This is a genomic window from Wenjunlia vitaminophila DSM 41686 (genome assembly GCF_000380165.1).
GTDB lineage: Bacteria > Actinomycetota > Actinomycetes > Streptomycetales > Streptomycetaceae > Wenjunlia > Wenjunlia vitaminophila.
Genome location: NZ_KB904666.1, coordinates 1 through 56807, shown reverse-complemented (window position 1 = coordinate 56807; position 56807 = coordinate 1). Strand labels below are relative to the sequence as shown.

Annotated in this window: 49 protein-coding genes and 1 pseudogene (1 of these 50 running past the window's edge); 29 read left to right on the top strand and 21 right to left on the bottom strand. The window is 72.8% G+C overall.

Translation table 11 applies throughout. The features are described from left to right. The 4 genes from A3IG_RS0112495 to A3IG_RS35185 form a co-directional block, all read left to right on the top strand. Positions 1–443, top strand: partial view of a helix-turn-helix domain-containing protein gene (locus tag A3IG_RS0112495; RefSeq protein WP_018383902.1) — the 3' portion only. The gene continues 436 nt to the left of window position 1, outside the view; the window shows 443 of its 879 coding nt (coding positions 437–879); its start codon lies off the left edge, out of view; the stop codon is at positions 441–443. Beyond that, on the top strand, positions 440–649 hold the full coding sequence (locus tag A3IG_RS0112490; RefSeq protein WP_018383901.1) for a DUF397 domain-containing protein: 210 nt from the start codon (positions 440–442) through the stop codon (positions 647–649). Before A3IG_RS0112495 ends, A3IG_RS0112490 begins: the two co-directional genes overlap by 4 nt. A gap of 356 nt (positions 650–1005) precedes the next feature. Next, complete coding sequence (locus tag A3IG_RS31890) at positions 1006–2559, top strand: serine/threonine-protein kinase (RefSeq protein WP_051087475.1); 1554 nt, start codon at positions 1006–1008, stop codon at positions 2557–2559. A 237-nt stretch (positions 2560–2796) separates the two neighbouring features. Further along, positions 2797–3075, top strand: coding sequence for a DUF6332 family protein (locus tag A3IG_RS35185; RefSeq protein WP_236719171.1), 279 nt, complete (start codon positions 2797–2799; stop codon positions 3073–3075). A gap of 70 nt (positions 3076–3145) precedes the next feature. On the opposite strand, the gene pglX is transcribed toward A3IG_RS35185, so the two are convergent. The 3 genes from pglX to A3IG_RS0112470 all read right to left on the bottom strand — a co-directional run bounded on the left by pglX (position 3146) and on the right by A3IG_RS0112470 (position 8765). Beyond that, positions 3146–6844, bottom strand: coding sequence for a BREX-2 system adenine-specific DNA-methyltransferase PglX (pglX, locus tag A3IG_RS0112480; protein WP_018383900.1), 3699 nt, complete (start codon positions 6842–6844; stop codon positions 3146–3148). A gap of 222 nt (positions 6845–7066) precedes the next feature. Further along, complete coding sequence (locus A3IG_RS0112475; RefSeq protein ID WP_018383899.1) at positions 7067–7639, bottom strand: HD domain-containing protein; 573 nt, start codon at positions 7637–7639, stop codon at positions 7067–7069. A gap of 19 nt (positions 7640–7658) precedes the next feature. After that, complete coding sequence (locus tag A3IG_RS0112470) at positions 7659–8765, bottom strand: helix-turn-helix domain-containing protein (RefSeq protein WP_018383898.1); 1107 nt, start codon at positions 8763–8765, stop codon at positions 7659–7661. Between the two features lie 387 nt (positions 8766–9152). On the opposite strand from A3IG_RS0112470, the gene A3IG_RS0112465 reads away from it, so the two are divergent. Beyond that, positions 9153–10400 carry a methyltransferase domain-containing protein gene (locus tag A3IG_RS0112465; protein ID WP_018383897.1) on the top strand — a complete coding sequence of 416 codons (1248 nt, stop codon included), beginning with the start codon at positions 9153–9155 and terminating at the stop codon, positions 10398–10400. Here the strand turns inward: A3IG_RS0112465 and pglW are convergent. Further along, positions 10321–14739, bottom strand: a complete 4419-nt coding sequence (gene pglW / locus A3IG_RS0112460) for a BREX system serine/threonine kinase PglW (protein ID WP_018383896.1) — start codon at positions 14737–14739, stop codon at positions 10321–10323. The two genes, A3IG_RS0112465 and pglW, sit on opposite strands and share 80 nt — an antisense overlap. A gap of 300 nt (positions 14740–15039) precedes the next feature. Between pglW and A3IG_RS0112455 the strand changes: the two genes are divergently transcribed. After that, the gene (locus A3IG_RS0112455) at positions 15040–16668 is read left to right on the top strand and encodes an FAD-binding oxidoreductase (protein ID WP_026220199.1); all 1629 of its coding nucleotides are present in this window, start codon (positions 15040–15042) and stop codon (positions 16666–16668) included. Positions 16669–16753: 85 nt separating this feature from the next. Here the strand turns inward: A3IG_RS0112455 and A3IG_RS0112450 are convergent, their stop codons facing one another. The 6 genes from A3IG_RS0112450 to A3IG_RS0112425 all read right to left on the bottom strand — a co-directional run bounded on the left by A3IG_RS0112450 (position 16754) and on the right by A3IG_RS0112425 (position 23715). Then, on the bottom strand, positions 16754–17245 hold the full coding sequence (locus tag A3IG_RS0112450; protein ID WP_018383894.1) for a DUF4430 domain-containing protein: 492 nt from the start codon (positions 17243–17245) through the stop codon (positions 16754–16756). Positions 17246–17304: 59 nt separating this feature from the next. Next, positions 17305–18807 carry a prenyltransferase/squalene oxidase repeat-containing protein gene (locus tag A3IG_RS31885; RefSeq protein ID WP_051087474.1) on the bottom strand — a complete coding sequence of 501 codons (1503 nt, stop codon included), beginning with the start codon at positions 18805–18807 and terminating at the stop codon, positions 17305–17307. 93 nt (positions 18808–18900) lie between these two features. After that, on the bottom strand, positions 18901–19788 hold the full coding sequence (locus tag A3IG_RS29540; protein ID WP_018383893.1) for an ECF transporter S component: 888 nt from the start codon (positions 19786–19788) through the stop codon (positions 18901–18903). Beyond that, complete coding sequence (locus A3IG_RS0112435) at positions 19785–21560, bottom strand: ABC transporter ATP-binding protein (protein WP_018383892.1); 1776 nt, start codon at positions 21558–21560, stop codon at positions 19785–19787. Before A3IG_RS0112435 ends, A3IG_RS29540 begins: the two co-directional genes overlap by 4 nt. Beyond that, on the bottom strand, positions 21557–22654 hold the full coding sequence (locus tag A3IG_RS0112430) for a CbiQ family ECF transporter T component (protein ID WP_018383891.1): 1098 nt from the start codon (positions 22652–22654) through the stop codon (positions 21557–21559). Before A3IG_RS0112430 ends, A3IG_RS0112435 begins: the two co-directional genes overlap by 4 nt. Beyond that, positions 22651–23715, bottom strand: coding sequence for a hypothetical protein (locus A3IG_RS0112425; protein ID WP_018383890.1), 1065 nt, complete (start codon positions 23713–23715; stop codon positions 22651–22653). The genes A3IG_RS0112430 and A3IG_RS0112425 overlap by 4 nt, the downstream gene beginning before the upstream one ends. A 524-nt stretch (positions 23716–24239) precedes the next feature. Between A3IG_RS0112425 and A3IG_RS29535 the strand changes: the two genes are divergently transcribed. The 8 genes from A3IG_RS29535 to A3IG_RS0112385 all read left to right on the top strand — a co-directional run bounded on the left by A3IG_RS29535 (position 24240) and on the right by A3IG_RS0112385 (position 30259). After that, on the top strand, positions 24240–25055 hold the full coding sequence (locus tag A3IG_RS29535; RefSeq protein ID WP_018383889.1) for a hypothetical protein: 816 nt from the start codon (positions 24240–24242) through the stop codon (positions 25053–25055). Next, positions 25055–26062: an SRPBCC family protein gene (locus tag A3IG_RS29530; protein ID WP_078500375.1), complete on the top strand. Its 1008-nt coding sequence runs from the start codon at positions 25055–25057 to the stop codon at positions 26060–26062. The genes A3IG_RS29535 and A3IG_RS29530 overlap by 1 nt, the downstream gene beginning before the upstream one ends. Further along, complete coding sequence (locus A3IG_RS35720; RefSeq protein ID WP_018383888.1) at positions 26052–26777, top strand: hypothetical protein; 726 nt, start codon at positions 26052–26054, stop codon at positions 26775–26777. Before A3IG_RS29530 ends, A3IG_RS35720 begins: the two co-directional genes overlap by 11 nt. A gap of 210 nt (positions 26778–26987) precedes the next feature. Next, positions 26988–27140 (top strand): hypothetical protein, encoded by a 153-nt coding sequence (locus tag A3IG_RS34215; protein ID WP_018383887.1) that lies wholly within the window; start codon positions 26988–26990, stop codon positions 27138–27140. A gap of 201 nt (positions 27141–27341) precedes the next feature. Beyond that, positions 27342–28052 carry a hypothetical protein gene (locus A3IG_RS0112400; protein WP_018383886.1) on the top strand — a complete coding sequence of 237 codons (711 nt, stop codon included), beginning with the start codon at positions 27342–27344 and terminating at the stop codon, positions 28050–28052. A gap of 92 nt (positions 28053–28144) precedes the next feature. Continuing rightward, a complete protein-coding gene (locus A3IG_RS0112395; protein WP_018383885.1) occupies positions 28145–28678 on the top strand; it encodes a SigE family RNA polymerase sigma factor in 534 nt (177 codons plus the stop codon). Beyond that, complete coding sequence (locus A3IG_RS33310; protein WP_018383884.1) at positions 28675–29466, top strand: hypothetical protein; 792 nt, start codon at positions 28675–28677, stop codon at positions 29464–29466. The genes A3IG_RS0112395 and A3IG_RS33310 overlap by 4 nt, the downstream gene beginning before the upstream one ends. 76 nt (positions 29467–29542) lie before the next feature. After that, positions 29543–30259 (top strand): HhH-GDP family DNA glycosylase, encoded by a 717-nt coding sequence (locus tag A3IG_RS0112385; RefSeq protein WP_201787503.1) that lies wholly within the window; start codon positions 29543–29545, stop codon positions 30257–30259. Between the two features lie 81 nt (positions 30260–30340). Here A3IG_RS0112385 and A3IG_RS0112380 read toward each other — a convergent pair whose 3' ends face one another. Both A3IG_RS0112380 and A3IG_RS0112375 read right to left on the bottom strand, forming a co-directional pair. After that, positions 30341–31264: a methyltransferase domain-containing protein gene (locus A3IG_RS0112380; protein ID WP_018383882.1), complete on the bottom strand. Its 924-nt coding sequence runs from the start codon at positions 31262–31264 to the stop codon at positions 30341–30343. Positions 31265–31393: 129 nt separating this feature from the next. Next, positions 31394–32452, bottom strand: coding sequence for a hypothetical protein (locus A3IG_RS0112375; protein ID WP_018383881.1), 1059 nt, complete (start codon positions 32450–32452; stop codon positions 31394–31396). Between the two features lie 385 nt (positions 32453–32837). Between A3IG_RS0112375 and A3IG_RS0112370 the strand changes: the two genes are divergently transcribed. Together A3IG_RS0112370 and A3IG_RS29520 are read left to right on the top strand one after the other, a co-directional pair. After that, positions 32838–33425 carry a hypothetical protein gene (locus A3IG_RS0112370; RefSeq protein WP_157862292.1) on the top strand — a complete coding sequence of 196 codons (588 nt, stop codon included), beginning with the start codon at positions 32838–32840 and terminating at the stop codon, positions 33423–33425. 247 nt (positions 33426–33672) lie between these two features. Beyond that, a complete protein-coding gene (locus tag A3IG_RS29520) occupies positions 33673–35505 on the top strand; it encodes a hypothetical protein (protein WP_018383879.1) in 1833 nt (610 codons plus the stop codon). On the opposite strand, the gene A3IG_RS0112360 is transcribed toward A3IG_RS29520, so the two are convergent. Together A3IG_RS0112360 and A3IG_RS31880 are read right to left on the bottom strand one after the other, a co-directional pair. Further along, complete coding sequence (locus A3IG_RS0112360; RefSeq protein WP_018383878.1) at positions 35447–37669, bottom strand: ATP-binding protein; 2223 nt, start codon at positions 37667–37669, stop codon at positions 35447–35449. The two genes, A3IG_RS29520 and A3IG_RS0112360, sit on opposite strands and share 59 nt — an antisense overlap. 39 nt (positions 37670–37708) lie before the next feature. Beyond that, positions 37709–38572: an MEDS domain-containing protein gene (locus A3IG_RS31880; RefSeq protein ID WP_018383877.1), complete on the bottom strand. Its 864-nt coding sequence runs from the start codon at positions 38570–38572 to the stop codon at positions 37709–37711. A gap of 348 nt (positions 38573–38920) precedes the next feature. Here A3IG_RS31880 and A3IG_RS29510 point away from each other — a divergent pair, with 348 nt between their 5' ends. The 3 genes from A3IG_RS29510 to A3IG_RS0112340 all read left to right on the top strand — a co-directional run bounded on the left by A3IG_RS29510 (position 38921) and on the right by A3IG_RS0112340 (position 40006). Then, positions 38921–39322, top strand: coding sequence for an SsgA family sporulation/cell division regulator (locus tag A3IG_RS29510; RefSeq protein ID WP_018383876.1), 402 nt, complete (start codon positions 38921–38923; stop codon positions 39320–39322). Positions 39323–39467: 145 nt separating this feature from the next. After that, positions 39468–39752: a hypothetical protein gene (locus tag A3IG_RS0112345; RefSeq protein ID WP_157862291.1), complete on the top strand. Its 285-nt coding sequence runs from the start codon at positions 39468–39470 to the stop codon at positions 39750–39752. 20 nt (positions 39753–39772) lie between these two features. After that, positions 39773–40006: a hypothetical protein gene (locus A3IG_RS0112340; RefSeq protein ID WP_018383874.1), complete on the top strand. Its 234-nt coding sequence runs from the start codon at positions 39773–39775 to the stop codon at positions 40004–40006. Positions 40007–40165: 159 nt separating this feature from the next. Here the strand turns inward: A3IG_RS0112340 and A3IG_RS0112335 are convergent, their stop codons facing one another. Together A3IG_RS0112335 and A3IG_RS0112330 are read right to left on the bottom strand one after the other, a co-directional pair. After that, complete coding sequence (locus A3IG_RS0112335; protein WP_018383873.1) at positions 40166–41707, bottom strand: APC family permease; 1542 nt, start codon at positions 41705–41707, stop codon at positions 40166–40168. A gap of 86 nt (positions 41708–41793) precedes the next feature. Then, complete coding sequence (locus tag A3IG_RS0112330; protein ID WP_104530742.1) at positions 41794–42747, bottom strand: hypothetical protein; 954 nt, start codon at positions 42745–42747, stop codon at positions 41794–41796. Between the two features lie 774 nt (positions 42748–43521). On the opposite strand from A3IG_RS0112330, the gene A3IG_RS0112325 reads away from it, so the two are divergent. The 8 genes from A3IG_RS0112325 (at position 43522) to A3IG_RS0112290 (ending at position 51135) form a co-directional block, all read left to right on the top strand. After that, on the top strand, positions 43522–44976 hold the full coding sequence (locus A3IG_RS0112325) for a helix-turn-helix domain-containing protein (protein ID WP_018383871.1): 1455 nt from the start codon (positions 43522–43524) through the stop codon (positions 44974–44976). 191 nt (positions 44977–45167) lie between these two features. After that, positions 45168–45809, top strand: coding sequence for a DedA family protein (locus A3IG_RS0112320; RefSeq protein WP_018383870.1), 642 nt, complete (start codon positions 45168–45170; stop codon positions 45807–45809). 272 nt (positions 45810–46081) lie between these two features. After that, entirely contained in the window at positions 46082–46975 is an 894-nt protein-coding gene (locus A3IG_RS0112315) for an AurF N-oxygenase family protein (protein WP_018383869.1), read from the top strand. A 78-nt stretch (positions 46976–47053) separates the two neighbouring features. Then, positions 47054–48538 carry a flavin-containing monooxygenase gene (locus A3IG_RS0112310; RefSeq protein ID WP_018383868.1) on the top strand — a complete coding sequence of 495 codons (1485 nt, stop codon included), beginning with the start codon at positions 47054–47056 and terminating at the stop codon, positions 48536–48538. A 63-nt stretch (positions 48539–48601) separates the two neighbouring features. Next, positions 48602–49333, top strand: coding sequence for a TetR/AcrR family transcriptional regulator (locus A3IG_RS0112305; protein ID WP_078500364.1), 732 nt, complete (start codon positions 48602–48604; stop codon positions 49331–49333). Positions 49334–49414: 81 nt separating this feature from the next. Beyond that, positions 49415–49537 (top strand): hypothetical protein, encoded by a 123-nt coding sequence (locus tag A3IG_RS35715; RefSeq protein WP_018383866.1) that lies wholly within the window; start codon positions 49415–49417, stop codon positions 49535–49537. After that, positions 49534–49842, top strand: coding sequence for a hypothetical protein (locus A3IG_RS0112295; RefSeq protein ID WP_018383865.1), 309 nt, complete (start codon positions 49534–49536; stop codon positions 49840–49842). Before A3IG_RS35715 ends, A3IG_RS0112295 begins: the two co-directional genes overlap by 4 nt. 114 nt (positions 49843–49956) lie before the next feature. Beyond that, positions 49957–51135: a C40 family peptidase gene (locus tag A3IG_RS0112290; protein ID WP_018383864.1), complete on the top strand. Its 1179-nt coding sequence runs from the start codon at positions 49957–49959 to the stop codon at positions 51133–51135. A gap of 170 nt (positions 51136–51305) precedes the next feature. Here the strand turns inward: A3IG_RS0112290 and A3IG_RS29505 are convergent, their stop codons facing one another. The 3 genes from A3IG_RS29505 to A3IG_RS29500 all read right to left on the bottom strand — a co-directional run bounded on the left by A3IG_RS29505 (position 51306) and on the right by A3IG_RS29500 (position 54140). Next, the gene (locus A3IG_RS29505; protein ID WP_018383863.1) at positions 51306–51734 is read right to left on the bottom strand and encodes an SsgA family sporulation/cell division regulator; all 429 of its coding nucleotides are present in this window, start codon (positions 51732–51734) and stop codon (positions 51306–51308) included. Positions 51735–52081: 347 nt separating this feature from the next. Then, a complete protein-coding gene (locus A3IG_RS0112280) occupies positions 52082–53338 on the bottom strand; it encodes a styrene monooxygenase/indole monooxygenase family protein (protein WP_026220195.1) in 1257 nt (418 codons plus the stop codon). A 217-nt stretch (positions 53339–53555) separates the two neighbouring features. Further along, positions 53556–54140 carry a GTP-binding protein gene (locus A3IG_RS29500; protein ID WP_018383861.1) on the bottom strand — a complete coding sequence of 195 codons (585 nt, stop codon included), beginning with the start codon at positions 54138–54140 and terminating at the stop codon, positions 53556–53558. A 677-nt stretch (positions 54141–54817) separates the two neighbouring features. Here A3IG_RS29500 and A3IG_RS0112270 point away from each other — a divergent pair. After that, positions 54818–55660, top strand: a complete 843-nt coding sequence (locus tag A3IG_RS0112270) for a hypothetical protein (RefSeq protein WP_026220194.1) — start codon at positions 54818–54820, stop codon at positions 55658–55660. 39 nt (positions 55661–55699) lie between these two features. On the opposite strand, the gene A3IG_RS0112265 is transcribed toward A3IG_RS0112270, so the two are convergent. Continuing rightward, positions 55700–56152: a MarR family winged helix-turn-helix transcriptional regulator gene (locus A3IG_RS0112265; protein WP_018383859.1), complete on the bottom strand. Its 453-nt coding sequence runs from the start codon at positions 56150–56152 to the stop codon at positions 55700–55702. Between the two features lie 87 nt (positions 56153–56239). Further along, positions 56240–56398, bottom strand: a complete 159-nt coding sequence (locus A3IG_RS32520) for an Arc family DNA-binding protein (RefSeq protein ID WP_078500361.1) — start codon at positions 56396–56398, stop codon at positions 56240–56242. A gap of 14 nt (positions 56399–56412) precedes the next feature. Between A3IG_RS32520 and A3IG_RS34210 the strand changes: the two are divergent. Next, positions 56413–56807 (top strand): annotated as a pseudogene (locus A3IG_RS34210) (RNA-guided endonuclease TnpB family protein); the annotation flags it as partial.

Below are 56807 nucleotides of genomic sequence, written 5' to 3'. Positions count from 1 at the left end.
TGCACCGGCCCACGTTGAGCGAGGACACGGTCGAGCGGAGCGTGGCGGCCCGGATGGCTCGCCAGGAGATCCTGCACCGGCACCCCGCCCCGTTCCTCAGCTTCGTGCTGGAAGAGGTGACGCTACGGCGACCCATCGGTGGGAAGATGGTCCTGCGCGGACAGCTCGAACGACTGTTGGAAATCGGGAAGTTGCGCCACGTGGAGATCCAGGTGATGCCGATGGAGCGGACCAGCCACGCAGCCTTAGGTGGCTCCATCCTGCTCCTTGAATCCGAATGCGGCGACATGATCACCTACGTGGAAGTTCAGCACTTCAGTCGCGTGGTAACTGAACGCAAAGACGTGCGGGTTCTGCACTCGAGACTCGGCAGTCTGCGGGCACAAGCGTTGCCGCCACCGGAGTCACTGGAATACATCGAGCAGTTGCAGGGAGAGACATGACGGCCAAGGTCTCGGACAACGGCACCACCGACAGGGAATGGATAAAGAGCAGCTACAGCACGGCAGCGGGCGCCGAGTGCATCGAAGTGGCGTACGCCTCAGACGCAGTCCAGGTGCGAGATTCTAAGAACAGCAATGGGCCATACCTCTCGTTCTCACCCAGCGCATGGGAGGATTTCATCGTTCTCGCGGCAAGCTTGGGCTGAGGCACTAGGGTGGGGCCGGCACTTCCAGCCCCACCCTTCTGCCTACTAGCCGATTGCATGAAGATTCGGTAGCGAGTGGCGAGTACCCGGAAACGCCTGAACCGGCTGGAGCGGCCTTCAACGGTGCTGACTCATTCGCAGGATTCGCATCCGAGTCCCGGTAGCCGACCGCCGGTCCTGCCGCAGCGGACCCGGTTGGGTTGCTGGTCTGACCGTTCCGGGACGACCGCCTGGATCCCCGGCGACGCAGGCCCTGCCGGATCGCCCTGGCACGAGCTGTCGTCAGTCTCTGCCGGGCCCGACTTTCCAACCGCCCCTGCTGCACGCCATTATCTGGACCAGGAGGTGGCGGCTGCGTGAAGCCCTTGGCGGATTCCGATCCACGGCAGGTCGGACCCTACCCGTTGCTGGCCGAGCTGGGCCATGGCGGCATGGGCCGCGTCTATCTGGGCGTCTCCCCGGACGGTCGGCTGGTGGCGGTCAAACTGATCCGCGAGGCCCTTCGCGACGACGAACGGCACAGGGGGCGATTCAGACGGGAGGTCGCCACGGCGCGCAGGGTGCCCGGCCTCTACACCGCGCCTGTGATCGCAGCCGACCTGGACGCGCCCACACCGTGGCTGGCGTCGGCGTTCATTGCCGGCCCGTCACTACAGCAGGTGATCGAGAACGAGGCCGACGGTGAGCCGCTCCCCGAAGAGGCGGCCCTGCGGCTGGCCGACGGTCTGGTCACAGCGCTCGCTGAGATCCACCAGGTCGGCCTGGTGCACCGGGACCTCAAGCCGGAGAACATTCTCCTCACCCGCGGACCCACGGACCTGGACATTCTTCTCTCTGACCAAGGGGGCGTCTTCCTCAACGACGCGGGCGTCCGGGTGATCGACTTCGGTATCTCGCTGGCCACCGACGATGCTTTGGGCAGCACCAGGATGACGCAGACGGGGTGGCTCGTCGGCTCTCCTGCCTACATGTCTCCCGAGCAGATCGAGGGGGACACGATCACGCCGGCCAGCGACATCTTCTCGCTCGGTGCCGTGCTGGTCATGGCCTGCACCGGCTCGAGCCCATTCGCGGGGCCCTCGGTCCAGCGCGTACTCCACAACGTCGTGTACACCGAGGCCGACCTGTCCGGGCTTCCCCCTCGCCTGGGCGCGATCGCCGCGGCGTGCCTGGCCAAGGATCCCGCCCAGCGCCCCGACCTGAACCAGCTTCGGGAGCTCATCGGTCGCGTCTCCGCCTCGGCCAGGCCGTGGCCCCATCGAGTGCACCGGTTGACCGGCGAGCAGCGCGTCGAACTCGCCGGGATGCTGCGGCCCATGGGCAGCGGGACCACCACCGGGAATCCGCAGGAGCCCAACGGAATCAACAAGAGATCGTGGAACAGCAGGACAACCGACCGGACCCCGTTCACCGCGGACGCCCTGTTGCCCGCGAAGTTCGTCAACGACCTCGATATCGAGTACGTCCGGGTGGCCGCGGGACCCCGGCCGTGTGAAGAGGCGGGCCCTGACGATCTGGTGTCCGTGCTCACCGCCTGCGGCTGCACCGAGGCCATGACCGGTGTCTACCTTGAGCAGGGTGGTCCCAACCCTCCCGTCCTGGTTTCCGTCGCCGTCTTCCCGATGCCTGATTACGCGACGGCCAAGAGCGTCTACCAGCTCCTGATAGGCGAGGCACGTTGGCGGATGACGATCTGGTCCGCCCAGGTCGGTGACGACAACACCCCGCGTCCGGGCACCTTCGACTCTGGATTCCGCTGGGCCCACGATGCCTACCGCCATCGCTATGTGTTCTCCGCCCGAGCCATCCGCACCGATCTCCTCAAGGACGGCTGGCTGAAGCCGTGGCTCAGAGCCGCGGCAAAACGGGCAGCGACGTCCTGCGGACCCCAGAATCACCGGAGTAGCTGACCCGCCCGCCGGATCAGCGGACGGCCCGCTGCCTCGTTCTTCGGCCGACATCCAAAGAGTTGTCCGCCACACCGGGTCCTGGTCCCTCTCGTTAGCTGGTCTCGTCGACGTCACCGCGGCCGGGACACTCTCCAACTCGGGGTCCAACTCGCCGTGGCACTGGAGATCAGTGCCCTGACTGCCCGTGCCGACGCACACAAAGTCCCCAAGGCGGACCCGAGGTGACATGATGAAGTCATGGACAGCGGAGATCGTGGACAACGGAGCACGGGAACGCACAGCCAGAGACAGCGCGATGCCATTACGATTGAAATCGCCTTCGCGCTCTTCTCTGGGGCTCTAGTGGCAGCGCTTTTATTCTTTCTCATAAAAAGCCCTGCCCTGCTGGGAGACTTGGGAGAGCGGATGGAGGACAGATTCCATTTAGCGGCCACCGGGGTGGCCGCTACCGGGTTCTCCCTGCGGACAACTACCCTACTGATAAATCTACGCGCATCGCTGGGGGGGAAGCGATAGCCAACGAGCGGCATAGGGCGTGCCCCGTCGGCCCGTAACCAGGCATCCGGCCTTACCGGTAACGCACCGATTACTCCATCTCGACCTCCACAACGGCCTTCTTCCTGCCGCGCGTCGTCTTCTCAGGCCGCCACGCCTTCAGATCCCGTTGGCTGACTTGGTGCTTGGCCATCTGTTCCTCGAGGAACGCCTCGCAGTCATCGGCTGGGACACTCTCCCACTCGGGATCGAACTCACCGTGCCACTGCCGAACCCAGGGCATGACCTCCTGGAGTCCCGCCAGCAACGGCGCAATCCGGTGCGTGCTCCAGCCGTCCCGCTCGGCACGGTCCACGATGAGGTTGATCAACGCCTGCGCCTGGTCCTTGTGATCCCAGCCGGCCCAGCCGAGCAACACGGTCGGGTCAGCCTCAGGCCCCGACTCCAGGTAGGAGATGAACCGCTCCTTGGGCACATCCAGCTTGCCGCGATGCGACCAGTAGGAGGGCTTGCGGAAGTCCGACGACTTGTACTTGGGCGGCACGGGGATGTCGAGCCGTTTCCCTGTGCGGTCCTCCTCGCGCTGAAGCTCCCAGACGTGCTCCCACTGCTCACGGTTGCGCAGACCGGTGTCCTTGTAGCGCATGGCGGCCAGGTAGGGCACATGCTCGTCGGCGATGACCTCGGCGAGCACCCCGGCCAGCGGCAGGTCCGGCTTCCCCATGTGGTCCGCGGCGTAGAGCTGCGCCACGGAGTTGATGTCGGCGTCGTCGCGCAGTCCGTCAGCGAGCTGGCTGACCGTGAGAGTTCGTGGTTGCCGCACCCCTTCACGGAGGGCGAACCAGAGGCTGGCGTCCTCGCACCGGTCCAGCAGCCAGGTCCGAAGGGCCGCCTTCTCCTTCTTCTCCCAGGGCTCAGCCGACCAGCGACGCTTACACTCGGGACGCTCGATGAGCGCGATGTCCTTGCGGCTCTCGATGACGTCGATCCTGGCCTGGACAATGTCGCGGTACCAGTCCGGCCAGTGAGCGGGAACCTCGGTGATGGGGGTGGAGCCGTGACGGGTGAACCACGCGGTTTCGGTCTCTCCGCGTGCCACCCTGCGGGCAAGAACAATCTCGAAGGCACGCTCGCCGAGCTGCACTTCGGGGACGGTGGTGGGGTCGGGGGAGGATGCCGTCACGCGGGCGACCTCGTCCTCACGGAGAAGGCCGTAGAGCCCGTATACCTGCCAGTCCAGCTCTTCTTGGAGGGCAATCATGGACTGGCGGACGCGGATGTAGTCGGCATGGGCACCATCGAGTGCAGCGCGAGAAGGCAAGCCTTCAGACAACACCGCGGAGGGCTCCGCTCTTGTCAGATCCTGCGCCAACGCGTCGAGCGCTCGGCCAAGTTCCAGGGGAAGCCGTGACGGAAGCGGGAACTCTTGGAGCTTCGTGCCGGTGAACTCGTAGCGCTCCTCCCACTCCTCATCCTGAAGCCCACGCCCCAGGCCGCTTCCCCCCTTTGCTTGACTCACCTGCTTCAGCCAGAAACAAGCCGTAGACGAGTTCAGCACCCCGAGTAGCTCAAGATGTTCATCCTCCCCTGCACCATCCGGCAGTTTGATCACAGGAGCAGAACGATTGAACACTTTACCGCCGCGATCCAAAACAAAGTGATTATGGGTGGCCACAAAAGCAAAAACAATGGACAACGGCACCCGGTATGCCGAAGCCGTGAACTGCATATACTCCCACCACTGAAGACCTGCATCCTCCATGTCCCCCTGAAAAGTTCGACGGGCCGCAAGCACTGTACGCCAAGGCCAGAGTTCCGCTTTCAAGCCACCGCCAGCAAGCGCTTTATCGTACGGAAACCAGATGCCGACCTCCGCCTCCGCACTCCAATCTCGAATTACTTCTCCCAATAATAGAGGGCGCATACCTTTCTTATCTGCCCGCACGGGGAGCGTCGCCCGCAGCGGGCGAACAAAGGCTTCGTCCGCGCCAGCCCGGATAGCCCGACCGATGGGAGGAACAATCCGGCCATCGAGCTTTGAACAGCCTTCAAGAATTGCGTCAACGACTCTTCTCGCTCCCCCGCCACTGAGGGACCAGGGGTGCGTCGAGAACACCTTAGCGGGAAGGTCTTGGACGGAAATCCACTCCGACTCACTGCCGGGTTTATGGATCTGGCCAGTTATCGCACACCACACCAGTCCATTTGCAGGATTATCAGGTTGGCTAGGTTCGCCACGGACGCCGAGAACGACTCGCACTTTCCGCTCTTGGATTGGAAGCTGGTTCCGCCCGACAAATATCACCGTCGGAGTCCCGTGTCCAGGAATGTAAGCGCCGGAAGTGTCAACCAGGTGCGAAAGTTCTACATCATTGACAAAGAAATCCTCGATTAACTTTTTCCCGAACTCCCGTTTCATGAACGAATTGGCGGTTATCTGCCCAACAAAGCCTCCTCCGCCAGACTCGCCGCCGATCCCGCGAACCGCAAGACGGAAGAGGCGCTGCGCAAAGGGGACCGACAATGCGTAGGTGCCTGACGTGGCGTCATAGGCTGCACGATAATTATCGTTCTCGCGTTTATCCTTTACCGTGATATATGGCGGATTTCCAACTGTAATGTGATACGACCCACGCCCCAGCATGTCAATTCGACTAAAATACTCCTTCACATCCTCCGTGGCATATGTGAATGCGCGCTCCCCTTCTTCCTCGACGAAAAGGTCACCCTGAATCCCCGCCGCCCCCCGCCCGTGCAGCAGCGAGTCCCCCACCGCCACGTACACCGGGAAAGCCGGGGCGTCGGCCAAACGTCGCTCCCCCGCTTCCCGCATGGCGGCGACCAGGAGCCGGAAGCGGGCGATGCTTGCCGCGAAGGGGTTCTTGTCGCAGCCGTGGACGGACTCCAGCGCCCGGCTGACGATGGTCCAGTCGTCGGTGCCCGGCTCGGCGTCGCGCCACTTCTTCACCAGGCGGGCGAAGATGCCCAGCAGGAAGTGGCCCGAGCCGCAGGCCGGGTCGATGGTGCGCAGGCCGCGTCGTTCCGTGCCGTCCGGGCCTTCCCAGACCGGGTCCAGGCCGAACTCCTCGATCGCGGGCTCGAGCGTCAGGTCGAGGATGAACTCCTCGACGAACTCGGGGGTCTGGAGCAGCGCGTACGTCTTCCGGGCGTGGTCGCTGAGGTCCTGGTACAGGTCGCCGAGGAACCGGGTGTCCCAGTCGGGGTCGGTGAAGTCGTGGACGAGGACGCCGTCGGCGTCCCTCCTCCGCCAGAACCTCAGCAGTTCGGTGGCGGTCTCGTAGCTCGGGTCGAGTTCCCACAGCGGGTTGTGGGCGCGATCGAAGAGGCCCGCGGCGGTGGCGTGGCTGCCCATGAGGTGGTCGAACGCGGCGATCAGCCAGTCCCGGTCGTTGAGCGACGGGTTGTCGCGGAAGAACGCCTCGTGCCGTTCCTCCGCCTGGGCGAGCCGGTCCCCGGGGCCGGCCAGGAACGGGAACTCGATCAGGTCGTTGTCCTCGCAGAAACGGACGAACACGCAGCCGAGGACCCATGCCACGGCGGCCTGCGTCACGCGTTCGTCGCGCCAGGCGCCGTAGGTGGCGGCGGTGCGTTGGGCGGCGCGTGCGCGGTCGTACTCGGCGGTGAGTGCCTCGCGGTACTCCTCGACGGAGTCGCTGCGTTCACGCAGGTCGTCCTCGAGGGCGTTGACCTGCTTCTTCAGGTCCTTCAGCAGTGCCGCGGCGTCCAGTCGCCGGCCGCTCGTGCCCACGCCCTCGGTTAAGTTCGCCATCGCTCCGGTACCCCTCGTCGCCCCGCGCGGTTCCCAGGGGTCGGCCCGGGGCAGCTCCTCGTCCCACGGACGGGCCCAGCCGAACTCTTACCTGGTCGCACGATGATGTGATCGGCACGTCAGGTTATCGCTGGCGGGGCGTCCGGAGGGCAGTGATCGGCGAGCCGGTCGCCCGCCTGGAGGGGAATGCCGTCAAGGGGCGTGACGCGGCGCCGGGCGCGCTCACCGCAGGTAGGTCTGCTGCCACTCCACGGAGCTCATGTCCAGCGCCGCCGTGGCGAGTTCCCTCGCCGACGCCGTCCTGAGGTTGGCGAGGCTGGAGTCGATCCAGCCCTGCACGTTCTGGTAGCCCTGCTCCCGGTACTCGACGGCCTGGACGAGACATTCGAGCTTGTCGGCGTCGTGGGCGACGACCACCTCGAGGGTCTCGCCGTTCTCGTACTCCTCGACGACCTGCTGGACGCCCGCCCGCACGGCGGGGTGCGCGGCGGACACCTGGTCGGCGGTGACCTTCTCGTTGGAGGCGGCGTCGAGGTAGCGGCGGCCGATGTGGGGGATGTCGCCGACGCGGGTCTCCTGGGTGTCGTGGAACAGGCACAGCAGGGCGACCTTCGCCGGGTCCGCGCCCTCCATCATGGCCAGCACCGCCCCGATCACGCCGGTGCGGAACGAGTGCTCGGCGATGGTCTCGGGGTCCTTGACGCCGACGATCCACCAGCCGGACCGCCTGGCCCGCTTGAGCATCCCCATTTCCAGCAGGAATCCGGCAGTGCCCCGCGCCGTCCCGTCCGCCATGCCACGCCCTTCCTCGGTGTCAGTTATGGCGTAGAAGGTAGTGCAGCTCGCTGAGTTCGCCGCGTGCCCGGGACGAGGTCCGGCCGCCGTCGAGGAGCAGCCCCACGCTGCGGGCCAGGGTGTCCGCGACGGGCGGGGCGGCCGTCGGCAGCCAGCGGTGGGCGGTCAGCAGCGCCCACAGGGAGTGCACGTACAGGTCAACGTAGCCGGGGGCCTGGCCGAGACCGTGGGTCAGACGGCGCAGCAGGGTCACCGGGTCCAGGTCCGACAGGGTGCGTTCGCGCATGAAGGCGTCGTCGGTCTGGGTCTCGGGCATGGCGCCGAGCCAGTACGCCCAGTAGTTGAGGTTCGCCGCCTCGGCGGTGTCGTCGCCGAGGAGGGACAGCTCGACGAAGTCAGCCAGGGGCTGTTGGTCGCCGCGGCGTGCCAGGGCGGTGACGATCGAGCGGGCCTCGGTCCAGTGGGGCGTCCACCCGCGGGCTCCGAGGACGGAACGCCGGCCGCGCAGGGTGTGTGATGTCCACTCCGCCGCTTCCGGGCTGCGGTCGTAGGAGGTGAGGTACAGGGCCTGGCGGTGCAGCAGGGTGCCGTTGCGGGGTGTGCCGGCCGTAGTGTGCACGGTCTGCCTCAGGTGGGTGAAGAACGCGTGTCGCTCGGCCTCGGGGAGCAGGGGCGCGGTCTGGACGGGGCCCCGACGGGCCGGTGGGGGCAGCGCCGCGAGGGCGGGCGGGGTGGTGCCGTTGACCGCCCAGGCGATCATGTGGGCGGTGTCCCGGGTGTGGACGCACAGGGCGAGGGGGTGGGTTCGGGGGTCGGTCGGCGGGTCCAGCGCGGCGCCGATGACGTGGTCCGCGTCTATGGCCGCCTCGAGGTGGCGAACGACGCGGGGGCAGGCTCCGAGTGCCGGTAACCGGCGCCGCAGGTCGCGGAGGGTGCCTGCCTTGGTGTTGGCCAGCGGACGACGGCCGGACTCCCAGCCCTGCACCGTCGCCAGGTCCACGCCCAGGGCCTCGGCCATGCCGGCCTGGGTGTGGGCGGCGCTCTCCCTGGCCAGGCGCAGCACGTAGCCGGCGACGGTCCCGGTGACCGCGCGTCCGCGTGCGCGTGCGCGTGGGGTGAGCGTCATGGCTGGCTCCCGAACGCGGACCGCCGCGCCCAACACGTACCCGCGGTCAGTCCTACTCCACCGGAGCAACCCGTACGGTCGGGTTGCGCAGGGACCAGCGTAGACGCGCGGTGGGTCGGCGAGGTGGTTCTCTCGGGGACGTACCACGGCGGTGGTACCGCTGCCGGCCCCCGGGCCTGCCCTGCCCCGCGGTCCGCCCGGATTCCCGGAACGGGCTCGCGTTTCCCACCGTTCGACGTTCGACCTGGAGGAGTTGAGAACCGTGGAAGGTGGACACGGCGGTAACCCCGCCCCGATCCAGCCCCCTCCCCCGCCGCCGCCCCCGTCGCCCGACAGTGGGCCGCCCCCGGGCAACGGGGGGCACCGTAGGTGAACGGCGTCCCGCCCGTGCGGGGACAGGTGCGGCCCGGCTGGGAGGAGCTGGGCCGTCACCTCCTCGACACGGGGACCATGACGGCGGACTGGGCCGCGTCGTTCGCCGCGACGCCCAGGGCCGGCTTCCTGCCCGGGCTGATGTGGCCGCACGACCCGGCGACCGGGCGGTCCTTCCCGGTGGACCGGGGCTCCGACCCGGAGGCGTGGTGGCGGTGGGCGGAGTCCGACGTTCCGGTGGTGACCCAGTGGGACGACGGCCGGCACTCCGGCGACGGCCCAGGGGAGGTTCCCACCTCCTCCGCGTCCATGCCGTCCGTGGTGCTCGCCATGCTGCGGAACCTCGACGTGCGGGACGGGATGGACGTGCTCGAGGTCGGGACCGGCACGGGCTGGAACGCGGCCCTGCTCTCCCACCGCCTCGGTGCGGAGCGGGTGGTGACGGTGGAGGTCGATCCCGGGGTGGCGGCCACGGCCCGGGGCCGGCTGCGCGACGCCGGGAGGGCACCGCAGGTGGTGTGTGCGGACGGGCTCGCGGGGTGGTCCGACCGGTCCCCGTACGACCGGGTGGTGGCGACGTGCGGGGTGCGGAGCGTGCCCGCGGCGTGGGTGCGTCAGACCAGGCCGGGTGGACTGGTCGTGGCGCCGTGGGGCACCGCGTTCTCCTCCGGGGACGCCCTGGTGCGGTTGTGTGTCGCGGAGGACGGTGAGACGGCGAGCGGGCGGTTCACCGGGCCGGTGGAGTTCATGAAGGCGCGTTCCCAGCGGCTGGCGTGGCCCCGGCACGGCGAGTACGTCACCGGCGGGTCCTTCGCTGCGGCCGACCGGTCCGTTCCCGCCCTGGCCCCCGTCGCGTTGGCCGCCGGCACCTTCGCTCCGGTCACGTTCGCGATCGGCCTCCAGGTGCGGGAGTGCGCGCACACCGTGCACGCCCCGGGCGACGGGGCGACCACCGTGTGGCTGTACAGCCTGGCCGGGGACCGGTCGTGGGCGGCTGCCGTGCACCCGCCGGGTGGTGAGCCGGTGGTGTACCAGCACGGCGTGCGGCGCCTGTGGGACGAGGTGGAGGAGGCCCACCACTGGTGGGCGCGGAACGGTCGCCCCGGGTTCGAGCGGTTCGGACTGACCGTCACCCCGGAGGCCCAGACGGCGTGGCTGGACAGCCCGGACCGCCCGGTGCCGGTCAGTGGGCCGGGGCCGGCGCTCGCACATCGTCCAGCAGTGCCCGGTCCAGGTGCAGCCGTTCCCCGTCGCCGCCGATGACCTCCACGGTGCGGCCGTCCAGGTGGGGCGGGTGGGCACGGCTCTCCACGGGGCACAGCAGCCACAGCCCGTGCGGGCGCTCGGCGGGGCGGCGGGCGGCGGCCTGGAGGCGGACCAGCAGGTCGTGTCCACCCTCGTCCCAGTAGCGGGCGAGCAGGCCCGCGTCGTGCAGGAACAGGACGGTGCGCGGGGTGGCCGCCCGGTCCAGCACGAGGCGTTCGACCCGTTGCCACACCACGCGGACGAACGCCGCCAGGCCCGGCTTGATCCGGCCCGGCTCGGAGGCCGCGTCGGCGCGCAGCACCTTCTGCCAGTCCTGGCCCTTCTCCTCGGCCAGGGCGCGGAAGACGCCGATGAACTCACGGCCCAGGTCGATACCGGTCACCGGCCACGCCGCCGCGACCGTCTCGGCCGTGCCGGGGAGCCGGTCGGCCTTCACCGTCAGGGCGAGGAAGCCGCCGCGGGCGACGCGGGCGGTGAGCTCGGTGCGGACGGCGGTGTGCGGGTCCTGGCCGGCGAGGGCGGCGGCGCGGGCGGGTGGGGCCAGCAGGCTGGTGCCGGTGCTGGTGAGTGAGGCGGTGACGGGGGGCTCGGGGGCGGGCGGGAAGAACCTGTCGTGTTCCGGGTCGTGGCCGAGGTCGAACCCCGCTTCCCTGAGGGCGTCCTCGAGTTCCACGTGGGTGGGCAGGTCACGGCCGGTGAGCAGGGCCAGCTCGGGGAACCGGGAGCGCAGCCGGGCGAGGAGTTCGGCAGTGGTGACGCCGTGGTCGCGGCGCACCCCGGCGGCGGCCTGGCTGACGCGCAGGGCCCGGACCAGGCTCAGGTCGCGCGGGTACAGCTCGAGGCGCGGGGTGACCGCGGCGGTGGGGGCGACGGCGGCGGCGAGCCCGACCAGCCGGTCGTCCGGGAGCGGGGTGAGGCCGTCGGGGGCGGGGACGGCCCGCAGGTCGCCCAGGACGGCGGCGCGGACGGGCAGCGGGTCCTGGCGGGCGAGGCGTTCGGCGACGTCAGCGAGCGCGGCGGCGTACTCGGCGAGTTCCCGCGGGTTGGGATCGTCGGTGCCGGGCAGGGACTCGGCGGCGAGCAGGACGGTGTCGCCGCGGCGGTGGACGGCCAGGCGGGGCTCGTGGGACCCGTCCCCGTCGTCGCCCTCCCACAGCTCGGCCTCGACGGCGGCCCGGACGACCGCGAGGGACTTGGCGAGGGTACGTTCGGCGGTGTCGCCGACGGCGCCGTGGCGGACCCTCAGCTCGACGGCGGCCTCCTGGGCCGTCATCACCCGCCCGGCGGTCTCGACGATCTCGACGAGTTCGTCCCTGACCGGTTCCAGCCACGGGGTCCGTGCCCATTCCTTGGCGGCCTGCCGGTGGTAGCGGGACACCTGCGGCTGCTGGACGGCGACCCGCTCGGCGACCCGGGCCTGGACCGGCCAGGGGCCCAGCGGCGGGAGACCGCCGTCGTCCGGGGGGAGGCCGAGGGTGAGGCGGACGGCCTCGGCGCGGGCGGGGGCCCTGCGGCTGGGCGCCGGGGTCAGCCGTTCGGCCATCTCGTCCACGGACAGGACCACGTCCGCGTCCGGTGCCTGCGCCTGCCCCGGGGTGACGGGCGAGTCCGCGGCGGTGGCCGGTGCGACACCGGTGCGCTGCGCTGGGACGGGGGTGGTGGGGGCGCGCAGGGCCGTCCACTGCTTGCGGCGGCGGTTGAGCTCGCGGCGGACCAGGGCTCCGGCGCCGCGCGCCTTGGAGATCGCGTACGGCGGGACGTCCAGCAGTTCGCCGACGGTGGTGGCGCCGAGGGCGCGGGCCACCGCGACGGCGCGCCAGGTGAGCCCGGCCTCGTCGAGCGGTGTGCCGGGGCTCGCGGTGGCGGCGGCCCGGTCGCGGGCCTCCTCGGTGTCCTCGTTCCTCGCGCCGAGGTCGGCGGAGTCGGCGGCCCGGAAGACCTCGCGCCAGGCGTCCTGCATCTGCCGCAGGGTGTCGAAGCGGTGCTCGATGTCGCGGTGCAGGGCCCGGCGGAAGAAGCCGGCGAGCCCGTCGCGCAGCTCCGGCTCGAACAGTTCGGTGGACAGGGACAGTTCTGCCTGTTCGTTGGTGAGCGGGTCCACCTGCCCGTCGCCCCACAGGGGCCGTTCACCGGAGGCCATCTCGTGCAGGGTGACGGCCGCGGCGTAGCGTTCGGCGTGGTCGTCGTAGAGGGCGCGGCGGGTCGAGCCGAGGAACGGGTCGAGGTAGCCGCGGGTGCCGGCTCTCAGGTCGCGGTCTGAGGCGTCGGCCAGGGAGAAGTCGAACAGCATCAGTTGCAGGGTGCGGTCCTTGCGCCGGTAGATGCCGAGGTTGTCCGGTTTCAGGTCGCGGTGCCGCACCCCCTTGGCCGCGAGCTGGTCCAGGGCCCGGAACAGGTCGTCGCCGAAGCGTTCCAGCAGGTGGGGGCTGAGCCTGCCCTCGGCGCGCAGCCGGGCGCCCAGCGACTCCTGGCCGGCGTACTCCAGCTCCAGGACGGTCCGTGGACCGATCTGCCGCAGGCCGTCGCCGCGCAGCCGCACCACGTTGCCGCCGCCGACCTGTCCGAGCGCGTGGGCCTCCGCGCGCAGGCGCTCGTCCTTGGACTCGTCGAGGGCGACCTTGAAGACGCGTTCCTCCCGCACCGGTTCGCCGTCGTCGTCCTCGGTCTCCCGGGTCACCAGCAGGGCGCGGGCGGTGGCGCCGGTGCCCAGCACCCGGGCCACGGACCACTCGGCGTCCAACGACTGGCCCGGCAGGGCCTCCAGGGGATCGACCGCGGGTGCGGTGGCCGGTTCGGGGACGAGGGCGGCCTGTTCGGCCTGGTCCAGCAGGGACAGGAAGTCCTCGGTGGAGCTGAGGCGTTCGTTGACGTCGGAGCGGGTGGCCTGGAAGACCAGGTCGTCCAGGGCGTCGGTGAAGCCGTCGGCGACCGCGTACAGGTGCAGCCCGCCGTCGGTGCGCAGCCGTTCCAGCAGGCCGCTGCGCTGCGGGGCGGGGGCCTGGCCGGTGAGCACCAGGTGGGAGATGGCGCCGAGGCCGAAGATGTCCAGGTCCGCGGGGTCGGTGTACGGCTGGTCGGTCTCGGGCGCCAGGTAGACCTGGGAGGCGTCCTCGATCAGTGCGGCGTCCAGGGTGGAGCGGCCGACGGAGCGCAGCACGGTGGTGTTGGTGTCGAAGTCCCGGGCGGCGGTCTGCCAGTCGGTGATCCGCAGTTCGGGGCGGGAGCCGTCCGTGCGGCAGGTGACGTACACCGAGCGGGCGGCGAGGGCGCGGTGGTGCAGGGAGCGGTTGTGGGCGTAGCGCAGGGCCTCGGCGAGTTGGCGCACCATGTCGAGGCGCACCTCGGGGGCGAGGCGGTCGCCGTACGCGTCGAGGTACTGGTCGAGGCGCAGGTCGCTGTGGCGGTGGCGGAACAGGATCGCCGGGCCGCCCATGTGTTCGCGGAAGTCGACCGCCTCGGCGATGCCTCGGTGGTGGATGCCCTGGAGCACCTGGTACTCGCGGCGGGCCGCCCGGTCGGCGGTCTTCCTCGCGGTCTCGGTCGCGAGACGGTTGACCAGGTAGACGCGGACCCTGCCCTCCTCCTTGACCAGGCCGTCGTCGCGGGTGGCGAGGCGGTCCTCCCAGGAGGTGCCGGCGTCGAGGGGGCGCGGCTCCAGCTTCCAGGACTCGCCGAACCGCAGGTGGGCGGTGGACTGGCGGATGCCGATGGCGGTGAGCAGGCGCGGTAACTGGTGCCGGGAGAACTCGGGGGTGATGCGCCGCTCGGGCCGCTCCGGTGGGCGGCCGAGGAAGTCCTGCCAGATGCGGGCGAGGCCGCTGGAGCCGTCGTCGCGGCCGTAGACCTTGATCCGCTGGATCTCGTCGAGGTGGCTGACCAGGCTGGGGGCGGAGAGGAAGACGGCGGGCTCGACGCGGGGAACGGCCCGTTCGGGGATGCGTGCTTTGCGTGCGGCCCACAGGAGCTGGCTCTTGAGCTCCTTGCACTTCAGGTCGGTCAGGTGCAGGGGGTTGCTGATGGTGCGCATCCGGTCGGGGCCGCGGAACTTCCACGTGGAGCCGGTGTTCTCCAGCCGACCGGGATGGCCCTTGATCTCGATGAGGTAGAGCCCGGCCGGCACGGCGACCAGCAGGTCGCACTCGTTGACGCGGCCGGACTGGGCGGTGAAGGAGAAGGTGGCCCAGGCGCGGTAGGGCTCGGCGGGGGGCATCAGGTGGCGGACGTGGTCCAGGGCGTCCTGCTCGTGGGGGTACGGCGAGGGGCGTTCCTGGAACCACTGTTGGGCCGGGCGCGGTGGTGCGGGTCGCGGTACCGAGGAGCGTCCTGCCGCCGTCACCGGTTCGACCTCCGTGTGCGTCGCCGCCGTCCCCAACTTGGGCCGTTCGCGGCTGACCCTACCGCGCTGGTGGGGGCCGTGACATGGGGTTTCGGGCGTTGGGTGCCGGTGGTCGCGCCGCGGTCGTAGGGCCGGCCCGCGGGGGGCGCATGATGGACGAGGGACGGGCGGAGTGCCATGGGGCCAGCGCCACCATGGGCCCGGTACCCAACACCATGTCGCTCCCCGGTAGCCGTCCGTAGCGTCGCCCTCGCCCCCGCCGTTCCGGTGTGGGCGTGGGACGAGGGAAGGACGTGATCGGTGGCTGACCACACACGACGACATGTGCTGCGCGGCACCGCGGCGGTGACCGCCGCCGGGCTCGCGGTGGGGGGTGCGCGGTCCACGGCGGACGCGGCGACGGCGGCCGGGGGTCCCGCGGAGGGGGCGGGCGCCGCCGGGCCGGGGCCCGTCGTGGTGCGGCCGGGGGACCCGCGGTACCCGTCGCTCGTTGACCGGCACTACAACCTGAGGTTCCAGGGCAGCCCGGAGGCGGTCCACGTCGTCACCTCGACCCGGGACGTGGTGCGGGCGGTGCAGGACGCCGTGCGGTCGGGCCGGCGGCTGGCGGTGCGCAGCGGGGGGCACTGCTTCGAGGACTTCGTGGAGGACCCGCGGGTGCGGGTCATGATCGACATGTCGGCGATGGACGAGGTGTCCTACGACGCGGAGCGCCGGGCGTTCGTGGTGGGGGCCGGTTCGACTCTGGGGGAGGCGTACCGGCGGCTGTTCCTGGGGTGGGGGGTGACCGTTCCCGCCGGGTGGTGCCCCGACGTGGGGGTCGGTGGGCACGTCCCCGGTGGTGGGTACGGACCGCTGTGCCGGATGTACGGGCTGTCGGTGGACCACCTCTACGCGGTGGAGGTCGTGGTGGTGGACGGTTCGGGGGTCGCGCGGCCGGTGGTGGCGACCCGTGAGCCGGACGATCCGAACCGGGAGCTGTGGTGGGCCCACACCGGGGGTGGCGGCGGCAACTTCGGAGTCGCCACCCGCTTCTGGTTCCGGTCGCCGGGGGCCCGGGGTACGGACCCGGCGGGGCTGCTCCCGGCGCCGCCGGAGGAGGTGCTGAACTTCGCCGTGCACTGGCCCTGGGAGCAGCTCGACCTCCCCACGTTCACCCGGCTGCTGGACAACCACGGCGCGTGGGTGGAGCGGAACAGCGCGGCTGGTGTCCCGGAGGCCGGCTTCTACAGCGAGTTCGTCCTGTCCCACCGGTCCATGGGCAGCGTGATGATGATCGGCCAGGTGGCCGGGGGCGGCGGGGCGGCCCGGCGGGTGCTCGACTCGCACCTGTCCGCTCTCGACGAGGGCCTCGGGCTGAGCAGCACGCGTCGGGTCACCCGCATGTCGTGGCTGTCGTCCGCGCTGCTCGGCCCGCCCGAGGAGGCCGGCCTGCGGTACTGCCTGAAGGTGAAGTCGAGTTACCGCCGCCGGGCCCTGACACACCGGGACATCGGCACCATCCACCGTTACCTGACCCGGGACGCCGGCCTCACCAGCGGGATGGTGAGCCTGAACACCTACGGGAGTCGGGTGAACGCCGTGGCGCCCGGGGCCACCGTGGTGGCGCAGCGCGACGCGGTCCTGAAGGTGATGTACCTGACGGCCTGGCAGCAGACGGACGACGACGAGCGGCACCTCGCCTGGCTGCGCGGCCTGTACCGGGACACGCACCCGGACTCGGGGGGTGTTCCGGTGCCGGACGGCGTGCTGGACGGCGCCTTCGTCAACTACCCGGACCGGGACCTGGCCGACCCGCGGTGGAACACCTCCGGTGTGCCCTGGTACGAGCTCTACTACAAGGGCAGCGCCCCGCGGTTGCGCGCGGCCAAGCGCCGCTGGGACCCGTTGAACGTGTTCCGCCACGCGTTGTCGATCCCGCCGGCGTGAGGTGGGCCCGGGGGGCGTGAGGCCCCCCGGGGTGCCCGTCCCACGTGGGGCGGGACGGGCACCTGCCGGTGGGGGCCGGGGGCTCCTACAGCTCGGTCCAGGTGAAGGCGACCTTGTCGCCGCTGTTCAGGCGGAACTGGCAGCCGCCGACGGGGATGGGGGTGCCGTTGACGGAGATGTTCCAGTAGGCGTCGGCGCCGCCGGGGACGGACGCGATGCTGGTGACGAAGTAGTCGTCGAAGGACGCGTACCAGGTGCCGTCCCAGGTGAAGCCCTGGGTGTGTGCGGCGTCGTCGAGGGCCGCGGTGGGGGTGGCGCCCGGGGTGGTGTTGGCTCCGCCGTTGGTGCCGTCGCAGTGGTGGGTGCCGCCGGACGCCGTGGTGACGTCGTGGCCGGTGGTGGAGAGGGAGCCGCTGAACAGGGTGCTGGCGGGGCCCTGCACGGTGAGGTTGACGGTGACGGGGGCGTTGACGACGGGCCGCTTGGGGGCGGCGGTCGCCGTCGAGGCCGTGGTCAGGGTGAGACCGAGGACGGCGGTTGCGACGGCGGTGCGGCGCAGGACGCTGGCGAGGGACATGGGTGACCTTTCGGGTGGGTGCCGGTGGGCACGGGAGGGGGAACGCTGGGCGGGGACGGTCACGCGCGGCGCTGGCGGCGCAGGCGGGTCAGGGTGACGGCGGTGACGCCGGCGAACAGCAGGGCGGCGGCGCCTCCGGCGAGCGGGAGGGTGCTGGAGCCGGTGGCGGCGAGCTTGCCGCCGTCGGTGGTGCCGCCGGAGGTCGAGGTGTAGTCGTCTCCGGTGGTGCCTGTGGTGCTCGTGGTGCCGCCGGTCGAGGCGGAGGGCGACGGGTCAGGGGTGGGGTCGGTGCCGCCGGTGCTCCCGTCGGTGGTGCCGCCGTCGGCGCCCTGGGTGTCGGTGCCGTCGGTGGTGCCGTTGGACTCGGTCCCGTTGGAGTCGGTGCCGTTGGAGTCGGTGCCGTTGGAGGTGCCCTGGGGATCTCCGTTGCCCGAGCTGGTGCCCTGGGGGTCGCCGCCGCCCGGGTTGCCGCCCGGGTCGCCGTTGGCGTTGCCGTCGGAGTTGCCGCCGGGGTCCCCGCCCGGGGTGCCCGGGGTGCAGTCGACGGGTTCCAGGTCCTTGGCCGCGCCCTTGCCGTCGATCTCGCCCAGGGACTTGCCGGCGAGGGCCGGGACCGCCTGGGCAGTGGCGCGCAGCGCGACGCCGTCGGCCTTGGGTTCCGAGTAGCCGACGGCGCCGCGGTCGGCTGCGGCGCCCGAGCAGTCCACCTGCACGCCCTTGAGCCAGGTGAGGCCCTTGGCGGCGGCCTCGGTGCGGCCCCCGGCGGCCAGCGCCTGGACGTCGAGGGCGGTGGAGTTGGAGTTGCCCGGCGGGGTGCCGAAACCGTTGTCGCGGAAGCTGCCGTCCGGGAGCTGCTGCTGCTCCAGCCAGTCGAGGCCGGGCTTGGCGTCGGCGGTGCGGCCGGCGGCGAGCAGTGCCTGGACGGCGAGGCCGGTGCTGTCGGTGTGCGACTTGCACTTGGTCGGGTCGGTCTTGAAGTACAGCGGGTAGCCGCCGTCGGCGCAGCGGGTGCCGGCGAGGAAGTCCACGGCCTTGGCGGGCAGGTCCCCGGTGCGCTGGAGGGCGAGCACGGCCAGGGACTGGGTGAACTGGTTGGAGCCGTCGCCGGGGAGGTCGTCGGTGAACCGCCCGTTGTCCTGGAGGCGGCCGAGGAGGGTGCCGACCAGGTCCTGACCGCCGAAGTTCCGCGGGTCGCGGTGCTCGACGGCGGCGACCATGGCGAGCTTGGCGGCGCCTCCGGCGAAGACGGCCCCGGGGGTGCCGCGGGTGATGTACGCCTCGGCGTTGGCGGCCAGCCAGTCGGTGGCCTTGTCCGCGGTGGCGCCGCCGGTGCCGGTGGAGGCCAGGGCCAGGACGACGTCGGCGGTCAGGCCGTGGTCACCGGAGGCGTGGGTGCCGTCGGTGAGCTTGGAGGCGATCCAGGTGGCGCCGGCGTTCGCCGGGGACTTCAGCGGCGGGGGCGCCTGTTCGGCGTGCGTGGGGGCCGGCAGCAGCAGGGCGGTGACCAGTGCGGCGGAGGGGATGACGGCGGCGGCGGTTCTCCGCCGGGTGAGCAGGGGCACGGTGCGGCTCCTCGGTCGTGTCTTCGTGGGTGGGGGTGGTCCGTTGGCTGTTGGTCGAGGTACGTGGGCCGCGGTGCGGGCCCGCGGCGTGGGTCAGGGCCGGCCCCGGGGTGGCGTGGTGAGTGCGCGGGGCACCTCGCGCGGCGCCCCGGGTGGGGCGGGGGTGATGGTGACGGGGGCACCGAACGCGGCTCGGCGGGCGGCGCGGCGCAGCACCGCGAGCACGGCCGGGCCGAGGGTGACGAGGGCGACGGCGTTGGTGACGGCGCGTCCGGTGTCCCAGCCCCAGGTGGAGGTGACGAGGGTGAAGACGGCGAAGCGGTGCAGGTTGTCCAGGACGGGGGCGCCGGCGACGAAGGAGAGCTGGGTGTCCGTTCCCGTGGTGAACGGCCAGAACCACATGTTCATCAGGAACCCGAAGCCGTAGGCGACGAGGATCCCGTAGGCGGTGAGCATGGCGATCTCGGCCCGCCCGGTGGGGCGTTTCGGCAGCAGTCCCGCGCCGAGTCCGACCCAGCCCGAGGCGATCATCTGGAACGGCAGCCAGGGCCCGACGCCGGCGGTCAGCAGCGCCGAGGCGAACAGGGAGGTGCAGCCGAGGACGAAGCCGAAGCCGGGGCCGAACACCCGGCCCGCCAGGACGAGCAGGAAGAAGACGGTCTCGATGCCGGCGGTGCCGGCGCCCAGGGGCCGCAGGCCCGCGTTGATCGCGGAGAGCACACCGAGCATGGCCAGGGCCTTGGCGTCGATCCCGCCGGAGGAGATCTCGGCGAGGACCACGGCGAGCAGCACCGGCATGGTCAGGACGAAGACCAGCGGGGCGTCGGCGGTGTGCGCGGTGGCCTCGGGGGTGGGCGCGACGAACAGCGGCCAGAAGAACATGGCGAGTCCGGCGACGCTGGCCAGGGTCAGCACGACGGCGGGCCGCGCCCCGATCGGCAGCACCGGCAGCCGGCGACGGGCGGTGGCGGGGGACGTCACGCCGCCTCCAGGGCCTGCTGGACCTGTTCGACGGTGAGCCACCGTTGGGGGCCGAGCACCTTGGTGACCTGGGGTGCGAACGCCGGCGACGAGACCACGACGTCGGGTGTCGGGCCGTCGGCCACCACGTCTCCCTCGGCCATCACCACGACCCGGTCCGCCGCCCGCGCGGTGAACTCCACGTCGTGGGTGGCGACCACCACCGCCCGGCCCTCCCCGGCGAGCCGGCGGGCCAGCCGGGCGAAGGTCTCCTTGGCGTGGTAGTCCAGGCCCCTGGTCGGCTCGTCGAGCAGGACCACGCCGGGTGCCGCGGTGAGCTGCACGGCCAGGACCAGCGCCAGTTGCTGGCCCTCGGAGAGGTCGCGGGGGTGCCGGGCACCGGGGAGCCCCGGGGCGACGGAGTCCAGCAGCGCCCGGCAGGTTCCCGCCGGCGCCCGCGACTCGTGGTCGGCCTGGGCGCACTCGGCGTCCACGGTGTGCAGGTAGAGCAGGTCGGCGGCGGTCTGCGGGACGAGGCCGACGAGGGAACGGGCCCGCCGGGGCGGCACCCGGCCCGGGTCGGTTCCGGCGACGTCCACCGTGCCGGAGCGTCGCGGCCCGGAACCCTGGAGCGCCCACAGCAGCGAGGACTTGCCGGAGCCGTTGCGGCCCATGAGGGCGGTGACCTCGCCCCGGCGCAGGTCGAGGTCCACCCCGCGGACGGCCGTGGTGTCGGGGTAGGCGACGACCAGGCGGCGGGCGGACAGGGCGGGACCGCCACCCTGTCCGTGATCCTGGCCGTGACTGTGACCGTGGCCGTGACCGTGACCGGCGGTGGCGGAGGAGGTGGCGGTGGCGGAGGAGGCGGGGACGGGGGGCGCTGCCTGGGCGGGGCGGCGGGCGGTGGCGGCCCCGGGAGCCGGTGTGGTACCCGCCACGGCCGGCACCGGCTCGGGTGTCCGCTGCGCCGGCGGCTGGTGTGCGCGCAGAAGGTCCCGCAGGTCCCCCGCCCGGCGCCGCGCGTCGCGCACCGACAGCGGCAGCGGGTCCCAGCCGGCGAGGCGCCCCAGCCGGACCACGGGAGGGGCGATGTCCGAGGTGCGCATCAGGTCGGCGGGGGCGCCGTCGAGGACCCGCCCGTCGCCGGCCAGGTGGACCAGCCGGTCGGCGTACTGCACCACGCGCTCCACCCGGTGTTCGGCGATCAGCACGGTCGTGCCGAGGTCGTGGACGAGCCGGGTGATCGCGGCGAGCACCTCCTCGGCCGCGGTCGGGTCGAGCGCCGAGGTGGGTTCGTCCAGGACCAGCACGCGGGGCTGCGCGGTGAGCACGGAGCCGATGGCGACCCGCTGTTGCTGGCCGCCCGACAGGGTGCGCAGCGGACGTCGGCGCAGCTCGGCGATGCCCAGCAGGTCGAGGGTCTCCTCGACGCGTCTGCGCATCACCGGCGGGGCCACCCCCAACTGCTCCATGCCGTAGGCGAGTTCCTCCTCGACGGTGTCGGTGACGAACGACGCCAGGGGGTCCTGCCCGACGACGCCGACCACCGGGGCGAACTCCTGGGGCGGCGCGGTGGCGGTGCTCAGTCCGGCCACGATGACGCTGCCTTGGAGGTGGCCGCCGGTGAAGTGCGGCACCAGCCCGTTGACCGCGTTGAGCAGGGTGGACTTGCCGACGCCGGTGCGCCCGGTGACCAGGCACAGCTCGCCCTCGCCGACGTGCAGGTCAACGGAGCGCAGGGTGGGCAGGTCGGCGGTGGAGTAGGTGAACGTCACCTGGTCGAAGCGGATCACGGGCGCACCGCCTGTCGTGGTGGGCCGGGCGCCAGCCAGGCGGGGACCACCCCGACCAGGGCGGCGACCGCGGGCAGCAGGGCCACCTCGGGCCAGGCCAGCGGGGCCAGGGAGGGGTACAGGGACGTGGCGTCGGTGCGTGACGCCAGGTACATCAGCCCGGCGGAGGCCAGCCCGGCAACGGTCACGAGCCACTCGGCGCCGCGCCACGGGTCCGGCCGGTAGGTGGTGCGGGTGACCCGCCGTCCGCCGAGGACGAACCCGCAGCCGGCCAGGGCGAGTCCGGCCAGCAGCAGCGGGGTGCCGAGGTAGCCGGGGGTGCTGGCGCCCATCACCCCGTACAGGCCGCCGCACACCCCGAGCAGCCCGGTGATCACCAGCGCGCCGGTGAGCGCCCGGGTGCGGGGGGCGGTGCGGCCGGTGTGGCCGTAGCCGTGGGAGGCCATCGCTGCGGCCAGGGCGAGGGAACGGTTCATCGCGTCCTCCAGGACGGGGATGACGATGCCGCGGAGCGCGTCCGTGCCGCGCAGGCCCCTGCGCACGGTGCCGCCGCGCAGCAGCCGGGCGCGGCGCACCCGTTGGACGCTCTCCACGAGCTGCGGGGCGACGGAGAGCGCCACCACGACCGAGGTGCCGATCTCGTGGAGCGCGCCGGGCAGGGCCTTCAGCATCCGCTTGGGGTTGGCCAGGGCGTTGGCCGCGCCGACGCAGGCGACCATGGTGGCGAGCCTGAGTCCGTCGTAGAGGCCGCCGAGGAGTTGTTCGGCGGCGACCGGACCGAGCAGCCGGACGCCGGCCACCCAGTGCGGCAGGGGGATCTCCGGGAGGGTGAACAGCACGGTGTCGCCCTGCCCGCCGCCGAAGACGATCCGGAAGACCACCCGCATCGCCACGATCACCGCGCCGAGCACCAGGTACATCCGGAAGGCCAGCGCCCACGGCGCGTGGTCGCGCCGCTGGGTCACCACGAACCCCGCGACGGCGAGGATCATCACCAGCAGCACCGGGTTGGCGGTGCGGCTGGCCGCCGCGGCCAGGCCCAGGGCCCACAGCCACCAGGCGCCGGGGTGCACGGACCGGGGAAGGGCCCTCACCGCGGCTCGCCCACGCGGGACGCGGTGCGGCGACGCCAGGCGGTGACACCGGCGGCGCCGGCGAGGACGGCGGCGGCTCCGGCCCCGACGACGGTCCCGGTGGGCACCCCGCTGTCGCGGGCGGCCTGCACCGTCGTGGTGTCCTCGCCGCCGGTCCAGTCGGCGGACCCGGTGGGGGTGACCGACGCTCCGGGGCCCGCGGGGGCGGAGGCGGCGGACCCCGAGGGGGTGGGCCGGGACGCGGAGGGGCGTGGGGCGCCGCTCTTCCGGTCGGTGCCCCGTCCCCCGTTCGGCTGCCGCTCGCCGGCGCCGTGGCGGTCCCGGGGCCGGTCGCCGCGGTCCGGGGTGGTCCCCGACGTCCCGGAGGGCCCCGTGGACGTTCCGCCGGGGCCAGCCGTGGTCCCGCCGGCGGCCGTCCCGCCGGGGTCGGTGGCCGGAGGCGCGTCACCGCCACTGCCACCGCCGCTGCCGCCGCCGCTGGTGGTGCTGGTTCCCGTACCGCCGGTGCTCCCACCGGTGTCCCCGCCCGAGCTGCCCCCCGGCTGGGGGGTGGGCCGCCGGGGGGCGACCCGGGGGGCCGGCGCCTCGCCGGCGTCGTGGTTGAGGGAGAACGACCAGCCTTCGAACCCGCCGTCCTGCGGGGTGCGGTTGGTCGCCCCGAACTGGCTGTAGGTCCACGACCCACCGTTCGCGGCGTGCCAGTACGACCAGTAGGCGTCGGCCGGCGGGGTGTCGATGCAGGGCTCGCTGTCCGGTCCCGGCTTGTTCTCCAGCCGGCAGACGAAGGACTCGCCCCACCGGTTGGTGCCGGTGACCTGGATGCCGGCCGCCTTCAGCGCGGCGAGGCCGGTGTCCTGGTGGCCCACGGCGCAGCGGACGATGGTGGTGCCGCCGAGTTCGCGGAAGTCCACGACCACGGTCACGCCGTTGCTGTCGGGGCAGAAACCGGGCAGGCCCCGACTGGTGTCCACGGCTTCCGCCGGGGAGGGGCCGAGGGCCAGGCTGGAGGCCGCGACCAGCAGCCCGAACGCGGTGGTCAACGCAAGGGTCGGAGCGGCCATCGGAGGTGCCCTTCGTTCCGGGGTCGGCACCTGGACCCCGTGCGCCCCCCAAATGACGAGCCCCTGACGTTGCGTTTTCCAACGCGAGCGACAGGGGCCGAAGAACCGGACGGGCTCAAGGCTCCACGCTGCAGACCATGACAGTGAGAAGCAGTGCACGTAGCGCGGTGGGCGGTCCGACTCGCAGCGCGGGTTCGCGCTGCTCACGGTTGCAGGTCAGTGCCGGAATCTCACCGGCTTTCCCCAGTCGCGTACGCATTCAGTTGTGGGCCCCGCGCGGGCGGAGCACGGGGAAGCGTATCCCGACGCGTCGGCCCCCGCCAGGAGGCGGGTTGTGACGTCGGCCACCGGACGCGGTGCTGCCGCCGTGCGGAAACGTTGGGTCTGTCCCTCGTGGGCGCGTTCACCGAGTCCGGGGCGTGTCGCTACCCGACTGGTCTATCAGCGGTGGCGCCGCGGTCCGCCCGGTCTTCGAATGAAGGGGCGACGAGCCGGACGGAGCGGAACGGACAGGGATATGCGACATGAGTGAAAGCGACAACACCCGGGCCGCCGTGGCGGCCGGGATGGCCGCGGGCTACCTGCTGGGGCGGACCAAGAAGGCGAAGCTGGCCATCGCCCTCGCCTCGTTCGCCCTGGGCCGGCGGGCACAGATGAACCCCAGGACCATGGTCACCGAGGGGCTGCGCAAACTCGGGTCGTCCCCGCAGTTCGGCCAGGTCAAGGACCGGGTCCGCGGAGAGCTCGCGGCCAACGGACGGTCCGCGGTCAACGCCACCGTCAAGTGTGGTTGCGACGCCATCGCCGACACGCTGGCCGGATTCACCCGGTCGCTCGCCGGCGGGGGGAAGCCCGGGCGCGACGAGGGCGAGGGCGCCGGTGGGGACGAGGGCGAGGCCGAGGCCGAGGGCCAGCGCGAGCAGAAGCAGGAGCAGAAGCAGGAGCCAGCCGAGGCCGAGGGCGAGGAACAGGGCGAAGGGGAGGAACAGGCCGGGGAAGGGGAGGAGGCCAAGGGGCAGGGCGAGGGCGAGGGGGAGGAACAGGAACAAGAACAGGGCGGGGACGAGCAGCGGGGCGAGGCCAAGGAACAGGAACAAGGCGGGGAGGAACAGCAGGGCGAGGCCAAGGAGCAGGGCGAACCCTCGGGCACGGGGCGGGGCACCCAGCAGCGCAGGCGTCCCTCGAAGGCGGAGCCGAAGGGGCGGGGCGAGACCCCCCCGACCAAGCCGGCCGGTGGCCGCAAGCCCGGGGAGCCGCTGCCGTCCCGCCGGCCCAGGCCGCTGCGCCCGGTGCGCTCGTCCACGCCCCAGGTTTCGGCACGCCGTGGAGGTGACCGCTGATGGCCGGCGAGGAGAAGCAGGGCGACGGGCAGACCCCCTCGCCGTTGGACCGGATCGGCGACGAACTGATGCGGCTGGTCAGCACGGGTGCGGACCGTCTGGTGGACGCCGCGAGCTCCCGGCTGACCGACGCGACGCAACGGATCACCCAGTCCGCCGGCGGTGGTGGGGTGGTGCCCGACCTCGCGGCCGGGGTGTTGAGCGGGAAGAAGCCCACCGCGGCGGCCGGCGGCGCGCTGCGCGGAGTGAAGGACCGGGTCATGGGTGGTGGAGGCAAGGGCGGCGGCCAGGACGGCAACGGGGGGAACGGCGGGGGCAGCAAGGAGTCCGAGGCCGGCAACACCAAGGTCACGAACATCGTCGAAACCATCGACATCGGCGTGCCGCTGCGCACCGTCTATGACCACTGGACCCAGTACGAGAAGTTCGGTGTGTTCACCAAGGGGGTCGCCAACGTCGATCAGTCGGACGAGGTCACGTCCCAGTGGAAGGTCAAGATCTCGTTCTTCGAACGGACCTTCGAGGCCACCGTCGAGGAGCAGGTGCCGGACGACCGGATCGTGTGGAACTCCGAGGGCAGCCAGGGGACAACCCGGGGCGCCGTCTCGTTCCACGAGCTGACGCCCACGCTGACCCGGGTGGTCGCGGTCGTGGAGTACTACCCGTCCGGCTTCATCGAGAAGCTCGGCAACATCTGGCGGGCGCAGGGGCGCCGGCTGCGGCTGGACCTGAAGCACTTCCAGCGGTACGTCACCCTCGCCGCGGAGGACGTCCAGGGCTGGCGTGGCGAGGTCAGGGACGGCGAGGTGGTGCGCAGCCACGAGGACGCCGTCCGGGAGGAGGAACAGGGCGAGAACGGGGAGGGCGAAGGCAACGGGGAGACCAACGGGGAGGACCAGGGCGAGGGCAACGGCGAGCGCGGCGCGGAAGGCAACGGGAACGGGAACGGGAACGGCGGCAACGGCGGCGGGGGCAACGGTCAGAACGGGCGGAAGAATGGGAAGTGAGGAGACGGCCCGGGAGAACGACGGCTCGGAGGACTCCGACGTCTTCCTTGACGTGCCGGTGGTCAAGGTCGATGAGATCGACCTCGAGGTCAGGGACCTGCGGGCCCGGGTCTCGCTCCGCGCGGAGGTGCTGGACCTGGTGAAGCTGCACGTCGGCGCGGACGTGGGCCTGGGGGAGACCAAGCTGACCATCAAGGGGGTGGAGGCCCAGGCACTGCTCAAGGTCCGGCTCGACAACGTGGCGGCGATCGTCGAGCGGGTGCTCCAGACCCTCGACAACAACCCGCAGATCCTGGACCGTCTGGCAGCCACCGCCGAGTCGGCGGTCGGCCATGTCGCCGGGGGCGCCGAGAAGGCCACCTCCCAGCTCGGCCAGGGCGCCGGGAAGGCCGTCGGCGAGGTCGGCCAGGGCGCGGGGAAGGCGGTGGGCGAAGTCGGCGAAGGCGCCGGGGACGCCGCATCCCAGGTCGGCGAGGGAGCTGGGAAGGCGGTCGGTCAGGTCGGCGAGGGCGCCGGGGAAGCCACCTCCCAGGTGGGCCAGGGCGCCGGGAAGGCCGCAGGCGAAGTCGGCGAAGGCGCCGGGGACGCCGCATCCCAGGTCGGCGAGGGCGCGGGGAAGGCCGCGGGCGAGGCCGGCGACACGGCGAAGGAGGCCGGCGACACGGCGAAGGGGGCGGGCGAGGCCACGACCGGGGACGAGGGCCGTCCGCCATGAAGGTCACCGGAGTCCGCGTACCTGCCTGAACAGCCGGAACCCCGGTCCGGCCGGCCGTGGCGGGGCCGGCCGGACCAGTGGCGACCCTGGCGGGGAGGACCGTGGCGACCCGACATCGACTTCCGCGCCTGGGTCGAGGCCGACCACCTGCGTTTCGAGCGCGCCCCGGCGCCCCGGGTGACCTTCGAAGGCGAGTGGCGCGGTCGTTCGATGTCGGAGAGCGACCGTGAGAACCTGCCGGAGCGGGTCGCCGAGCAGGTGGACTACGAGGCGATCCGGGTGGCGTACGTGCTCGCCACCGAACTGCGCCCCCAGGCGGCGGAGGGCGCGCTCCGGGGAACGGTCGAGGGCGACGAGGAGTGACCGTGCCGGAACCCCGTGGCGGCCGTCCGTCCGGGAGGGGAGCCGGCGCGGTACGGTGCGCCCGCTCGCCCGGGGCGCGGCGTGGAGGGATCGCGGAAGTCGGTGGGTCGGGCGTGCAACCCGGCGGCACGGGGCGGAGTAGGGAGGGGCAGGAGGGCGCCTCTCCTGTCTGTCCGCTCTGTGTGAGGAGTAACGATTCTGATGACCCGAATCAGGAAGTTCGCCATCGCCGCCGCGGTGGTCGCCACCGCGGTCGCGGTGCCCACGGCCTCGGCCCTGGCCTCCGGGGGGTCCTCCGCCGGGACCGCCGACCCGGCCGGGAACACGTCGGTGACCCGGCAGGTCACCGCCGAACAGGCCGCCGGACCCGCGCGGGGCGAGAAGGCCGCCGGGGCGGAAGCGCGGACGGCCAAGGCCGGTCCGCTCTCCCGGGTGGTCGGCTCCGGGACCGTTGACGGGGTGCCGTGGTCGGTGACGCTGGAGTTCCACCGCACCCTGCCGGACGGCTACACCCCGCCGTCCTTCCCGGGGATGGACGCCCCGGAGGGCGAGAGCCTGCTCTGCGAGCGCACCGTGATCGACGGAGTGCGGGTGGACCACCAGGGCGGCCCCTGGTCCGGCTGCACCGTCGTTGACGGCGCGAAGGACTTCAACGAGCAGATGGCGCTGCGCGGCCTCAGTGACAAGGGCACCACCGGCACCCGGGTCCTCACCGCCCAGCCCGGTGCCACGGTGGCCCGCGCCACGGTCACGTTCAGCGACGGCGAGACCCGCTCCGCCCGCGTGGTCGCCCTGCCGGGCACCAACTACCGCGGGTTCGCGGTCCCGATCGCCGAAGGCGAGACCATCGAGGCCGTGGACACCTACGACGCGCAGAACGACCTCGTCAGCCACGACACCAACTGGCGCTGACCAGTGGCGGTGCGGGGCCCGCTCCCCGCACCGCCCGCGTTCCCCTCCCCCGCAGGCCGTCACGGCCTCCCCCGACGCCAGGACATGTCTTTGTGCTCACCCGTAACCAGCGCGGCGGCGACGCCGACTTCACGGAGTTCACCGCGGCCCGCTGGCCGTACCTGGTCCGCATGGCCCACATGCTCACCGGCGACTTCCACGAGGCCGAGGACCTGGTGCAGACCACACTGATCAAGGTCTACGCCCAGTGGCCCCGGGTACGGCGGGACGAGGCCGACCTGTACGTCCGCCGCGCCCTGATCAACAACAACCGCAGCCGCCACCGCAGACGGCGGGTGGCCCACCTGCTGACCCCGTTCCTGCCGGACACCCCCGGCGGGTCCGGCAGGAACCAGCACGTCGAACAACGGGAGGTGCTGATGGAGGCACTCGCCGCACTGCCCCAGCGTCAACGGGCGGTGATCGTGCTCCGGTACTGGGAGGACCTGAGCGAACAGGACACGGCGCGCACCCTGGGGTGCTCGGTGGGCACGGTCAAGAGCCAGGCGTCCCGGGCACTGACCAAGCTCCGCGCCCACCCCGCGCTCACCGGTTTCGCCCTCGTCCCGCCCGGTGAGCCGACATGACCGCGCCGCCCGACCGTCCCGACCCGGTGGAACGGGAGCTGCGCACGGCCATGCAGGACGCCGCCACCCGGTGGGAGCCGTCCCCCGCGCCGGTGGACGCGATCCTGCGCGTCGGACGTGCCCGGCGTCGTGCCCGCCACCGCGCGTTGGCCGCGGTGGTCTGCACGGTGGTGCTGGGCTGCGGGGGCGCCGTCGTCCACCAGTGGTCCGGCTCCGGTGACGGGCGCGCAACTCCCCTGCCCCCCGCGGGGTCGCCGCACTCCCCCGCGTCGGTTCCGGCGAAGGTCACCGAGCGCGTCGGCGGGGGCACCGCGGGAGGGACGACCTGGTCGGTGACCCTGGAGCTGTACCGGGAGATCCCCGATGACTACCCGGGGGATGACCCCCGGTTCCCCCCGCCGTCCGGCACCTCACCGGAGCCGGGCACCAGCCTGCTCTGTCAGCGCACCGTGATCGGTGGGGTGCGGGTGGACCACCAGGGCGGCCCCTGGTCCGGCTGCGCCGTCGTCGAGGGCGCCCACGGCTTCAACGAGCAGGCCGGTCTCTTCGGCCACACCGACAAGGCAGTGCGCGGCTTCCGGGTCCTGGTCGTCCAACCCGGTGCCGAGGTCACCCGCGCGGTCCTGACGCTCGACGGCGGGGGCACTCGCACCGCCGGGGTGACGTCGCTGCCCGGAACCACCTACCGGGCCTACGCGATCCCCCTGCTCCCCGGCGAGACCGTGGCCGCCGTGGACGAGTACGACCGGGCCGACCGCAGGGTCAGCCACCAGACCCAGTGGAACTGACCGGGCGGGGGTGCCCGCCGGCGGTGCGCGGCTCACCCGGGTGGTTGACGCCCGACCGGGCGGGTACCCGGAGCGCGTGACTGACAAGCCAGAAGCCACCAAGGACCCCCAGGCCGTGGCGCGGGCACTGCTGGAGCGCTGCGGTGAGACGTACGCCGCCGAGGCCGGCATCCGGCTGCGGGACACACCCGCGTCGCTGTACCAGTTGTTGGTCCTCGCCCACCTGCTGAGCGCCCGCATCAAGGCGGACATCGCGGTGGACGCGGCACGGGCGCTGTTCGCGCACGGTCTGCGGGACCCCAAACGCATGGCGCAGGCCACCTGGCAGGAACGGGTGGACGCGCTCGGTGAGGGCGGGTACCGCCGCTACGACGAACGCACCGCCACCCAGCTCGGGAACGAGGCGGAGATGCTGCTGGAACGGTACGGCGGGGACCTGCGGCGGATGCGCGCCGAAGGCGACCCCAAGGAGCTCCTCCAGCAGTTCCCCGGCATCGGCCCGGTCGGGGTGGACATCTTCCTGCGGGAAGCCCAGGCCGTGTGGCCGGAGTACGCGCCGTACTTCGACCAGCGGGCCCGCAAGGGCGCGGAACGGCTCGGCCTGCCCACCTCCCCCGAGCGGCTCGGCCGACTCGCCGAGGACGGGGCGGAGCGCGGGGGCGGGAAGGCCGGGCGTGGACGCCCCGGCCGGACCCGGGACGGAGAGGCACCGGCAAGGCTGGCCGCCGGCCTGGTCAGGGCGTCGTTCGACAACAAGGCGGCGCAGGAGGTGCGGACGGCGGTCCGTGCCTGACCGGCGGCGTCCGACCACGAGCGGTGGCGGCTGACCCGGCCGCCGCCAGTTTCGGGCCGTTGACTGGGGTTGCTTCGTTCGTCAACAGTGCTGGCGCACGGGGGCCGGGGGCAGGTCGAGCACCCGCACCGGCCCGGACCAGCCCGTCGTCCCCGACCAGTCGCTGGCGCCCCGCTCGTCCAGCGCCTCCAACGCGCCGGTGCGCGACCGGGCGGCGACCCTGAGCAGCCGCAGCAGCATGTCCCCGGTGAGCCTGCCCTCCTCGAGGGGGTCCTCGGCGCCCACCCACCGGCAGGCCAGCCCCAGGATGAAGTAGCGGGTCGGTCCCCCGCCGGTCCGCCACAGCACCGCCTCTCCGGTCTCCTCCAGGGCCAGCACCCGTTCGCTGTGCTGCAACGTGAACTCCCCCAGGGGGAGCGCCGCCAGCGTCACCGACTCCACCCGGTACCCGGCCGAGCGCAACAGCCGCAGCGCCCGGCGCGGGCTGGAGTAGCTGGCGATGCTGAGTCCCAGGTCGGAGCCGAGCGACCGGGCGTGTCTGATGACCGTCGGCGCCCACTTCAGCCCGTCGTCACCGCCGGCGATGGAACGCCGCTGTCCGTTCACCTGCTCCGGCAGCGGAACGTACGGGAGGGTGCTGGTCACGATGATCGGCCGGCCCAGCGGGGTCGGCGCCGTGGCCAGCAGTTCGTTGGTGGACAGCTCGGAGAAGTCCCCCTGCGCCACGGTCACCCGGGGATCGGTCCGCGGCGACGCGTAGTGCTCCATCGCCCAGGCCACGCTCTCCGCGCCCGCGTCCACGCCGTGCACGCGCGCCGCACCGGCCCGGACCATCGCCGCGGCTGCGGCGCCGCTCCCGGAACCCAGGTCGAGGACGGAGCACCCGTCGGTCAACAGGTCGTTGGCCACCCAGACGCCGGTCTCGGTGTCGGCCGGGTCGAAGAAGACGTGCGGGGAGTCGGGGGGAACCAGGTCATCCGTCGTCAGATGCGCATAGCCACTCACCCGAGCAATGTTCGACATCTCTGGTCCTCACTCTTGGTGCCGCTCGCCTGCGGGCCCGGTGTCACCGCGGCCCGCTCCGGGTCCCTTCGCTCTCGCGGGGGGACGCCCGAACCGCGGGGTTGCCGCGGGTCAGCGCAGGGTCAGGCGACGGCCGTGGCCGTGGGTCGTGGCCGCCCGGTGGAGCTCGTCCAGGAGGCCGAGGTCCAGGGCGGTCATGCCGATCGGGTTGCTGATCACGTGCCCGACGGTCGGGCGGATGGCCGGGCGCTCACCGACGAGGACCTGCCCCAGGGTGCCGTCCAGCGGCCTGGGGGCGCCCGGTCCCCCGGCCCGGCGTCCCTGGGCCCCGCCCGCGGTGCGCCCGGCGGCGACCTCCCCGTTCCGCAGCAGCCGCCCCAGGACGTGCGGGTCGTCCGCGACCAGCTCGACGTCGTCCACGAACAGGCCCTGGGCGGTGGGGAACGCGTCGGGCAACAGGGCGTCCGGACAGACGTGGGCGACGAACGTGCCGGGGCGGAGCCAGGACGCCGGCAGGTAGCCGTGACCGGCCGTGGCGGTGGTCAGGACGACCGGGGCCGCCCGCACGGCTCGCTCCGGGGTGTCGTGGACCTCGGGGGTCATCCGGGGGTGGTGACGGGAGACCCAGTCGGCGAGGGTCCGGGCCCGCGCGTCCACCTGGTCGTGCAGGTGGACCCGGATCGCCCGGGGGAACTCCCTGGCCAGCAGCTCGAGATGGGCGCGGGCCACCGTGCCGCAGCCGACCAGGGAGACCGCGTCCCACTGCGCCGGCCCGAGGTGCCGCACGCTCACCGCGGTGTAGGCAGCGGTGCGGGCGACGCCGAGCCAGCCCGTCTCGGCGAGCAGGCGGGGGCGGGCGGTCCCGGCGTCGAGAAGCACGCCCATCCCGCCGGCCCGTTCCCGGCCGCGCGCCGGATCGTCGGAGGACGCGCTGGCCAACGTCACCCCGAGCACCGCCGGGTCGGTGTCCGCCTCCACCGCGCCGAGGGTGGCCCGGGCGTGGCACCGGCCGTCCGCGCCGTTGGTCCAGGACAGGGAGCCCCCAGGGGACCGGGTGACCCGACCCCGCGCGTGGTGGCGCAGCACCCGCTCCACGGTGGCGCACGGGTCCACCTGCGCCATGGCGGCGCGGACCCCGCTGCGGTCCAGGAACAGCACCTCGTCCGTCATCTGACCATCCGGCTCCGTCGTGCCGCGGGCACCCCCGTTCGCTCCCGGCAACCCGTACGGCGGAGGACGGGCCCCGCGGAGCCGCCGGCCGCGGGCACCGGCGGGGGCGTGGAGGTGCGTGCAGGTCATGGGGGGCGCTCCCGGCTGTGCGGCGGTGACTGCGGTGACGGCGGTGATCGACGGCCCGGAACTCGTCGTCGGGCGTGCTCCCGGGGCCGACCTGGTGCCCCGCCGTTCCCCGTCTGTTCTAACCCCGGTCACAAACCGCTGCAAATCGGCACATCTCCTGAGCCTCGGCGGGCCCCGGGAGGAACGCGTCCCGCTCCGGGAAGCCCGGTGGCTCACCGCCTCGGAGGGCGTCGTTCGGGCTGGCTAGCATGTCACGATGGACACGCATTCGGGGGAACCACAGGGGTCGGGCGAGCCCGTGGTGATCAACGTCTCGGCCAACACCAAACTCAAGGTCTTCGGCACCTCCGCAGTCTGCCTGGCGTTCGGCGTGACCGCGCTCATCGAGGCGTCCCGCAGGGGCTTCTCCGGCGGGGGCGGGCTGCTCCTCGGCGTGGTGGGCGCGGTGTTCACCCTGCTCTCGCTGTTCCCGCTGCGGAGCTGGAAGGCCGTCACCCGCACCTGCCGCCTGATCGTGGACAGCGCCGGCGTGCACTGGGACGACCCCGAGGGACAGCCGTGGTCGCTGCGCTGGGACGAGCTCAGCCGCGTAGCCGTGACACCGGCCAGGAACGGCGCGATGGTGCTGGTGCGCGTGGACCTCTTCCCTGCCGACCAGCGGGTCGTGGCGCGTCACCCGGAGTTGATGCACCTGTGGGAGCTGGAGGGGGTCGAACGTGGATACCGTTTCCCGCTGGGTCCTTTCCGCAGGGCCATTCCCCGACTGGACCGGGGCCTGCAGGACTTCGGGCCCGGGATCTACCGCGGCGTGCGCAAGACGCAGACCACCCGCGGACTCACCTGAACAGGGGAAGCCTCCGGAGATGACCCGTTCCTTCGAAGGGCGCCCAGGCGCCCCACCCCCAGGCGATCCGCCCCCCGGTGGTGAACCGACCCAGGATGTAGTAGGGGAGCCTGGAGCCTGGAGCCTGGAGCCTGGAGCCTGGAGCCTGGAGCCTGGAGCCTGGAGCCTGGAGCCTGGAGCCTGGGGGCACAGGGTCGGGGGCTGAGCGCGGTTGCTGCCGGGGCCGCGGCGGCGGTCCGTGGTAGTCGTGGGTGGTGACCCCCCGCTGCGCGTCCCGGTGGGTCCCGACGCGCACCGCTGGTGGACGTTCCCCGCGGAGCGGACCGTGGTGGTGGTGACCCGGACGGTGACCTCGACGGTCCGGGTGCTCGAGGTGCTGCCGCCGCTGCTGCGGGCGGACCGCAGGGTGAGCGTGGTGTTCACCCACGACCCGACGTCGGCGTTCGGCGACGGGGTGCGCCGGCTGCTCCGTTCCGCCGGGGTCCGCGTGATGCCGTGGGACCAACTCGCCGAGGTGGACTGCCACCTCGTGATCACCGCGACCGAGAACGCCGACCTCGGCGACGTCACCTCGCCGATACTCGTGCTGCCGCACGGGGTCGGCTTCCACAAGCAGGTCCCGGACTCCAGGGCCGACCGGCGGCGGTTGTCCGGCCTGGTGCCGCCCGGGTTGCTGGAGGCGGGTCGCACCTGGCTGGCCGTGTCGCACCCGGACCAGGCCGACCAGCTCGCGGCGGCCGAGCCGCGCACGGTCGGGCGCACCCTGCTCCTCGGGGACCCGTGGTACGACCGGTTGGTGGCCAGCGTCCGCTGGCGGCGGCGGTACCGGGACGCCCTGGGGCTCCGGCCTGGGCAGCGGTTGGTGGTGGTCAGCTCCACCTGGGGGGAGCAGTCGCTGGTCGGCCGCTGGCCTGACCTCCCGGCGAGGTTGCTCGCCGAGCTGCCCGCGGACCGCTACCGGGTGGCCCTGGTCACCCACCCCAACGTCCGGTCCGCGCACGGCGAGTGGGAGGTGGTCAGACGGCTCGCCGACCCGGCGGACGCCGGGCTGCTGCTGGTCCCGCCGGAGCGGGGGTGGCACGGCACGCTGGTCGCGGCGGACGCGCTCGTCGGGGACCACGGTTCGGTGACCCTGTACGGGGCGGCCCTGGGCATCCCGCTGCTGCTCGGCGCGTTCGGCCCGGAGGCGGTGTCCGGGACCCCGTTGGCCGGGCTGGGGCGGCGGGTTCCCCGGCTCGACCCGCGGACAGGAGTGCGCGCCCAGCTCGAACGGACGATCGACGAGCACCGGCCGGGTGACCAGGCGGAGCTCGTCGGGCGGACCTTCGCCCTGCCGGGACGGGCCCTCGAGCGGTTGCGTTCCGCGGTGTACCGGCTGCTGGAGCTGGACGAACCCGGGGCGCCCCCGTCGGTGGGGGCGTTCCCCGTCCCGGAGCCCGTGGTGCGCGAGGTGACGTCCTGGGTGGTGCTCTCCCGGCCGGCCGGGAGCGCCGGGGGCCCGTCGGCGGCACGGGAGGGCGGCGCCCCGTCGGCACGGGGGGAACGGGTGCCCACCGAAGGCGTCGGCGGCTGGGACCGGGTCACCGTGGAGCGCTTTCCGGCGGCGGTCGCCGGGGGCCTCGTGGAACCGCCGGGCGCGGTCCGGCTGTTGGTGACGGACGAGGAGGAACCGGACCTGCGGCTGGCGGAGAGCGCCGCCGCCGTGGTGCGCGGCGGTGACACCCGCACCGTCGTGGCCGCGGTGCGCTGGGTCCGGGAGGCGTTGGCGGAGCACCCGGGGCGGCGGCTGGCGGCGGCGGTGGCGTCAGGGCTCGGCCTGGTGGGGCTCCGGGACGGTCGGGTCGTGGAGGTCGCGGCGACCGGTCCGCTGCGGGACCCGGCGCTGTTCTGCGCGGTGGTGCACGCCCGGCTGCGGGCGGGACTGCCGCTCGAGGGCACCGTGGAGGTGTCCGTCGGGGAACGGGTGGTGGACGTGGCGCTGCGCACCAGGCCCGGGGTGGCGGCGCTCCCGGGCGGGGACCTCAGCCGCGGGACTCCTGGTCGGGCTGGGCCTGGTCGGGCTGGGCCGGGGCCGCACTGAGCCTGGCCCGCAGGTCGTCGGCCCGGGGGCTGCCGCCCGCGGCGAGGATCTCCACCGCGCGCCGCAGGTGACGCCGCACGGACGCCCAGTCCCCGGCCCGCTCGGCGATGTCCGCGAGGGCTTCCAACGCCTGCGCCTGGTAGTGGAACGCCTCGGCGTGCTCGAGCCGCGCCGCGGCGTCCTCGAGGGCCGTCACCGCCGCGGCGGTTTCGCCCACGTGGTCCTGGGCGAGCCCGACGGCGGCCAGGGTCCGGGCGGCCATCCGCTGGTCGCCGAGGGCGAGGAGTTCCCCGTGGGCCCGGCGCAGCGTGGTCAGGGCGCCGCCGGGGTCCCCGGCCCGGTCCTGCGCGCAGCCCAGGAAGTAGCGGGCCAGGGCGGCGCCGCGGGCCTCGCCGGCCTGCTGGTTGAGGGCGAGCGCCTGCTCGTAGACGTCGATCGCCCGGGCGTGGTCGGTCCGGTCGAGGTAACGGCCGAGGAACTCGCGTACGGAGGCCCGGAGCACCGGGTGCCCCGAGGCGTCGGCCAGTTCCACCGCGGTGTGCAGCTCCCGGCCGGCGCGGTCGAGTTGCCCCAGGTCGAGCAGGGGGCGGGAGAGCAGGGCGCGGAGCCGGGCCTCGGCGGCGGGCTGGCCGACCCGGTGCGCGGCTGCGGCGCCGAGCTCGGTGGCCTCCACCCAGTCCGCCAGGTGGCGGTGGTGCAGGTACAGCGCGCACATCGCCTCGGCCAGCCGCCACGCCTGTTCGTCGAGGCGGTGTCGGGTCGCTGCCCGCAGCACGGCCAGCAGGTTGGCCCGTTCGGTGGACAGCCAGGCCAGGGCGAGGCGCCCTGGGTGCGGTTGCCCGTCGGGGCCGGCGCCCTGCCCGCACGGATCGCCCTGGAAGGGGTCGGCCTGGCCCCGAAGCAGCACGGCGTGGTCGGTGATCCGCAGCCGCTCGCCGGTCAGCGCCCGGTCGGCGAGCGCCGCCCGGACCAGGTAGTGGTCCACGACCCGCCGGAGCACGGCGTGCCGCTCGCTCTCCGTCTCCTCCCGCACGGCGCTGCTGCGGGCGTGCAGCCGGACCAGGTCGTGGAACCGGTAGCGGTCCTGGCCCTCCTGCTCCAGCAGACTCGCCGCCAGCAGGGCGTCCAGCAGCGCGCCCGCGGTGGTCGGGTCGGTGTCACAGGCGACGGCGGCGGCCGGGAGGTCGAAGGTGCGGCCGGGCAGCAGCCCCAGGCGCCGGTAGGCGCCGGCCGCCTCGGCTGGCAACTGGCGGTAGGCGTTGGTGAACACCGCGGACACGCGGCTCTCCCCCTCCAGGGTGAATGCCGCCAGGCGGCTGTCCTCGTCGGTCAGTTCGCCGAGCAGGGCCGCCACGGTCATCCTGGGGCGGGTGATCAGCCGGGCGGCGGCGACGTGCAGGGCGATGGGCAGCCCCGCGCACAACTCGACGAGCCGGGCCACGGCTTCGGGCTCCGCGGCCGTCCTGGCGGCGCTGCAGCGCTCGGCCAGCAACCGGGTGCCGCTGGCCGCGTCCAGGGGGTCGAGCGGCATCAGCTCGGCGCCGTCCAGCAGCAGGTCCGCGAGTTGCCCGGTGCTCGTGGCGAGGACCGCGCTGCCCGGGGCGCTCGGGATCAGCGGGGTGACCTGGGCGGGTTCGGTGACGTCGTCGAGGAGCACCAGCATGCTGGCGCCGCCCGCGGTGCGCGAGCGGTAGAGGGCGGCGCGCTCGGCGAGGGTGGGCGGGATGTGTCCCTCCTGCACGCCCAGGGCGCGCAGGCACCTGCGCAGGCCCTCGCTGACGTCGCCCCCGGCCCGGTCGCGCAGTTCGGCGAAGTCCACGTACAGCTCCCCTCCGGGGAACCGCTGCCGGGCCGACTCCGCCCAGTGGCGCGCGGTGCTGCTCTTGCCCACCCCGGGCAGCCCGCTGAGCACCGCGAGCCGCACCGGGCGGTCGGGGCGCGGGGTCAGGGCCGCGTCGATGCCGGCCAGGTCGGCCGTGCGGTTGACGAAGGAGGACGTGAACGGGGGGATCTGCCGGGGTACCGGGGGCTGCTCCTGAGGGGGCGACTGCCAGTGGTGGATGGTGACGTCCCCGGTGACGCGGCCGGCCTGCACCACGGGTGCGTGGACGGTACCTGAGAGGTCGTTGCTCAGCCGGGCGGCTCCGCCGCCTGGGTCACCCATGCCCACTCCATCACGTCCGCGCGGTTGGCTGACGGTACCTCATTTTGCGTACCTGAGTGGGACCACGCGTCCCTCCGCGGGCACCATCCGGATCCTGGTGAGCCGGTCCACCCCGATCAGCCGGGCGATCCTGGCGACGCCGGGCTGCACCGCCAGCAGCACCAGCCAGCCACCGCGCCTGCGGTAGCGCTCGCTGCCGCGGGCCAGGGCCCGCCAGCCGGCGACGCTGATGAAGGAGACCCGGCTCAGGTCGAGCCGCACCGACTCCCGCGTGGTCTCGGTGGCCGCCCGCAGCACCTCGTGCAGCAGCGCGTCGTTGGAGTTGTCCACCTCCCCGGCGATCACCAGGTCACGGCCCCGGGTCCCGGTGCGCAGCAACCGTTGCCTGATGCCGGTGACGTGGGCGGTGGCGGCCTGCCGGAGCGCACCGCCGGTGGTGGCGGTCGTGTCGTACTGGCACAGCACCGAGGTGGCCAGTCCGCTCTCGCAGAGCCGGTCGATGGACCGCTCGAGCTTCTCGTGGTCGTGCTGGTCCAGGGGGTAGGCGGCCGATGCGGCCTGGCCGGAGAGCCTGACCCCGCGGTGGCCCTCGGCCACGGCCCGGCGGGCCAGTTCCGTCACCGCCCCCGGCGGGTAGAACTCCCGCGGTGGTAACACCTGTAAGCGGCCCTCGAGGACGGCCTCGTCCACGTCGATGCCCTGTTCGCGCAGGACCGTGGCCAGGCTCGCCTGCCGCGGCACCGCGGAGACGTCCTCCGCGTACACCACCTTCTCCTCGCGTTCCAGGCCCCGCCGGACCCAGCGCGCCAGCCGGGCCCGGCGCTCCGGTTCCGTTCCGTGCAGCAGCAGGAGATGGCCGTCCCACTCCCGCTCACTGGCCCGTTGCTCGGTGTCTGCCCCCACCTCACACCTGCCTCGTCTACCTTGGACTGACGGTGAGCGCTGCGCCCCGGTTACGCAACGGCGTCGCATGACGACTTTCTCATAGCGGCACCCGTCGGATGGCGTTCTCCGAATGACTGTCGCCGGGCCGGAGCCCCGTGTCCAGGGGGCGATATCGCCACCGGCATGTGCCGGGGGAAGGTTCCCGATCTGCTTCCGCGCCCGTGAACCCCTCCGAACTGGACAGTGTGGCAGTTCACACGTGGTGGAGGTCATAGCGGAAACCTTGGGGAAGAGTGGTGACCTCTCCGCCCGGACGCGCGTCTTCCCCTGTGACGGAACGAGCCAGAAACCCGGGAGGGGGTACGCGTGTTGACGGCCGTGCGCCAGGCGATCCGGCTGGAGGTGGTCTCCACCCCGAGGACCGCCGTGCCGATCACAGCCGAGCTGTGCTACCTCCCGGAGGAGCCGTACTCCGTTCACATCCACCTCCCGCCAGCCACCCCTCTCGGTACGGGCACCAGGTGGACTTTCTCTCGCGACCTGCTCGGCGCGGGACTCTGCCGTTCCTCGCACCTGGACGGCGTCTGGATCTGGCCCGTGCCCCCGGAGCACACCAGGATCGCCCTGGAGGACCCCGACGGGACGGTGCTGCTCCAGGCCGACAGTTCGGACCTGCTGCGCTTCCTCGACCGGAGTTACGCGGCGGTCCCCGCGGGCTCCGAGCGCCACCACGGGCACTCCGCCCCGGACCGCCGCCCCGGGCCCTGATCCCCGGACCGCGGTCGGACGTCGGCGCACCGAGCGGGCGAACCCGAACAGGCGGCTCCGCGTCATCCTGACGAGTGCGGCGCTATGGGCATCCCCCACCGGAGGAAAGGGGAGGAACAGGGCGACTGACAACGAAGGGGTGCTCATGGCCAGTGTCACGCACCGCTATTCGGGCCGCATGTTCCTCGCGGTCAACACCCAGCAGTGGTTCGGTTTCGTGTACATCAACGTGGACGCTCCGGCACGGAGCTTCAACCGGTGGTCGGTGGGACACACCACCTTCAGCGACCGGTTCTCCTACCTCGACATCGTGGAGGAGTTGGCGCTGTGGGACGCCAACGGGTCGCCCCACACCGGGTGGAACCTGCTGATCCGGGCCCGCAACGGGAACGCGGACTTCGTCGTGAGCGCCGTCAACGTGGACCAGTGAGCGGAAGGAGGACGGTTCCCATGCGCGTGCACGTGGCCCATGAACCCGACGGACGCGTGGTCGCCCTCGCGGAGTCGGACAGCGGGGACGGGGGTCTGAGCGTCCGTCTCCTGCCGATGGACGGCCGGGAGGTGACGGAGATCGACGTCCCGGAGGAGTTCGCTGGCCTGTCCCTGTCCGAGCTGCACGCGCGGCTGCGGATGGAGCCGGGCCCCTCGGGCATGACCGTGCGGTGGCAGCCGGGGCCCGACTGAGCGGGACGCCCGGCAGCGACCGAGGGTGAGTCCGGTCCCGCGGGCCCAGGGCGGGGGTTCGACAGCGGCCCGCGGGACCTCCTCAGCGCCCCGGCGTGGCGTCCTGGGCAGGCCGGGCGCAGGGACCGGCGGCGCCGACGTCGACACCGGGTGCCGCGGTCAGGCACCCGCGGGCTGACCGGCGACGCCCCCCGCCACCTTCTCGAGCTGGAACGCCTCGTTGCCCAGGCCGACCCTGGCGTGCAGTTCGGGGTCGCGGACCCGCAGCAGCGCCCCGTACAGCAACCCGAGCACGGCGGTGGCGACGATCAGGCCGGGCAGCGCCCAGCGCAGCGGGGAGTCCGGCTCCGCGCCGGCCAGTACGTCGAACCTGGCGACGGCCAGCAGGAAGACGGCGAACAGGAGCACCGCGGAGAGCACCGCGGTGCCCAGCCGCCAGGCCAGGGCACGGGCGACGCGGCGCTTGACGAAGAACGCCACCGCCGCCACCGAGGTGGTCGCCATCAGCAGCACCACGCCCAGGGCGCCCACGTTGGGCATCCAGCCGTACAGGTCGTAGACGGGGTCCCGGTCCGTCAGCACGAAGAGCGCCAGGGTCAGCAGCGCCAGCGCGGACTGCAACAGGCTGCCCAGCGCCGGGGCGCCGCCGCCGCGCGAGGCGCGGCCGACCGCCCTGGGCAGCAGGCCCTCCCGGCCCATCGCGAAGGAGTAGCGGGCGACGACGTTGTGGAAGCTGAGCAGCGCGACGAACAGGCTGGTCAGCAGGGAGACCTGGAGCAGGTCCCCGAAGACGGGGCCGAGCCTGTCGCCGGCCATGGCGATGACCACGTTCTCGTTGCCCGCCGCGGCCCCGATGACATCGTCCGGTCCGGCGGCCACCCCGACGGCCCACGAGCTGAGGGAGTACAGGACCGCGGTGACCGCCACGGCGAGGAAGGTGGTGCGGCCCACCGACACCTGCGGGTCGTGCGCCTCCTCGGCGTAGACCGGTGCCGACTCCAGGCCCATGAAGCTGGCGACCGCGAAGACGAAGACCACCCCGACGCCGTCACCACTGAGGCCGTCCAGCCCCCAGGCCGCCGCGGACACCCCGGAAGGACCGGGGTCGCCGAGGAAGGCGACGTCGCAGACGAGCACCAGGACGCACTCGACCGCCAACAGCCCCCCGAGCACCCGGACGTTGAGGTCGGTCTTCAGCACACCGAGCAGGGTGACCAGCGCGACACAGACCAGGGCGCAGACCCACCAGGCGACGTCCAGGCCGAAGTACTCGTCGAGCAGGTGGGCGCTGTGCACCCCGAACATGCCGTACAGGCCGATCTGCATGGCGTTGTAGGCGATCAGCGCGACGAACGAGGCGCTGATCGCCGGGGTGCTGCCCAGGCCCCGGGCGATGTACGCGTAGAAGGCGCCCGCGTTGTGCACGTGGCGGCCGAGTTCGGAGTACCCCACGGCGAACAGCGCGAGCACGGCGCCCATCAGCAGGTAGGCCAGGGGCTCCGACCTGACCTGGGTCACCGCGTACCCGAGGGAGAGACCGGTCGCGACCACGGTCATCGGGGCCGACGCCGCCAGGACGGAGAGCAGCAGCCCGAGGGGGCCGAGGCGGCCGCCGCGCAGGGCCCGGTCCTCGCCCTTGTAGGTGTTGATGGCTGGTCGTCCGCGCGGAGGGCTGGGGGCGATGTCACGGCCCGTGCGCATGAGGGGGTCCTTCCGGTGGTGGCGGGGGGACTCCGGCCGTGGGGAGGGGTTCGGGTGACCGGAGGGGCTGGCCTGGGGGTGCGGGGTCACGCGCCGGCGGCTCCGAGGCCGACTGCCGTGGTGCGGGCGGCACGGAACGCCTTCTCGGGGTCGCGCCCCGGGTAGGACCAGGGGATCCGCGTGGCGTTCCGGCCGATGCTGCCGAAGAGGCCCGCGGCCTCGGCCATCCGTCCCTCGTGGAACTTCGCGTAGGCGAGGAAGTTCAGATCGACCTTGAGCCGGGGGTGGTCCCTGCCGTCCCAGTCGAGCCACCAACTGAACGCGGCGGCATGCGCGTGGCCCGCCCGCCAGGAGGTCCACTGGTCGGAGTTGGCGGGGTTGTGCGGCTCGTGTCCCGCCTCGGCGAGCACCCGGTAGCGCTCGACGTGGGCGACCACCGGCAGCACCGCGAGCGGCGAGCCGGGGGGTGCCTCGCCGGCGGCCCACTCCGCGAACTCGTAGACCTCGTGGAACGGGTCGTCGCCGTCGCCCTTCTGTCGTTCCGCCAGGCAGGCGGCCATCAGGTGGTGGGCGTGGTGGTGCTCGCGGTGCCGGCCCCGCACCTGGTCGAACGCCCGCATGCGTTCGTCGTCCGTCCCGGTGTACCGGGCCAGGATCAGCATGGCCAGCCAGGGCGAGGGATCGGCGGGGACGAGGCGGGCCGCGGCCAGGCACGCCTCCCGCGCCGGCTCCGGCCTGCCCCTGCCCCGGGCGGCCAGCAGCACCGACGCGAAGGCGTGCAACGTCGCGGCGTCCACGCTGTCCGGCTCGGCGAGCAGCCAGTCCTGCGCCCAGCCGTTGGCCGCCACCTCGCCGAGCACCACCAGCCGGTGGCCGCGGAGGTCCCAGTCGTCACCCGTCTTCGCGAGCAGGGCGCGGGCCTGCGACCAGCGGCCCAGGGCCATGGCGTCCCGCGCCGCCGCGAGCGCCGTGTCGTCGAGCGCCGGGTCCAGGGTGAAGTCGTTCCTGGTCAGGGAGAACCGGAAGGGCGGAGGCGGCATCAGCGGGCGGAGGCGGTCGGGCGAGCGGCGGCGCACGCGGATCGGGAAGAGCGGGCGGAACGCCGTGGGCTCCGACGGCACTGGTCCACGGCGTGGTCACCTCCAGCTCCGGGCATGTGGGCTCGTTGATCGGGTGCGTGCGGGAACGCCCGCGGGCGACGGGGCCGCGGTGGCGGGCCGCGGCGGGACGCCAGGTGCCGCCGACGCACGGTGATCGACCACAGCCAAGCGGTAACCGCTCGTACGCTTCAAGGCCGCGTCCGTTGTCTCGGTGTTGTCCCAGACGTGGAGTCGGGAGCCGTTAGCGGGCCCCATCAACCGATTCGCCCGGTTTCCCGGCCCTGTCCCCGCTGGTGGCGAACGTGCCGCTGCGGCCCGGCTGGTGGCGAACGTGCCGGTGCGGCCCGGCTCACGGAGTCCGTCACCCGTCCGGGGTCCGGGCCCCGGAGCCGCCGCCCGGGACGTCGCGTGCCGGCCGCGTGCCCCGCCGCGGCGGCCCGTCGCGAACCTCCCCGGGGCCGGCGGGCCCCGGCCCACCCTCCCTCTCCACCAGGACGCCCCCGCGAACTCCAGGGTTCCCGGGGGACGTCGGAAACCACCGCTGGGTATCCTGCCGCCCCGAAGAACCAGAGCCGAGCGCCGGACCCGACAACCGTCCCGGGCGGACCCGGCGCCGGGTCCGGGGCACCGACCCGACACCGGCAGCGAGGACCGGCACGAGCCCCGACGGAGAACCAACGCGCCCCGGCGACCCTGGCCATGAGGAGCCCGGCTTTGAACGACGCCTTCCCCCAGGAGTCCCCGCATCCGCTGGCGCACGTCCGCCGCAGCCGGGGATGGAGCTACCAGGACCTGGCCAGGGTGGTCGCGGAGAACGCCCGCGCGCTCGGCGTGCCGATGGCGGCCCGACGGGAGAAGATCTGGCGCTGGGAACACTGGGGGGTGGTTCCGGAGCCGGACAGCCAACGGGCGTTGGCCAGGGCGCTCGGGGTGCCCCCTCGCGAACTGCGGGACCGGCCGTGGCCGCACTGGCTCCCGGTGCCGGGCTCGGTGCCGTCCGGGCTTCCCTGGACGGCGGCGGGGAGCGTCGCGGCGCTGCGCACGCTGCTCGCCGACGGCTGGGCGGCCGAGGACACCCGGGAGCAACCGCTGGTCACCGGGCAGGCGTTGCGGGAGGCGATAGCCGACTGGGCGGCGGCGGCGCCGGTGGCCCGGCAGGTGAACGGCCACCTCGCGGACGCGGTGGCCGACGGGGCCACCGTCGCCTGGCTGGAGGCGGGGGTACTGGGGCTGCGTCGGCTGGACGACCGGCTCGGCGGGGCGGCGGTGCGGCACCGGGTGGAGGCGGACCTGCGGATCGTCGCCGACCTGCTGCACCGTGGCGCCCGGGACAGGTCGGTGGACGGTCGGCTGTTCGCGGTCGCCGCCGACCTGGCGCAGCTCGGTGGGTGGGCCGCCGCGGACACCGGCCGCCCCGCGGCGGCCCAGCGGCTGTTCCTCACCGGGCTGCGGGTGGCGCACGCCGCGCGGGACCGTTCGTTGGCGGCGAACCTGCTCGCCGGGTTGAGCTTGGAGGCGGTGTTGTCCGGGCGGCCCCGGGACGCGCTGGCGGCGGCGGACGCGGCGGCCAGCGCGGCCGGTGGTGCCGCGGGGCGGTTGCGCGCGATGGTGGAGACCCGCAGGGCCAGGGCACTGGCCCTGCTCAACGACGAGCCGGGCTGCCGGCGGGCCCTGGAGCGGGCCGAGGCGTTGCTGGGGTCGGCCCACACCGACCCGGGCCCCCCGTGGCTGTACTGGTTCGACGCCGCGGAACTCGCCGCCCAGTCGGGCCTCGCCCTGCTCGAACTCGGCCTGGCGCACCAGGCGCGGGGGTTGCTCGAGCGGGCGCTCCGGGTCCAGGACCGGTCGTTGACCCGGGACCGCGGTCTCTACCTGGCCAGGGCCGGTCTGGCCTGTGTGCGCGTCGGGGACGTCGAGGGGGCCGCGGCGCACGCCGCCGAGGCGGGTCGGCTGGTGGCCCGGTGCCCGTCGTCGCCCCGGGTCACCGCGGCGTTGTCCGCGCTCGAGGGCGAACTGGCCACGTCGGTCCGGGGGGTCGCGCGCCCGGTGGCCGGCGCCGCGCTGGACCGGGTCCGCGCCGGGTCACTCGAGCCGGGGCTGACCACGCCTGTTGGTCGGCCCCTTATCCTCAACCGGGCAAAGCCCGACAATCCTCCGCAGGCGAGGTGATCAGCATCACGGGGACCGGTGTACACCCCTCACGGAGTGCGGCGTACGCTGTACGGTTGGATGGCCCGGGAGGGCCGTTCGGGAGGACGCAAGCCGCCCCTGCCGCTCCAGCTCCACCGGCGCATGCGGCCGTGAGTGGATGCCGCCCGGGAGACGCCCGGGCGTGACGCATGATGGGCGGGGAAATTGACGTGATCGATCAACTGGGCGCGCTCCTCAGTTCGCCCTGGGTCTATGCACTCGTCACGTTGTCGATCATGCTGGACGTCTTCCTCCCGGTGCTCCCCAGTGGAGTGCTGCTGATCGCCGCGGCCACCGCGGGGTCGGCCGCGGGACACGCGTTCGCGGTCTTCGAGATCCTCATGCTGATGCTCTGCGCCGCGGCGGCCTCCTGCCTCGGCGACTTCGTCGCCTACCGCCTGGCCCGCCGCGGTGGGCGTTGGCTGGAGCTGCGGATCGAGCGTTCGCGCCGCCTTTCGGTGGCCAAGAGGCAGTTGGGCACGGTGGTGTCGCACGGCGGTGGCCCGCTGGTCGTGCTGGCCCGGTTCGCTCCGGGTGGGCGTTCCATCGTCAGCGTCGCGGCCGGCGCGGGGCAGCGCCGCCTCGGGGACTTCCTGCCGTGGTCGGCGCTGGCCGGGGTGACCTGGGCCGCCTACAGCGTGGGCCTCGGCTACCTGGGCGGGCAGTGGCTGGGCGCCTCCTGGTTGGCCACCGCGCTGTCCTGTGCGGCACTTGTGGCGGCGGGCGTCTTCGCCCTGCGCGTCATCCGGCACCAGCGGCGGCCCGCGCCGGCCACCGCGGTGGCGGCGATCGAGCCCCGGACCACCCAGTAAGGAGCGGCGGGGCCCGCCGAACGGCCCTGCCCCCGCGCCCTCGTGGCGGCGCCCCGCACCGAGCCTCCCGTCCGCCCTCCCCACCCCGGCGACGCCAGTGGGGCCGGGGACGGGTTCAGTGACCGGTGCGATCTGGCTGGGCAACGGGAGTTACCGACAGGTCAACACGTCCGGCCAGAGGGATTGACGGGCTTACTGACAAGCAGTCTCATAAGACCGGCGGGGCCTTGCTGGCGCCGCCCCGTGCCCCTCCCGCCGCAAGGAGCGGAACGTTGACCTCCACCCAGTTCGTGGACCGGGAACTCCATGCGGAACGCCTGCTCGCCGCGTCCGCCAAGCACTCGTTCGACCCCGAGGTCGAGGTCGACTGGACGGCACCGCTCGAGCCCGGCAAGTGGTTCCTCCCCGCGTCCCTGGTCTCCCTCTACGACACCCCGCTGTGGCGCACCATGTCCGAGGAACAGCGGATCGAGCTCTCCCGCCACGAGGCCACCAGCCTCGCCTCGATGGGCATCTGGTTCGAGCTGATCCTGATGCAGTTGCTCGCCCGGCACGCCTACGACCACGACCCCACCAGCCGGCACGTGCGGTACGCGCTCACCGAGATCGCCGACGAGTGCCGGCACTCCATGATGTTCGCCCGGATGATCGAGAAGCTGGAGACCCCGGTCTACCGGCCGAGCCTGCTCGACCACAACCTCGCCCGGGTGATGAAGAGCGTCTCGACCACCACCGGGTCGTTCGCGGCCACGTTGCTGGTGGAGGAGATCCTTGACTGGATGCAGCGCCAGACCTTCCCGGACGAGTCGGTGCAGCCCCTGGTCCGGCAGATCACCCGCATCCACGTGGTCGAGGAGTCCCGGCACGTGCGGTACGCCCGCGAGGAGCTGCGCCGCCAGGCCGTCACCAGTCCGGCGCCCCTGCGCGGCCTCTCCCGGACGGTCACCGGCGAGGTCTCCAGGGTGGTGGCCAGGTCGCTGATCAGCCCCCGGGTCTACGCCTCGGTGGGACTGCCCACCAGGCTCGCCGTGGCCCAGGCCGCGGGCAGCGCCCACCGCCGCGAGGTGATGCGCACCTCGGCCCGCCGGCTGACCGGGTTCCTACAGGAGATCGGCCTGCTCAGCGGGCCCTCGGTCCGGTTGTGGCGCAGCTCCGGGCTGCTGTAGCCGTGCCTGCGGTCCAGGCCGTCTGTTCCCCCCCGTCGCTAGTCGGTCGTGGTAGTCGGTAGTCGGTAGGAGGACCTGATGCGCGTCCAGGACAGCACGCCGCCGGACCCGGACGTCGTCATCGTCGGCGCCGGGTTCTCCGGCCTCGGCATGGCGATCGAGTTGAGCCGGGCCGGCCGCGAGGACTACGTCATCCTGGAGAAGGCCGACGAGGTCGGCGGCACCTGGCGGGAGAACACCTACCCGGGGTGCGCCTGTGACGTGCAGTCCCACGTGTACTCGTACTCCTTCGAGCTCAACGCCGGCTGGTCACGGATGTTCCCCCAGCAGGCCGAGATCCTCGACTACCTGCGGCGCTGCGCGGACCGGTACGGGCTGCGCCGGCACATCCGGTTCCGTTCCGAGTTCAGCGGGGCCACCTACGACGACCGGACGGGCCGGTGGCGGGTCACCACCGCGGACGGCGCCGTCCTCACCTGCCGGGCGCTGGTGCTCGGCATGGGCCCGCTGCACCAGCCCAGCATCCCGGACCTCCCCGGACTCGACGGCTTCCGGGGACCGGTGTTCCACTCCGCGCGATGGGACCACGAGGTGGACCTCGACGGCAGGAACGTCGCCGTGGTGGGGACCGGGGCGAGCGCCATCCAGTTCGTGCCGCGGATCGCCCCGCGGGCGGGCCGGCTCACCGTCTTCCAGCGCACGCCCCCCTGGGTGCTGCCCAAGGCGGACCGGTCCGTCACCGACCTCGAACGCAGGCTGTTCGCCCGGGTCCCCGCCGCCCAGCGGGCCTACCGCAACGCCATCTACTGGCGTCTGGAGAGCCGGTTCGCCGCGTTCGAGCACCCGCGGCTGATGTGGGCGGCGCAGCAGGTCGCCCAGTGGCACCTGCGCCGTCAGGTCAAGGACCCGCAGCTACGGCGGGCGCTGACCCCCGACTACCGCATGGGCTGCAAGCGCACCCTGCTCTCCAACGACTACTACCCGGCGCTGACCCGGCCCAACGTGGACCTGGTGACCTCCGCGGTCGCCGAGGTGCGCGACGACAGGGTGGTGACCCGGGACGGCACCGAGCACCCGGCTGACGTGCTGATCCTGGGCACCGGGTTCCACGTCACCGACGCCTACCAGCAGTTGCCGCTCACCGGGCGCGGCGGACGCGCGATCCAGGAGGTGTGGGCGGACGGGATCGAGGCGTACCTGGGCACCACGGTGAGCGGCTTCCCCAACCTGTTCCTGCTGCTCGGCCCCAACACGGGCCTCGGCCACAACTCGATGATCTTCATGATCGAGTCCCAGACCCGTTACGTCGCCCGCTGCCTCGACCTGTTGGACCGCAGCGGCGGCCAGGCGCTGGAGGTCCTGGAACCGGAACAGCGCGCGTTCAACGAGCGCATCCAGGGTGCCCTGGCCGGGGAGGTGTGGACCGCCGACAACTGCACGAGCTGGTACCTCGACGGGGAGGGCGTCAACCGGGCCGCCTGGCCTGGCTGGACCTGGCAGTACCGGCTCCGCACCCGCCGGCCCCGCCCCGAGCACTACCGGGTGCTGCGGCCCGGGCGCTAGCTCAAGTTGAGGGGAACCCGAGCGACCACGACCGGAGCGCCGGTCGGAGCTACGCTGCCAGGCATGGCAGCACCTGGAGCGGTCAACCGCGGCGCCCACCGGCGACTGCCCGTGGCGCAGCGCCGCGAGCAACTGCTCGACGCCGCCCTGGACCTGTTCGGTCGGCACGCCCCCGAGGACGTGTCGTTGGACGACGTCGCGGCGGCGGCCGGGGTCTCCCGGCCGCTGGTGTACCGCTACTTCCCCGGCGGCAAGCAGCAGTTGTACGAGGCGGCGCTGCGCACCGCCGCCGACGACCTGTCCGGGCGGTTCCTCGAGCCGGCCACCGGCACCCCCACCCAGCGCCTGTCCAACGCCCTCGACCGCTACCTGGCCTTCGTCGACGAACGCGACGCGGGGTACGCGGCACTGCTCCGCGGCGGGTACGTGACGGAGACCAGCCGCACCACCGCCATCGTGGACGGGGTCCGCCGCGGCGCCCTCGAGCAGATCCTGGCGCACCTGGCGCTGCCGGAGCCGAGCCCACGGCTGGTGCTGGCGCTGCGCTCCTGGATCGCCTCCGTGGAGATGGTCTCGCTGGCCTGGCTCGACCAGGGCAAGCAGCCGCCCGCCGACGAGTTGCGGAGCTGGTTGGTGGACCACTTCGTCGGACTGCTGGTGGTGACGGCGGCGGGGGACGCGACCGTCGCCGCGCAGCTCCGTCCGGTGTTCGCCGCGGAGAACCGCGCCAGCCCCGCCGGGAGCCTGGCCCGTCGCCTCGACGGGATCAGCGCGGCGGTGGCGCACCTGAGGTGACCCGCGCGCGGGTGGGCGGGCCGCGGTGAGCGTCAGGCGGTCACGGTTCCCCCGGGCCGGCGGAGGGGGCAGACTACCCGCATGCTGGCGGAGGAGTGCGTGGGGGACGTCAACCCGGCGGAGGGCGTCCCGGCGGTCATCGGCCCCCCGGACCCGTGCCCGGCGCGTGACGGCGCGCGGGCGCGGGGGACGGGGGCGGCGTGAGGAGCGAGCGGACGGCGTTCGTCGGCGGTCCCCTGGACGGACGGGTGTTGCCGGTGCTGTGCGGGATGACCGGGCACCCACCCAGGACGTACCCGGTGCCGGTGCCCGCCGAGGACGGCGGGGAGCCCACGGTGTACGTGTACCGACGGGTGCTCAGCCCCGGTCCGCAGCGGCTTCGGGCCACCCGCTGGCGGTACGAGTACGACCCGCACGGCGCGGCGGACGACGGCCCCCGTTGGCCCTGGCGACGCGGTCGCGGAACCGCCGGGCGGGCGCGGGACGTCAACGACCACGGTGCCGACTGACGGTGCGCCCCGACCGGGTGAACGATCGTCTTGTCCGCAAACAACCCTGTTACTCGTACGACGAATCATGGCAGGATCATCCGGGACACAGTGATCGATAGCGGAGGTGATGGGATGTCAGTTGCTCGGCGCTCCCAGGGATGGCTGTACCGGGCCCTGACCTGTGGCGCGCTCCTCGCCGGTGCGGCGCTGGCGCTGCCCGCGCCGGTCGCCCACGCCGACCCCAGCCCCTCCGCCGGTGAGCAGGCGTCGGACTCCGGCTTCCTCCACGACCTGCCCCCGGACCAGCCCGCCCCGCCGCTGGGCCTGTCCCAGCAGGAGCTGCGTTCCCTGCTCAAACGGCTCCAGAACCTGCACCGGCAGGCCGAGGAGGCGACGGAGCAGTACAAGGGCGCCAAGGAGAAGCGGGACCGGCAGCGACAGGTCGTCAAGGACCTGACCCGCGAGCTCGACGACCAGCGCGAGGAGGTCAGGGAGAACCGCGCCGAGGCCGGCCGGCTCGCCCGCAAGCAGTACCGGCAGTCGGGGCTCTCGGACTACGGCATCCTGCTCCTCAGCGACGACCCGCAGGAGGCGTTCGACCGCAGCCACGACCTGAACCGGGCGGCCGAGGCGCAGGCCGAGGTGGTCCGGCGGTTGCAGGACACCCAGAAGAACCTCGACAAGGTGGTGACCAAGCAGCGGGCGGCGCTGAAGAAGGCCGAGCGGTACGCCGAGGACCAGCGCAAGGCCCGCGACAGGGTCGAGGACCGGGTCGCCAAGGTCGAGGACATCGTCAGCACCCTCACCGGGGTCCAGCTCGAGGAGCTGCGCCGGCTCGAGGAGGACGGGTTCGACGCCGCCCAGGCCGAGTTCCTGGCCTCCGGTGCGCTCGGTAAGGGCAACCGCGCCGCCTCGGACGGCGGCCAGACCGCCGTCGCCTGGGCGTTCAAGCAGCTCGGCGACCCCTACGTGTGGGGGGCCGAGGGACCGGACGCGTTCGACTGCTCGGGACTCACCTCCCAGGCGTGGGCCGCCGCCGGGACCCCGATCCCGCGGACCAGCCAGGAGCAGTGGAAGCAGCTCCCGCGCATCCCGCTGAACCTGCTGCGCCCCGGCGACCTGGTCATCTACTACCCCGGGGCGACCCACGTGGGGATGTACATCGGCAACGGGAAGATCGTGCACGCGCCCCGCACCGGGGACGTGGTGAAGGTGGCCCCGGTCGGCGGCATGCCGATCCTGGGCGCGGTCCGACCCGACCCGGGTGCCTCAGCCGGCGACGGCAAGGTCCCGGTGGTCCCCGAGCGCTAGGGCCTTCCCCCTTCCTGGTGGGGAGCGCCCCGGGACCGGGACCGCCGCCGCGGCGGCGACCGCGCCTCCCCCTCCGTGCCCCCGTGGCGCCGGACCTCCCGTCCGGAACCACGGGGGCACGGCGTCGAACGGCTCCGGACCTGTGGGCCCGTGCTCGGCGGCGCCACCGGTCAGCCGCCCAGGAGCGCGGCGACCTCCCGGTCCAGGTCCACGTGGTCGCTCTCGGTGCCCGGGGGCACGACCCGGCACATCCGGTCGTTCCACCGGAAGACCGCCTCCGCCGGGGCGAGCAGCAGCGAACTGCCGCCCGGCGCGCTCAGCCCGATGCAGACGAGCGAGCGGGCGTGGTCCGGCCAGATCCGCACGTCGCCCTGCCCGGCCCGACGGAACGCGCCCTCCAGGAGCAGGCGCCGGCAGAAGACCCAGGTAGCGATCTTCTCCTCACCGTGCCGGAAAGTGGCGACCACCTGATAGGGGTAACCGCTGCTGTAGGAGAAATGGGCCGTCACCGGCAACGTGCGATCCACACCAATGATCAAATCCATGCCGACGATGAGGTCCATGTCGATCTCACATTCGACCACGGTCGCCATCCGCATGGCGGATCCCTCCGGTTATCACTTGGCTCGGTGTTCGGTCAGGCATCCCCCGTGAGGACTCTTACCCAGGCGTCCGACGGATTCCCGTGAGGATTACACAGGGATTTGAGGGCGCTGGGGTGGGAAGCGAAAGGGAACTGTGAACGCGGAACCCGGACGAAAGCCAAATACCGGAGCGGATTTCCTGTACCACTACCGCGGCGGCGGTCAGCGACCGTCGTGTCGGTGACAGGCCCCGCGCCGGGGTCCCCACGGCACTCGGGTGGCCGGCCCGTCGCGACGCCGCCCGCCGCACCGGGGTCGCCCCGGCCCACAGGGCGTCGGCGTCGGCGGTGTCGGGGTTCCGGTCACGCCCCCGCTCCCGCGCCGCCGCGCATCCGGACATCGTCCAGATAGCGCGCCATTTCCTCCGGTTGATAGAACCAGTCCCGCAGGAGTGACGGGTCGTCGAACGCGTTGACGAAACGATCCGCCACCTCGGGATACTCATTGGCGACCATGAACATCCGTTGGACGTGCTCCGGCAACGGGGCGAGCATGGTGTTGGTGAATCGCGTGATCGCCGCCCCCGCGGTGTCCCAGTAACGGGCGAAGGTCCGCTCCATGAATTCCCGATCGAACGGGCCGTCACCGTGTTCGACAATGCTCCGCAGGTACGCGGTGGCGCACTTGGCAGCCGAGTTGGCGCCCTGCGCACCGGCCGGGTCGGCGAGCACCAGCACGTCCCCCGCGCCGAGCACCAGTGCCCCCGAGGGCAGTTCGGCGACGGGGTGCCGCACCACCGGCGGATAGCCGCCGGTGAGGGTCGCCCGCTCGTCGGTCAGCTCCACCTTGGCCGTCCTGGCGTGCTCCCACGGCGTGTGACGCTCCACCAGTTCCAGGATCAGCCGCAGCCGCTCCCCCGGGTCCCGCACCCCGGCGAAGACGTCCGCCGGGCCGCCGGGGACCGCCTCCCACAACAGGGCGCCGCAGGGGCCCGAGGTGGTGTACGACGGCAGGACGAACAGCGCTCCCACCCCGGCGACGAAGCTCGCCGAGAGCCCGGGCCTGTCGTGGTCCAGCCGCGGTCCGAGACCGTGCACATAGGCCGCCGACAGCGCCCGCTGCGGGGTCAGGAAAGGCGAGTGCAGGGGGTCGCGGGCGAAGAGCGTGGACAGCTCGCCCTTGCCGGTGGCGACCACCACCAGGTCGTGCCCGCGGGACAACGCCTCGAGATCCGCCACCCCGGCGGCGCGCAGCACCAGGTGCCCGCCGCGTTCGGTGAACTCCTCCATCCAGCCGGCCATCTTGACCCGCTGGTCGACGGACTGGGCGTAGTGGTCGAGGCGCCCCATCCAGTCGGCCCGACGGACACCGTCGGGGGTCGCCACCGTGATCCCCAGCCCCTCGATGGGGGGCGTCTGGTCCTCCCAGTGGTTGAGCCCCAGCTCGCGTTCCTGGTCCAGCGCCGTGTGGAACATGATCTGGGTGGATGTCACCTGTCCCTGGCGCACCTCGTCGGGTGACCGGTCGGCCACCAGGGTCACCTCGTAGTCGGCCGCAAGCAGTCCGAGCGCCAGTTGCAGGCCGGCCTGACCGGCTCCCACAATCGCGATCCTGCGCACGTGTTGCCCCCGTTCCCGTTGGTCCACTGGGCCCCGCGGCGCGACCTCCGGGGACGCACCCGGTGGGTCCGGTCCCCTGGTGACGGTCGGGCCACCGCATCGCGGGCGTCAGGCTAGGAACCCACGGCGGAGGACAGCAGGTGCCCTGCTCGAGCCCCCTCGGCCCCCGCGGCACGCCGGCGGGTACGCACAGGAGCCCGGAGCGGGGCCGCGTGCGTCAGGTGGCGGTCTGGGCGGTCTGGGCGGTCAGCGCGTGGGACACCAGGGACATCAGGGTGGCCACCGCCGAGGGGCGGTTACGCGCGTCACAGATCACCACGGGGACCGGAGCGGGCAGCGAGAGGGCGTCCCGCACGTCGGCGACCGTGTAGGCGGGTGTGCCCTCGAACTGGTTGACGGCCACGACGAACGGGAGGCCGCTGCTCTCGAAGTAGTCGAGCGAGGGGAAACAGTCCGCGAGGCGCCTGGTGTCGGCGAGGACCACCGCGCCGATCGCCCCGCGCACCAGGTCGTCCCACATGAACCAGAACCGGTGCTGCCCCGGGGTGCCGAACAGGTACAGCACCAGGTCGGCGTCGAGCGTGATCCGGCCGAAGTCCATGGCCACCGTGGTGGTGGTCTTGCCCGGAGTGGAGCGCAGGTCGTCAAGGCCCTCACTGGCCTGGGTCATCACCGCCTCGGTGGTCAGGGGGGTGATCTCCGAGACGGCCCCGACGAAGGTCGTCTTGCCCACACCGAAGCCGCCGGACACCACGATCTTCGTGGAGACCGGGGCCTTTGTTTCGACGTCAGAGGTCTGCACCGATTCTCCTTCGCGCACCACCGGCGTTGTCCTGGAGGTCTTGACGTCCACCGAGCACCCTCTCGACAAGCGCGTGTCCCGAGGTGCTCCGCCCTGCCAGGTCCACACCGTGCCGGCCGCACTCGCCCGGCACGGCCAGGCGCCGGCTGGACCCCGGCGGCGTCACCGGGGAGTGGCACCGGGCCGCGAGCGTGCCGTGCCGCCTCCGCGGCATCTGCCCTGTCAGCACCCGACCTCGTGTCCTCGTCTCGCGTTCACATCACCGACTCCGCGAGCTGCCCAGAGACCAGCTTCACGGTTACCGCACACGCGATCGATCCATCCCGGCATGATCTCGACCTTCGCAGTCCACGCCGGTAGGAGCCGCGCATCCCCCGCTCAGCCACCCGAACGAGTGAACATTACTTCCACGGCCTCAACAAGTCGGGAACCAGGGCTCGTTAAGCCCGAACCAGACCCGCAAAGGTGACAGGATACGTCATTCCGCTTAGGTGCCCGTTCGGCATCACATCGTTTCCGGACCCATCCTGTCACTCGGGGAACAGGAGGTGAACTTCGGCGCCGGGCAGGCCGATCCGGCCACCACCGCGCCGCCCGAGTCCGCACGCCGGCAGCCACCCTCAACACGTCTCAGGTAATTCGAACACCTTGTACACCGCCTATGCACAATGGTTCGCATGCGCCTCGATATCGCCACTAATCCCAGTAGCCCTACCCGTCCCAACGAGGACTTCGTCTCGGCCGCGCTGCCCGCCTCCGGGCACGGTGGGGTCCTGGTGGTGCTGGACGGGGTCACCCCGCCCGCCGACGGCGATGACGGGTGTGTGCACGGGGTGCCCTGGTACACCGCCCGACTGGGCGGGGCGCTTGTGGAACTCGCGGTGTCCGACCCCGCCACACCACTCCCCCGCTGCCTGGCCGCGGCGATCTCCCGCACCGCACGGGCCCACGGTGGCGGATGTGACCTGACCCACCCCCGCACCCCCCAGGCGACCGCGGTGGCCGTCCGCTGGTCCGAGCGGACCGTGGAGTACCTGGTGCTGTCCGACTCGGTCCTGCTGCTGGACCACGGGACCCACGTCGAACCGGTGCTCGACGACCGACTGGACCGACTGCCCGAGCCGGTGGGCACCCTGCGCGCCCGCGTCCGCGCCCTGCCCCAACAGGCCCCCGAGCGGCCGGCCACGGTGAGCGCGTACATCGCCGCGGTCGAGTCACTGCGGAACGCGGAGGGCGGCTTCCACACCGCTGCGGCCGACCCGGAGGTGGCCGACCTCGCGGTGACCGGAACCCTTCCCCGGGACGGGGTGCGCGCGGTGGCCGCACTGACCGACGGCGCCTCCCGACTCGTGGAGCTCTTCGGTGCGGTGGACTGGACCGGGGCTCTGGAGTTGCTGCGCAAGGAGGGCGCCGAGGAACTGATCAACCGGGTGCGCGCGGCGGAGGACGCGGACCTCGCGGCGGGCAACCGGCGCCACAAGGCGCACGACGACGCCACGGCGGCGCTGGTGGAGCTCTGACGCGTCGCCGGACCGCCCCCGGCCCACCGGCCAGGGGCCTCAGACCTCCCGCGACTGTTCGTTGAGCCGGTGCAGCAGCCGGGCCAGTTCCGCCACCTCCGACCGGTCCCAGGCGGACATCAGGGAGAGGTACCGGGCCCGACGGGCCTCCCGGACACCGGTGAAACGGCGCCTGCCCTCACGGGTCAGCGTCATCAGGAAGGCCCGGCCGTCCGCCGGGTCGGGCTCACGGGTGACCAGCCCCAGGTCCTTCAGGCTCCGCAACTGGCGGCTCATGGTCGCCTTGCCCACGCCGAAGTAGGCCGCCAGGTCGGTGGGCCGCTGGGGCCCCACCTGTTCCAGACGCAGCAGCAGCCCGTAGGCGCCGGACTCCAGTTCCGGATGCACCGCCCGGGCCATCTCCAGTTGCGCGGCGCGGGCTCGGCGCAACAGCACCGACAACTCGCGTTCCAGCGCCTGGAGCGCTCCGTCCCTGTCCACTGCGGCGTTCACCGCGTCTCCTTCGAGGATGCCCCGTCCTTGAGGGCGGGGAGGAATCGAAGCTCCCGCGTAGCGGGGCATGGGGCAGGGCAATCGCTGTCAGGGCGATTGGTCGTCTTCGACTGCGGGACCGAGTGCGACCTCAAGCAGGTGGACGATCTCGGAGTTGAGGGACCGCCGGTCGGAACGGGCCGCTTCAACCAGGCGTGCATGCAGGTCTGTTGGCAGGCGGAGAGAAATCCGCTTCTCGTCTTCCATGCTAAAATGATGCCATGGCGACACCGGGTGAGCGGCGGAAGGATGCCGGGCATGCCCGGTACACGTACCGGCTTCGTGTGTCGTCGCCCGCCCGCACGGGCCTGATGGCCGAGTGGGCGCGCTGCCGCTGGGTGTGGAACGAGTGCGTGGCCATGTCCCGCAAGGTCCACACCGCGAACCAGGGGACGGCCGAGAAGACGACGTGCGGCCCGGCCCAGCTCGACAAGATGCTGACCCAGGCCCGCAACACGATGGCCTGGCTGCGCGAGGGCGCCTCCGTGTCGCAGCAGCAGGCCATCCGCGACTTCGCCAAGGCCCGCGCCAAGGCCATGAAGGACATCAAGGCGAAGCTGCCGGTACGGCAGCGCGCCGGGATGCCCCGCGTCAAGCGCAAGAGGGACGCGCTGCC

Bases quoted from the DNA above. Each gene is read 5' to 3' on its own strand.
- A3IG_RS0112340 (WP_018383874.1), top strand. From the start codon at position 39,773: ATGCGCGTGCACGTGGCCCATGAACCCGACGGACGCGTGGTCGCCCTC.
- A3IG_RS0112375 (WP_018383881.1), bottom strand. From the start codon at position 32,452: ATGACGGACGAGGTGCTGTTCCTGGACCGCAGCGGGGTCCGCGCCGCC.
- A3IG_RS29530 (WP_078500375.1), top strand. From the start codon at position 25,055: ATGGCCGGCGAGGAGAAGCAGGGCGACGGGCAGACCCCCTCGCCGTTG.
- A3IG_RS0112345 (WP_157862291.1), top strand. From the start codon at position 39,468: ATGGCCAGTGTCACGCACCGCTATTCGGGCCGCATGTTCCTCGCGGTC.
- A3IG_RS32520 (WP_078500361.1), bottom strand. From the start codon at position 56,398: ATGGAAGACGAGAAGCGGATTTCTCTCCGCCTGCCAACAGACCTGCAT.
- A3IG_RS0112305 (WP_078500364.1), top strand. From the start codon at position 48,602: ATGGCAGCACCTGGAGCGGTCAACCGCGGCGCCCACCGGCGACTGCCC.
- A3IG_RS0112270 (WP_026220194.1), top strand. From the start codon at position 54,818: ATGCGCCTCGATATCGCCACTAATCCCAGTAGCCCTACCCGTCCCAAC.
- A3IG_RS29535 (WP_018383889.1), top strand. From the start codon at position 24,240: ATGAGTGAAAGCGACAACACCCGGGCCGCCGTGGCGGCCGGGATGGCC.
- A3IG_RS0112475 (WP_018383899.1), bottom strand. From the start codon at position 7,639: ATGGCGGACGGGACGGCGCGGGGCACTGCCGGATTCCTGCTGGAAATG.
- A3IG_RS0112290 (WP_018383864.1), top strand. From the start codon at position 49,957: ATGTCAGTTGCTCGGCGCTCCCAGGGATGGCTGTACCGGGCCCTGACC.
- A3IG_RS0112310 (WP_018383868.1), top strand. From the start codon at position 47,054: ATGCGCGTCCAGGACAGCACGCCGCCGGACCCGGACGTCGTCATCGTC.
- A3IG_RS0112400 (WP_018383886.1), top strand. From the start codon at position 27,342: ATGACCCGAATCAGGAAGTTCGCCATCGCCGCCGCGGTGGTCGCCACC.
- A3IG_RS33310 (WP_018383884.1), top strand. From the start codon at position 28,675: ATGACCGCGCCGCCCGACCGTCCCGACCCGGTGGAACGGGAGCTGCGC.
- A3IG_RS0112490 (WP_018383901.1), top strand. From the start codon at position 440: ATGACGGCCAAGGTCTCGGACAACGGCACCACCGACAGGGAATGGATA.
- A3IG_RS0112370 (WP_157862292.1), top strand. From the start codon at position 32,838: ATGGACACGCATTCGGGGGAACCACAGGGGTCGGGCGAGCCCGTGGTG.
- A3IG_RS29505 (WP_018383863.1), bottom strand. From the start codon at position 51,734: ATGCGGATGGCGACCGTGGTCGAATGTGAGATCGACATGGACCTCATC.
- A3IG_RS0112335 (WP_018383873.1), bottom strand. From the start codon at position 41,707: ATGCGCACGGGCCGTGACATCGCCCCCAGCCCTCCGCGCGGACGACCA.
- A3IG_RS0112470 (WP_018383898.1), bottom strand. From the start codon at position 8,765: ATGACGCTCACCCCACGCGCACGCGCACGCGGACGCGCGGTCACCGGG.
- pglX (WP_018383900.1), bottom strand. From the start codon at position 6,844: ATGGCGAACTTAACCGAGGGCGTGGGCACGAGCGGCCGGCGACTGGAC.
- A3IG_RS0112330 (WP_104530742.1), bottom strand. From the start codon at position 42,747: ATGCCGCCTCCGCCCTTCCGGTTCTCCCTGACCAGGAACGACTTCACC.
- A3IG_RS35720 (WP_018383888.1), top strand. From the start codon at position 26,052: ATGGGAAGTGAGGAGACGGCCCGGGAGAACGACGGCTCGGAGGACTCC.
- A3IG_RS0112360 (WP_018383878.1), bottom strand. From the start codon at position 37,669: ATGGGTGACCCAGGCGGCGGAGCCGCCCGGCTGAGCAACGACCTCTCA.
- A3IG_RS35185 (WP_236719171.1), top strand. From the start codon at position 2,797: ATGGACAGCGGAGATCGTGGACAACGGAGCACGGGAACGCACAGCCAG.
- A3IG_RS0112425 (WP_018383890.1), bottom strand. From the start codon at position 23,715: ATGGCCGCTCCGACCCTTGCGTTGACCACCGCGTTCGGGCTGCTGGTC.
- A3IG_RS34215 (WP_018383887.1), top strand. From the start codon at position 26,988: ATGTCGGAGAGCGACCGTGAGAACCTGCCGGAGCGGGTCGCCGAGCAG.
- A3IG_RS35715 (WP_018383866.1), top strand. From the start codon at position 49,415: ATGCTGGCGGAGGAGTGCGTGGGGGACGTCAACCCGGCGGAGGGCGTC.
- A3IG_RS0112450 (WP_018383894.1), bottom strand. From the start codon at position 17,245: ATGTCCCTCGCCAGCGTCCTGCGCCGCACCGCCGTCGCAACCGCCGTC.